The organism is Novosphingobium mangrovi, assembly GCF_022818885.1.
Classification (GTDB): Bacteria; Pseudomonadota; Alphaproteobacteria; order Sphingomonadales; family Sphingomonadaceae; genus Novosphingobium; species Novosphingobium mangrovi.
In genome coordinates, this window is the sequence record NZ_JALHAT010000036.1 from 1 (window position 1) to 54,107 (window position 54,107).

Here is a 54,107-nt window from a genome sequence, read left to right on the forward strand (position 1 = left end):
TGGCTCCAGACCAGCGCGCTGGGCTGGACGAAGCGGGCCCAGATGGTGGTGTCGAGGCGCTCTCCGGCGGCGGCCGCGCGGAAGGTTTCGAGCGGCATCGTCGCGACCTTGGCGCGCAGGTCGGCGTCGGGGAGCGCGGTCCCGTCGGGCGCAGTGTCGGCGGGCGAGCAGCGCCATTCGTGGTAGCTGACGCGCGGCCAGATCTTCTCGACCTGCGGGGTGTCGGTCAGGACATAGAAGTCGAGCACGCCTTCCAGCGAGCCGGTGCGCAGGTTCGAGCCGTAGAACAGCACGGCGAGCACGGGCACGGGGGACTGTGCGGCCAGACGGTGCGCGAACGCCGCCACGGCCGGTTCCACCGGGCGTTCGAGTGCGGTCCGGATCCGCCCCAGGAGGTCTACGCTCATGTCCTTATGCTCAGGCAAGGACGCCTCGAAATCAAGACAGATGGAGAAAGGGGTGAAAATGCCAGCGCCGGGTGGCGCGTGCAGCGTGGGCTCAGGGCACCACGAAAGTCAGCTGCGGGCCTTCGTCCATGATGTAGCGCCCGGCCGGGAAAGCCTCGCCATCGAGGATGAAGGGGCCTTCGATGTCCATATCGACGTCGCTGGTGGCGAAGCGGTGCAGGCCATGACGGCCCAGCAGGCGTCCGCCCAGGCCCATCATCACCAGCGGCGCGAGGCCCAGCACGAGGCGGCTGGCGCGGTCGAGCACGAGGAGCTTGAGGCCCGGCGCCACCTTGCGTCCGAAGGGGCGCATGCCGAGCGGGAAGCGCTCGAAGGTGGTGGCGATGGTGAGGAAGCGGCGGTCGGTTTCGCCGCTGCCGCGCTTCGCTCCGGCATGGGGCAGCGCGCGGCCCGTCATGCGGTCGACAAGACGCGTAGGCGTGCCCCGGCGCCAGGTGTTGCCCTGACGGCCGAAGAGGGCCTGGAGGATGCCCGACAGGATCGAGATGCCGACCGCCAGCGAGTTGAACGCGCCGCGGCGGTGCGCTTCCTGCCCCGCTTCGGTGCACAGCGTGTAGACGCCCGAGCCCAGGATGAAGCCCTGAACCGCGGCGAGGCCGGTTTCGGCCGCGTCGGCCGAGGTGATGCGCAGCGGGTGGCGGGTGACCGTCTTGCCCTTGTGGGCGGCGGCGAGCGCCTCGGTCAGCGACCATTCGCCGGGAAGGCCCAGGTCCACTGTCAGCGCGTTGGTCTTGCCCTTGGGCAGCACGATCAGGCGCGGCCAGTCCTCGCCGAAGATCTCGGTGCCGCAGGTCAGCACGTCGCGCACGGTGCCATCGCCGCCGTCGATCACGAGATAGTCGATCCCGCGGCGGGCAAATTCGCCCAGCGTGTCGAGCAGGGCCTTGCGGTCCCGCGGGGTTTCGGTCAGGATGTTCGAACAGTCCGCCATTTCCGCGGCCTTGCCCTTGTTACGGTGGCTGCGCGGATTACGGATGATGCCCACGAGCGGCACGGCGCGTCCGGCCCGGGCACGGGCGACCGCTGTGCGCGAAGGGCGCTGCACGCGATTGCCGAAACGCGGCATCGCTTCAAATTCGTAGATTGATCCGTTCACGCGCTCCACATAGGCATTCGCGCGGAAAAAATCATCCCGAAATACGCTCTGACACATTTGTGTGACATATTGATGGCTGTTTCGCGCTGAAGTGATGCCTGGAAGGCACGAAATGATGGGTGCCGTGCCGCCCCGGCAGGCTGCACCCGCGCCTTGGCAGGCCCAGTGTGCTGTCCATGCGCCGACTCGTGGCCGCGGGCCCCTCGCGCGGATTGCCAGTCTGTGCAACTCGCAGTAGGGGCCAGTCATGGCACAAGGTGAAAATGCAGTGGGTGGCCCGACGGTGACGGTCGTCGTCGGGCACAACGACGTGGTCCTGTGGGGCCTTTCGGTGACGGAGCGGGTCGGACGGATCGCCCGTGCATCGGGGCTGGAACTGGCCGCGCAGGTTCCCGGCGCGGCGTCCAAGTCGGGCGCGATCCTTGTCCATGCCGATTTCGCCTGGGACCCCTCCTGGTTTCGCCACGTCCTCGCGCATCCGGGCATGGTGCTGACGCTGGGCGGTGTGCCCGCGCTGGCCCATGCGCGCTCGGCCGAAGAAGCAGCCGCGCTTGCGGCGGCCATGCGCGGCGAGGCGGGGCAGGGGCTTGCTCTCCCGGGTCTGCAGGTCCTGGCCTTCGAGGATGGCCCGACCATCGAGAACAAGCAGCTGCGCAAGCGCGAGACGCCCTTCCTGATGCCGCTGCGCGCCGACAACGTGCGCGCGATCGAGCGGGCCAGCTATTTCGGCGCCTACAAGGGCGTGACCGATATCCTGACCAAGTACCTCTGGCCCGAGTGGGCCCTTGTGCTCACCCGCATCTGCGCGCGCTGGCGCGTGACCCCCAACATGGTGACCTTCGTGGGCGCGCTGTTCTGCGTGATCGCGACCGTGCTGTTCGCCTACGGGCACTACTGGGTGGGCATGGCGACGGGCCTCGTGTTCATGGTGCTCGACACCGTGGACGGGAAGCTTGCACGCTGCACGATCACCTCTTCGGCCTGGGGCAACGTCTTCGACCACGGCATGGACCTTATCCATCCCCCGTTCTGGTGGTGGCTGTGGGCGACGGGCCTCGCCAGCTGGGGGCTGGCCTACGATGACACCACGTTCTGGTGGATCCAGGGCGTGATCCAGCTGGGCTACTGGGTCCAGCGCGCGATCGAGGGTATCTTCATGCGCATGGCGGGCGGGCTCCACATCCACGTGTGGACGCGCTTCGACAGCTGGTTCCGCCTGATTACCGCGCGGCGCAATCCCAACATGGTGATCCTTTTTGTCGCCATGCTCTTCGCGCGTCCCGACATCGGTCTGGCCGTGGTCGCGGCGTGGACCGGGCTGAGCTGTGCGATCCATGCGGTGCGTCTGGTCCAGGCCCTTGTCTACAAGGCGCGCGGGGGCCAGATAACCTCGTGGTTGGCGGAAGGTTGACGATGCACGCGACGCTCGAGAAATTCGGTTACCCGGCCAGTGAAGTGAAGGCCTACGAACACTGGGTGGTCCTCGTCCGGCCCGCCCAGCCCACGCTCGGCAGCCTGGTTCTGGCCGCCAGGAGCACGGCGACCGCCTTCGGGGACCTGCCGGCAGGTGCGCACGCCGAACTGGCCGAGATCACGCGCGACATTGAGGCCGCGCTCGCGACCTTCTCGGGCTATGAAAAGCTCAACTACCTCATGCTGATGATGGTGGACCCGCAGGTCCACTTCCACGTCATTCCCCGCTACGAAGGTGCGCGCGAATGGCAGGGGATCGTCTTTGCCGATGCCGGTTGGCCCGGTCCCCCGGCGCTGGGCGACGCGCACAAGCTGACCGGCGACGAGCCGGACGCGATGCGCGCCGCACTCCAGGCGCTCTGGGCCTGAGCCGGGTTCACATTTCGTAGGTAAAAGAGAGATCCGAGGGCCATCGCCCTCGGGCTCCCGGAACGGGCTTGGCCAGCTTGCGCGAGGAGCGCGGCGCAACAGGTGCGAAGGCGCGCGTGGAAAACAGAAGGGGCAAAGCCCCTTCATCCTCCTCCAATCCGAACCCTCTCAACCTCGCGGCCCGCTGGAAGACCCATCTGCGCTCGACAGGATGGGGAGCCCGAGGGCGATGGCCCTCGGAATCACCTGTTTTTCTGATCTTCCAGCTGCGCGATCAGGTCGCCCACTGGTCGGTGAGCTGGGTCGCGATCTCGATGTCGTTGAGAAAGTCGACTTCGGCCCAGTCCATGCCCTCGATCGAGAGCGTGCCGACCTTGCCGGTGGGCGCGATCGAGTCGATGACCTTGAGGTACCAGTGCTGGACGCCCTCGGGCGTGCGCATGGCCTTGCGCACCGTCTCGCGGAAGAGGTCTGCGCCTTCGCCGCGGAAGGCCAGGAAGCCGATCGATTCGGCGTTCGACTGCTCGGCGGTGAGCGTCTTGCCGATATGGACGAGGCGCCCCTCGGGCGTGCGTTCGACCTTCATGTCGTCGCTGTCGTAGCCCTCGGCCTTGACGTCGACGGTGACCGCGATGGGCCAGGGGTTGGGTTCGGCCAGTACCGCGCGGGCAATGTCTTCGGAGACCAGCGTATCGCCGTTCAGGATGACGAAGTCCCCGCGCATCGCCTCGCGCGCGATCCAGCACGATCCGAGGTTGTCGGCGACCTTGAAGAAGGGGTTGAAGCGCACCGTGATCTCGACGCGCGGGTCCTCGATGGCGGCGAGATGGGCTTCGAGCATGTCGGTCATGAAGCCGGTGACGACGTCGATCCGCTTGATCCCCGCGCGCGCCAGCATCTCGATCTGCCAGGCGATCAGCGAACGGCCCGAAAAGTCGATCAGGCACTTGGGACGTTCGGCGGTGAGGGGAAGGAGGCGCGAGCCCTGGCCGGCGCTCAGGAGGATGGCATGTTCGATCATGGGGGTCACTATGTGGTCTGCTGGGGAGGCCTAGGCCTCTAGCGCGCGGCGCGGCGAAGGGAAAGGCAAACGCGCCGTTTCGCGTTGAATTGCGCGCGCGGCGTGTATCGACAGCTTGCAAGTCGGCGCGCGCTCGTCCACATGCCCGCCAATGTCGGCCAAACCCAACCGTCCTAAGACCGAATCTTCGCTGGGGCGGATCCTTCGTAACACCGCCTGGCTGCTGGGCGGCAAGGGCTTCGGTGCTGTGTGCAGCATCGCGTATCTTGCCATCCTGACGCGCACCCTGGGCCTGAAGGACTTTGGCCACTTCTCGCTTATCTTCGGAACCGCGCAGGCGATCATCGCGCTGACCGGTTTCCAGACCTGGCGGGTGGTCGTGCGCTACGGCAGTGCCCACGTCCATGAAAAGGAATGGGGCCGCTTTGGCCGCCTTGCCATGCTGTGCGGGGGGCTCGACGCCATCGGCGCAGTGCTCGGCACCGTGGTCGCGGCGGTCGCGATCTTCGGCTTCGGGCATATGCTCGAATTGAACCAGGCCTACGTCAATGTCGCCTTCTGGTTCTGCTGCGCTTCGCTCTGGGCGCTCGTGTCCGCGCCCACGGGCGTGGTGCGCGCGCTCAACCGCTTCGATGCGGCGGTCTATGTCGAGGCGGTGGTGCCTACCGGGCGGCTCGTCGCTGCGCTGGCGATCTGGTTTACAGGACCCAGCGTGGCCCGCTTCCTCTTCGCATGGGCCGCGATCGATATCGTGGAGGCTGCGCTCTACTGGATCGTCGCGCGCCGGCTGTGCCCGGAGGGTATCCGCCTTTCCAATTTCTGCCGCCTGCGCACGGCCCTGCGCGAGAACGAGGGGCTCGCCCACTTCTTCCTCGTCTCCTACTTCGGCTCCTCGATCGACGCGCTGATGAAGAACGGCCCGCTCCTGATCGTGGGTGGCTGGGTCAGCACGAGCGCGGCGGGTCTCTACCGCCTCGCCTCGCAGCTCTCGCAGGCGATGAGCAAGCTCTCGACCCTGCTCACCCGCTCGGTCTACGCCGAAGTCGCCCACGTCAGCGCGTCGTCCGAGGCTTCGGAACTGCGCAAGCTGGTCGGCCAGACCAGCAAGATCGCGGGCGGCGCGGCGCTGCTTGTCGTGCTCCTCGCGCTGGTGGCGGGCAAGTACCTGCTGCAGCTCATCGGCGGCGACGATTTCGAGCAGGGTGCGGCGATCCTCGTCCCGCTCGCCATTGGCGCCAGCTTCGATCTCGCCAGCGTCTCGTTCGAGCCGGTGCTGCATTCCACGGGCCGAGCCAACCTATCGCTCTTCGCGCGCGTGGTCGCGCTGGTGGCGATGGGCATCAGCCTCGTCTTCCTGATCGGTTTCGGATCGACGGGCGTGGCCTGGGGCGTCGCCATTGGCGGGGCGTGCTCGTACCTGTTCATGGGAGGGCTTGCGCTGCGCACGCTGCGCCGCCTCGAACATGAGGAGAAGGCCGCCGCGGCGGCGTCCTGAGCCCTCACAGCGCTCGACACCTCGCGCGCCGTGCGTATCATGGCGCCATGAGTGTTTCCATCGAGGCGGACTGCCCCGCCGCCATTTCCGAGCGCATCGTCGCCCTGCGCCGCGCGATCCATGCCGAGCCCGAACTGGGCCTCCACACCCCCCTGACGCGCGACAAGATCCGCGCCGAGCTGGCCGACCTTCCGCTGGAATGGGAGGAAGGGCCCTCGACCACGGGCCTTGTCGCGACCTTGCAAGGGGGCGCGGGACCGGGCCGCTCTGTACTCCTGCGCGGCGACATGGACGCGCTGGCCATGCCCGAGGAAACCGGGCTGGATTTCGCCTCCACCATTCCGGGCGTGATGCACGCCTGCGGGCATGACACCCACGTCGCCATGCTGGCGGGCGCGGCGCGATTGCTGGCGGGCAAGGCAGACAGGCTGACCGGCGAGGTGCGCTTCATGTTCCAGCCGGGTGAGGAAGGCTGGCACGGCGCGCGCTACATGCTCGACGACGGCCTCCTGGGTGGCCCCGGCACGTCCCGCGCCCTGCCCGAGGCCGCCTTCGCGCTCCACATCATGCCCAACGCGCGCCACGGCATGATCGGTGGGCGGGCAGGGCCCCTCATGGCCTCGGCCGACCAGCTTGCGATCACCGTCAAGGGCCGGGGCGGACACGCCTCGATGCCGCACGACACGATGGACCCCATGCCCATCGCCTGCGAGATCGTGGCCGCCATCCAGACCATGGTCGCGCGCCGGTTCTCGGTCTTCGATCCGGTCGTCGTCACCATCTCCAAGATCACGGCAGGCAGCGCGCACAACGTCATTCCCGACCATGTCGACATGCTGGGCACGATGCGCTCGCTCTCGGCCACCAACCGGGCGCGGCTGCGCGAAGAGGTGACCGCGCTCGCCGCCGGTATCGCCGGGGCTCACGGCCTTGCCGCCGAGGTCGAGATCATCGAAGGCTTCCCCGTTACCGTGTGCGACGCGCGCGCGGTCGACTTCGGCGAGGGCGTGGCGCGGGACCTGTTCGGGGCCGACACCTTCGAACGCCTCACCAACCCGATCATGGGCGCGGAGGACTTCGCCTATGTGCTGGAGAAGACACCCGGTGCGATGTTCTTCCTGGGCGTGGCGGCCGAAGGTGATGACTGGAGTCAGTGCTGCGGCATCCACTCGACCCGGATGATGGTCGATGAGAGCGTTCTGCCCCGGGGCGCATTGTTCCTCGCTGGCCTCGCCGAGCGGTATCTTGCGACGGGCTGGGCGTAGTAGAACGTAGAAGAACAAGGATGAATTCGAGGGCCATTGCCCTCGGGCTCCCCGAACTGTCGAGCGCAGGTGGGCCGGACAGCGTGGTTCGCGGGTGAGAGGTCTCGTCTCGATAGGGATTGAGGGGCTTTGCCCTCTATTTTCTGTCCGCCATCCTCACGTTTCGTGCGCTCCGTTCACGGCACGAACTGCCCAGGACGGTTCCGGGGTCAAGGGGCGATGGCCCCTTGAATCATTCCCTTCTTCCCACTTCGTTTGCGCTTTCCCGCCTTGGTCGCCATGTAGGTCCCCATGACGGACAACTGGCAATTCTGGGTCGATCGCGGTGGCACATTCACAGACGTGGTGGCGCGCGCGCCGGACGGGCGGTTCGAGCGGCTGAAGCTCCTGTCCGAGGACCCGGGCCGTTACGAGGACGCGGCGGTTGAGGCGATGCGCCGCCTGACGGGCGTCGAGGAAGGTGATCTTCCGCCCAGCGAACTGCGGCTGGGTACTACGGTTGCCACCAACGCGCTCCTGGAGGGCAAGGGCGAGCCGGTCCTGCTCGCGATCACGCGCGGCTTTGGCGATGCGCTGCGGATCGGCACGCAGGAGCGCCCGGACATCTTCGCGCGCCACATCGCTCTGCCCGATCCGCTCGCGGCGAAGGTGCTGGAGATCGACGAGCGCATCGGCGCGGACGGCACGGTCCATCGCCCGCTGGACGAAGCGGCCGCGCGCGCAGGGCTTGAAGCGGCCTTTGCGGACGGGTTTCGGGCCATCGCCGTCGTCCTCATGCACGGCTATCGCCATACGCAGCACGAAGCCGCGCTGGCCAAGCTGGCGCAGGAGATCGGCTTCACCCAGGTTTCGGTCAGCCACGAGGTGGCCCCGCTCATCAAGCTCATCGCGCGCGGCGATACCAGCGTGGTCGACGCGCATCTCTCGCCCGTTCTGGATCGCTACATCGACGGGCTGGAGGCCGGTCTCGGCCCCCATGTCGATGCGCTCTACATGCAGTCGAACGGCGGGTTGACGACGGGCGGCATGCTGCGCGGCAAGGACGCGATCCTGTCGGGGCCTGCGGGCGGCATCGTGGGCATGGCGGCCATCGCGAAGGAGGCCGGGTTCGACGAGGTCGTCGGCTTCGACATGGGCGGCACCTCGACCGACGTGTCGCACTATGCAGGCGAGTACGAGCGCGACAGCGAGACGCGCGTGGCGGGCAACCGCGTGCGCACGCCGATGATGCGGATCGAGACGGTGGCCGCGGGCGGTGGCTCGGTCTGCGCCTTTGACGGCGCGCGTTTTCTGGTCGGCCCGGAAAGCGCGGGCGCGGTGCCGGGCCCGGCCTGTTACCGGCGCGGCGGCCCGCTCGCGGTGACCGACTGCAATCTGCTTCTGGGCAAGCTGCGTCCCGCGCATTTCCCCCACGTCTTCGGCCCCGAGGGCGACGAGCCCCTGTCGCTGGAGGCGGCGCAGGCGCGCATGGACGCGATCCTCGCCGAGGCCAAGGCCGCAACGGGGCGCGAACTCACCCGCGAGGAGGCCGCCGAGGGCTTCCTGGAAATCGCGGTCGCCAACATGGCGAACGCGATCAAGACCGTCTCGCTGCGCCGGGGCCACGATGTCACCCGCGCGGCGATGGTGACCTTTGGCGGAGCGGGCGGGCAGCACGCCTGCAAGGTCGCCGACGCGCTGGGGGTGACGACGGTCGTATGCCACCCGCTCGCCTCTGTGCTCTCGGCCTACGGCATGGGCCTCGCTGACCGCCGCGTGCTGCACGAGCGCACGCTCGGCCTCACCCTTTCCGAGGAGAGCAAGGCTGCGCTCGATGAGGCGGTGTCCGGGCTCGGCAAGGCCGCGCGCGCAGACCTTGCCGCGCAGGGCGTCCCCGAAACCGCCATCACGCTCGAAGCCTCGCTCGCGATCCGCCCGCGGGGCAGCGAAAGCACGATTTCGGTGCCGCTGGGCGATCTCGCGGAGATGCGCGCGGCCTTCCACGAGGGCTGGGACCACCTGTTCGGCTTCGCGCCGGGCGAGGATCTCGTCGCCGAAACCTTGCGCGTCGAGGCGGTTGCGGGCGGCCATGCCGGTGGCGGTGCGGTGATGCCGCTCCCCGCGACCTCGGGCGCGGCGGCCGAGACGGTGTCGGTCTGGACCGGCGGCGCGCGCCACGAGGCGCCGCTCTACCACCGCCGCGACCTTGCCGAAGGGTTTGCCGCTACGGGCCCGCTGCTCGTCGTCGACGATGTGTCCACCACTGTCGTCGAGCCCGGCTGGTCGGTGCGTGTCGATGCTGTCGGCAATCTCATCCTGTCGCGCAGCGCGCCGCAGCAATCTGCGCTGTCCTCCAGCACCGAGCGCGATCCGGTGCGGCTCGAGATCATGGGCGCGCTGTTCATGGCGATTGCCGAGGAAATGGGCGCAGCGCTGCAGCAATCGGCGCGCTCGGTGAACATCCGCGAGCGGCTCGATTTCTCCTGCGCGCTGTTCGATGCGGCCGGAAACCTCATCGCCAACGCCCCGCACATGCCGGTTCACCTCGGCTCGATGGGCGAATCCGTGCGCACCGTGCTGGAGCGGCGCGGGAACGCAGCGGACGGGCGCGGTATCCTCGCGGGCGACGCCTATGTCCTCAACGCGCCTTACGATGGCGGCACGCACCTCCCCGACATTACCGTGGTCATGCCGGTCTTCGCCGAAGATGGCGACGACGCGCCCGCCTGGTTCGTCGCGGCGCGCGGGCACCACGCGGACATCGGGGGGATCAGCCCGGGCTCGATGCCCCCGCGCAGCCGCACGCTGGACGAGGAAGGTGTGCTGATCGACAATGTCCTCCTCGTCGACAGGGGCACCTTGCAGGAGGCGGCGATGCGCGACCTTCTGGCCTCGGGTCCGCATCCCTCGCGCGCGATCGAGCAGAACATCGCGGACCTGCGCGCCCAGCTTGCCGCGTGCCGGCGCGGGGCCTCGGAACTGCGCCGCATCGCGGGCGAGCAGGGCCGCGCGATGGTCGATGCCTACATGGGCCACGTCCAGGCCTATTCCGAAGAGGCCGTGCGCCGTCTGATCGAGCGCCTGACGGACGGCACCTTCGTGCTGGAGATGGACAACGGCGCGCAGATCCACGTTGCCGTCACCATCGATCGCGACACGCGCAGCGCCGTCATCGACTTTGCCGGAACCTCGCCGAAGTTGCCCGACAATTTCAATGCGCCGCTGCCGGTGGTGCGCGCGGCGGTCCTCTACGCGGTGCGCACGCTGATCGACGATCCGGTGCCGATGAACGAGGGGTGCCTGAGGCCCATCGCGGTGCGCGTGCCCGAAGGTTCGATGCTGCACCCGGTCGCGCCCGCCGCGGTCGTTGCAGGCAATGTCGAGACCAGCCAGGCGATTACCGATGCGCTGTTCGGCGCGCTGGGCGCCATGGCGGCTGCGCAAGGCACGATGAACAACTTCACCTTTGGCGATGCCGCGCACCAGTACTACGAGACAATCGCGGGCGGATCGGGCGCAGGGCCCGATTTCGACGGGACGAGCGTGGTCCAGACCCACATGACCAATTCGCGCCTGACCGACCCGGAAGTGCTGGAAACCAACTTCCCGGTCCTGCTGGAGGAATTCTCGATCCGCGCCGGTTCGGGCGGGGCGGGCCAGCATCGCGGTGGCGACGGCGCGGTGCGCCGGGTGCGTTTCCTGGCCCCCATGCAGGCGGGCATCCTCTCGCAGCGCCGCAAGGTCGCGCCCTTTGGGCTGGCCGGCGGCGGTGATGGTGCGGCGGGCATCAACCGCATCGAGCGCGCGGACGGCCGCGTCGAGGAGCTGGGCCCCACCGCCAAGGTGGACCTCGAACCGGGCGACGTCTTCGTGATCGAGACACCGGGGGGCGGCGGCTTCGGGGGCTGATACCGCCCCCCCGTTACCCGCCGTACAGGGCAACCTTTGCCTTGCGCGGCGCGTTTGTCCTGTGCCACCATGCGCGAAAATAAATTAGGCACGGGAACAGGATGATGTCGCGTTTGCGAAATGAGAGTGCGCTGCGATGAGCGGGCCGGTCTTGCCCACAACGTTCGATCCCAGCGCCCCGGACGCGCAGGCGCGCACCCGGCACAACCGCGCTCTGGTCGAGGATCTGCGCGAACGTGTGGCCCGGGCCGCACTGGGCGGCTCGGCGAAGGCGCGCGAACGCCACGAGGCGCGCGGCAAGATGCTTCCGCGGACCCGCGTCGAAGCGCTGCTCGATGCGGGCGCGCCGTTTCTGGAGATCGGCCAGCTGGCTGCGAACGGCCTCTACGAGGACGAGGTGCCTGGCGCCGGGATCATTGCCGGGATCGGGCAGGTCTCGGGGCGCACCTGCATGATCTTCGCCAACGACGCGACGGTGAAGGGCGGCACCTACTACCCGATGACGGTCAAGAAGCACCTGCGCGCGCAGGAGATCGCCAGGGCCTGCCGTCTGCCCTGCATCTACCTTGTCGATTCGGGCGGTGCGAACCTGCCCAACCAGGCCGAGGTCTTCCCCGACCGCGACCACTTTGGCCGTTTCTTCTTCAATCAGGCGCAGATGAGCGGTGCGGGTATCGCCCAGATCGCCTCGGTCATGGGCAGCTGTACGGCGGGCGGCGCCTATGTGCCCGCGATGTCCGACGAGACCGTGATCGTGCGCGAGCAGGGCACGATCTTTCTGGCTGGCCCTCCGCTGGTCGAGGCCGCGACAGGCGAAGTCATCTCCGCCGAGGAACTGGGCGGGGGCGAGCTGCACGCGCGGACCTCGGGCGTTGCCGATCACCTGGCCGATGACGATGCCCACGCGCTTTCGCTCGTGCGCGACATCGTCAGCCATCTGGGTCCGGGCGAGCGCGCCAACGTGGAGCGCCGGGAATCCAGAGCACCGCTCTATCCGGCCGAGGATCTCTACGCGCTCATCCCCGAGGACGTGCGCGCGCCCTACGAAGTGCGCGAGGTTATCGCGCGGCTTGTCGATGGCTCGGAATTTCATGAATTCAAGCCGCTGTTCGGCTCCACGCTCGTCTGCGGCTTTGCGCATATTCACGGGTTCCCGGTCGCGATCCTTGCCAACAACGGCGTGCTCTTTTCCGAATCCGCGCAGAAGGGCGCGCATTTCATCGAGCTGGCCTGCCAGCGCGGCATTCCGCTGCTGTTCCTCCAGAACATCTCCGGCTTCATGGTCGGCGGCGCCTACGAGGCCGAAGGGATCGCCAAGCACGGCGCCAAGCTGGTGACCGCAGTCGCAACCGCGCAAGTGCCCAAGCTGACTGTCATCATCGGCGGCTCGTTCGGGGCGGGCAATTACGGCATGTGCGGGCGCGCCTACGATCCGCGCTTCCTCTTCACCTGGCCCAACGCGCGCATTTCGGTGATGGGGGGCGAGCAGGCCGCCTCGGTGCTCGCCACCGTCCACCGCGACGCGAAAAGCTGGTCTGAGGAGGAGGCCGAGGACTTCAAGGCGCCGATCCGCGCCAAGTACGAGGCCGAGGGCAACCCCTATTACGCCACCGCGCGGCTTTGGGACGACGGGGTGATCGACCCGGCCCAGACCCGCGACGTGCTGGGTCTCGCGCTCGGCGCCGCGCTCGAGGCGCCGTTCCCCGCAAGGCCGCAGTTCGGCGTGTTCAGGATGTGATGATGACGATGGCCAAGGACACTCTCTACGTACTCGACACCGATTGGGCCGATCCGGCGCTGGGCGGGGTGCGGCGCTTCTACTGCAAGGACTGCGTGACGGTGGAGGGGCTGCTCGCCCTGTTCCCTGAGCGCGCGGCCCAGATCGAGGTGATGCGCGTGCCCTGGCCGCGTCCGCGCACGGCGGTGATCGAACGGCTGGGCGAGGCGCACCAGGACCTTCCCGCGCTGGCCTTTGCCGAGGGCGGCTTTGCGGGCGATATCGAAAGCGTCCTCGCCGCGCTCCACACCCGCCATGGTTTTCCGGAGCGTCACCCGTGATCGGCGCGCTCCTTATCGCCAACCGGGGCGAGATCGCCTGCCGGATCATCCGCACCGCGCAGCGCATGGGGATCCGCACCATCGCGGTCCATTCCGATGCGGATGCTGCGGCGCTCCATGTCCAGATGGCCGACGCGGCGGTGGCGATCGGTCCGGCTCCGGCTGTCGAGAGTTACCTGTGCGCGGACAAGATCCTCGCCGCAGCACAGGCGGCGGGCGCCGATGCCATCCATCCGGGCTACGGCTTCCTGTCCGAGAACGCGGACTTTGCGCAAGGCGTCCTCGATGCCGGGCTGACCTGGGTGGGCCCGTCCCCCGCCTCGATCCGCGCGATGGGCCTGAAAGATGCGGCCAAGGCGCTGATGGAAAAGGCCGGTGTGCCGGTGACGCCGGGCTATCTGGGCGAAGACCAGTCGCCCGAGCGGCTGGCGCGCGAAGCCGAGGCCATCGGCTATCCGGTGCTGATCAAGGCGGTCGCGGGCGGCGGCGGCAAGGGCATGCGCCTCGTCGAGGAGGCAGGCGCCTTCGCTGACGCGCTCGCCTCGTGCCAGCGCGAGGCGCGTTCCAGCTTCGGCAACGAGCGCGTCCTGATCGAGAAGTACATCGCCACCCCGCGCCATATCGAGGTGCAGGTCTTTGGCGATACGCACGGGTCCGTCGTCCACCTCTTCGAGCGCGATTGCTCGCTCCAGCGCCGCCACCAGAAGGTGATCGAGGAAGCGCCAGCCCCCGGCATGGACCCGGCCACGCGCGAGGCGCTGTGCGCTGCCGCCGTGCGCGCGGCGAAGGCGGTCGACTACGTGGGCGCGGGAACCATCGAGTTCATCGCCGATGGCTCAGGCCCGCTCGATGCCGAGAAGATCTGGTTCATGGAAATGAACACGCGCCTCCAGGTCGAGCATCCCGTGACCGAGGAGATCACCGGGGTCGATCTCGTCGAATGGCAGCTGCGCGTGGCGAGCGGGGAGCCGCTCCCCGCAGCCCAGGAGGACCTCTCCATCTCGGGCTGGGCGATGGAGGCACGCCTCTACGCCGAGGACCCGGCGCGCGGGTTCCTGCCCAGCACCGGGCGGCTGGAAATGCTCGAATTCGGGGACGCACCGGGCGGTCGGATCGAAACCGGGGTGGAGGCAGGCGACACGGTCTCGCCGCATTACGATCCGATGATCGCCAAGCTCGTCGCGCATGGCGAGAGCCGGGAAGAAGCGCGCGAGAGGCTGTGCGACATGCTGGCCGAAAGCGCGGTCTGGCCGGTGAAGTGCAACGCGCCCTTCCTCGTGCGCGCGCTCGAACATCCTGAATTCGTGGCGGGCACGGTCGATACCGGCCTGATCGGGCGCGACGGCGAGGATATGGCGCAGCCCTGCGCGCCCTCGGCCGAGACGCTGGAAGCCGCCGCGCGCGCGCTCGTCCCCGCCGATCCGCTGCTGGGCTTTCGCCTCAACGCCGCGCCCCGGCGCACCGCGCGCTTCCTGTTGGATGGCGAGCCGTGCGAAATCGCCTTCGAAGGCGGGAGCGAAGACCCGGTCGAGGCCGTCCTGCTCGCCGAACGGGGCGAGGCCTGGCAGCTGACCCACTGGCGGCGCGATGGCGCCCATGGCGCGAGCGCGGGCTCGGGCGCGATCCTGGCACCGATGCCCGGGCGAATCATCGCGGTGGCCGTTTCCGAGGGTGAGGAGGTCGTGCGCGGGCAGAAGCTCGTGACGCTCGAAGCCATGAAGATGGAGCACACGCTCGTCGCGCCGTTCGATGGCGTGGTGGGCGAACTGGCCGTGCGCGAGGGGCAGCAGGTGGCCTTGGAGGCTTTGCTGGTTCGGATTGATGAGGTTGAGTAAGTAGAAGAGAGAATCCGAGGGCCATTGCCCTCGGGCTCCCCGACCTGTCTGGCGCAGTGTACTCGCGCGGCGTTGGGGGAGATGGGAGAGGTTGCGGCTTGGAAAATTGAGGGGCGAAGCCCCTCTGGAATGATCCAATACGTGACCTCACCTTCCGCCCGCTGTGCAGGCTGCGAAAGCTGAGGCCGCCGATTTTGGGGTCAAGGGGCGATGGCCCCTTGAAAACCTCTCTTCAACCTTGAAGGGCCCGCGCCAGCAACGCGTCGAACTCCCCAGGCCAGGTCGCACTCCACTGCGCCCGCTGATCCTCGCCCGCCCAGGAACCCTCAATTCCGTTCAGCATCATCTCGCGCAGCTGGGTCAGTTCGAGGCCCAGGTGGCTGTAGAGGAGCTGCCAGGCACCCGCGGGGGTGACCTGATGGAGCGTGGGATCGTCGGAATTGGGGTGCAGTTTCAAGCCCATCTCGGCCATGCGGCGGATCGGATGGTCGAGCGCCCAGCGTTCGTGCTCGAGCGTGCGCAGGTAGTAGGAATTGGTCGGCACGATGGTGAAGACGAGGCCGCGCGCGGCGTAGTCCCGCGCCAGTTCGGGGTTGTCGATGATGGTGTAGCCGTGGTCCACGCGGTCAACGCCAATGGTGTCGATAGCCATCGCGACATTGGTCCAGGGCATGCCGAATTCGCCCGCGTGCGCGGTGGTGCGCAGGCCATGTTCCTTGGCGAGCGCGTAGGCCTTGGCGAACATCTCGGGCGGGCGGTTGTCCTCGCGGTAGTCGATGCCGATGCCCACGACCTTGGGGTGGGGGTGGGCGATCATCTCTTCGACCATGAAGACTGCCTCCTCGGCCGGGGCCTCGCGGTCGATCGAGGGGATGAGCAGCGAGGAAATGCCGAAGTCCGCCTCGGCCTCGTCCATGCCTTGGAGGATACCCGCGACGGCCTTGGCGTAGGGCAGGCGCCCGTCACGGATGGTGGCGGTGGGGTTCCAGAAGAATTCGGCGTGGCGCACGCTCTCGCGCGCGGCGTCCTCGAGGTACTCGTAAGTGATGCGGCGCAGGTCCTCGGGCGTCATCAGGAGGTAGTCCTCCAGCGCGCGCAGCACGCGTAGCACGCCGACCGGGCGCTCGCCGCGGGTGTAGAAGGCCTCGATCTCGGCGCGTTCGAGCGGGGCGTCGTACTTCGCGACGAGGTCGAGGAAGGTCTCCTTGCGCACGGTGCCCAGCAGGTGGCAGTGCAATTCGACCTTGGGCATCGCCACGAAGAAGGCGCGCAAGGCTGCATCGACGTCGCGCCCGATCGGGGATGCAGGGACGCAGCCGATCGCCAGCGGGGCGACCGAGGGGGAGGGGGTCTCAGGCATGGGTTATTTCCGGTATGCGGCGCAGGCCCTGCGTCAGTGGAGCGTGGCTGCGGTGTAGAAGTAGTAGCCGAGCGGGAGGCTGAGCACGAAGAGGCCGACAGGGATCTGCCGCCAGCGTCCCGCCAGCACCTCGACGAGGACGTGGACGAGCAGGCCCCCGGCGATGCCGGTGCCAAAGCTGTTGGAAATGAGCGTGAGCAGCATCATCGCGATGGGCGCGAAGAGCGAGATCGTGTCCTCGCCCGGAGCCTGGCGGATGGTGCCCATCATGGCGATGCCGATGAGGATCAGCGCGGGCGCGGTCGCCTCGCGCGGGATCGCCATGGCAAGCGGCATGGCAAGCAGCGTGGCGGCGAACAGCACGGCCGCGACCATCGGGGTCATCCCGGTGCGTCCGCCCGCCTCGACGCCGGCGGCCGATTCAACGAGCGCGGTGCCGCCCGGAACGCCGACGAGCGGGCCGAGCGTGGCGGCGAGCGAATCGATCAGGAACGGGCGCTCGATCTGCGGGAGGTTGCCTTCCGTGTCGGTGAGGCCCGCCTTGCCGCCGATGGCGAGCGTGGTGCCCAGCGTCGAGAAGAATTCCGAGGCGAAGAAGGTGAACATGTAGGGCAGCGCAACGAGGCTGATCGCGCCCAGCATGTCGACCTTGCCGGTGACGGGCGCGGGCGACTGGGGCAGCGAGAACACGCCGTCGAAACGGGTAAGGCCCAGCGGCACGCCGACCAGCGCGGCAACGACGATGCCCGCGAGGACGGCACCCGGCACGCGGCGGGCCTGGAGCGCGATGGCAACGGCAAGGCCAATGAGCGCGCAGATCGGGCCGGGTTGGCCGAAGTCGCCGAGTTTGAGCGCATGGCGCGCAACGTCGACGGAGACGAGGCCCGCATCGCGGCAGCCGAGCATGGCGATGAACAGGCCGATCGAGGCGCCCAGCCCCAGCTTGATCTGCGGGGGGATGATGCGCACGACCATGCCGCGCGCGCCCGTCAGCGTCAGGACCACGAAGGCGATCCCTGAAAAGGCGGCAATGCCAAGGCCGGTCTGCCAGGGCACGCCCTCGATCTGGGCGAGCGTGATGCCCAGGATCGCCGAGCCGCCGATGCCCGGACCCACGATGAAGGGGAGGTTGGCGTAGAAGGCCATGGCAAGGCTGCCGATGGCCATGACGAGGATGACGCCCGCGGTTACCGCCGCGCGGTCCATGCCGCCGCTGGAGAGCAGCGAGGGAATGACGACGATGAGGTAGGCGGCGGCCAGGAAGGTGGTGAGCCCGGCAAGCGTCTCGCGCGCAGGCGTGGTGCCGCGTTCGCTCAGCGCAAAGCGGCGTTCGAGGAAGCCTGCAATCACTGCTGCGCCTGCGCGATGAAGTCCTTGAGGAAGCGTTCCTCATCGATGCCCAGGATCAGGTGGACCGGGCGCTCGCCGGCATTCGGGGCCATGTCTTCCTTCCACACCTGCGGCTCGCCGTAGTGCATGCCGGGCATGGTATCGACGTCCATGCGCACGACCAGTTCCTCGGTCACGAGCGAGCGGTCGATGGCGACGGCAACGGTGATCTCGTCCCACAGCGGCTGGCCGAGGCGCGCGTAGGTCTCGAAGTAGGTCGCGACCGGGGTTCCGGCCTTGCCGATGCGCCTGGCGACCTCGGGCGTGACCTTCACTTTGGAACTGACGTTGCCGACCAGCGTGATGCGCTTCCAGGGGGCCGTGAGCACGATGTGCGCGGCCTCGGGGTCGAACAGGAAGTTGAAATCGGTCGAATAGTCGGTGTTGCCGGTGGCCCGCCCGATGGCGGTGTCCAGCTTGCCCGGTTCGATCACGATCTCCCTGGCCAGCGTCGCGATGTCCGGTGCGACCCGAAGGGCCAGCGCGATGTTGGTGAGGGGGCCGGCCGAGACGATCGTGATCTCACCGGGGTGCTGGCGCACGGCCGACACGAGCGCGTCGACCGCGCCCGTGTCGGCGACCGCGACGCTGGGCATGCCCTCGGGCATGGGGGGGACCAGGTCGGGGTCTTCCGGGTGGTACGTGCGACCCGGACGGGGCGTGCTCCACGCCCCCTTGAAGGGAATGCGCCCGTAGCGCGCTTCCCAGTTGGCCATTTCCGCCTGCGTGCGCAGCAGGGGCATCTTCGCGCCGGGGTGAACCGGCACGTCGGTGCGCCCGGCGATCTCCAGGAAGCGCAGGAGGTGCTGCGTCTCCTCGGTCATCCAGGCATCGCCCGTCACCACGCCCACGCCCATGAGGTCCACCCGGGGATCGTGCAGGAGCGGGATCATCGACTGGATGTTGCTCTGGCCGGGGCCAAGGAAATCGTTGTCGAAGAAGATCCGGACCTTGCCGTCCTGCAGTGCCTCTGTGGGGGCAGAGGCGGGCGCGGCCGTGGGGGCGGCCGCGTCCTTTGCCAGCGCCGGGACCGTGGGGGCGATCGCCAGCGCCATGGCGGCAAGGAGAGTGGGGAGGATCTTCGTCATGCCACGCGTTTCCTTGGACAGGAGCGGAAAAATGGCCCCCCGGACGCGCCGGATGGGGGGAAGGGGGACGCGTCCGGGAAGTTCAGGTTGCCAGCCTCAGAACTTGGCCGTGACGCTGGCGAAAAGATAGCGGCCAAGTGCATCGTAAATGCCCGCGAAGAACGCGCCGTTCGAGGTCTGCCCGCTGGTGCTGGCGGTCAGCGGCGGATCGCGGTCGAACACGTTGTTGACGCCCAGGCGCAGCGTGTAGCTGTCCTCGATGAAGAAGCTGGCGGCAAAGTCGATGTAGTCCATTGCCTTCAGCTTGCCGTCGTAGGGCTGGTAGCTGCCCGAGAGGAAGTCGGCATCGCTCGCGCGGTCGTTGCGGGTCGAGCTGATGTGGCGCCAGGTGGTGGCGAGCTTCACGTTGCCATCGGGCGCGGTCCAGTCGAACTGGGCGCGGTGGCGCCAGGTCGGGATCGGCTGGCCGCAGGTCGCGCCGAAGTAGCCGTCGCAGCCGTAGGGCTGGGTGCCCGGCACGATCTCGACTTCGTACGTGTTGGTGCGTGTGCCCGAGAAGGTGACCGAGACGAGGCCCAGGTCCGCGCCGAGGAGGTCATAGAGGTCCTGGCGGGCCGAGGCGGAGACGTCGATGCCGGTGGTCTTGAGGTAGCCCGCGTTGACATTGGTGGTCAGCACGTAGCCGCTCGTCACCAGCGAGCCGGTCGCCGGGTTGCGCTCGATCTGATCGCAGAAGGTGCCCGCCTCGATGCACTGGCTGAGCGTGATCGTGGCCGGGATCGTGGTGATCAGGTCATCGACCTTGATGTCGAAGTAGTCCGCGGTCAGCGTCACGCCGGGCAGGAACGACGGCGTGAGCTGGATGCCGAAGGTCTTGGTGTTCGACTTCTCCGGGCTGAGGTCGGGGTTGCCGCCGACAAGGGCGCCCGAAAGCTGGCCTGCGGCCGGAGCGATCGAGCCGTACTGCGCCGCCGTCACGCCCGAGGCCGCGCAGGCCTCGAAGGTGGCGACCGGGTTGGTGCCCTCGCATGGGTCGGAAAGGCGCGCGGTGCTCACGCGCTGGGGGCCGTAGAGCTCGACCAGGTTGGGCGCGCGCACGGCGTGCTGGAAGCTGGCGCGCAGGCGCACGTCGTTGACGGGCATCCACTCCGCCCCGGCCTTCCAGGCAACGGTGTCGCCTGCGGTCGAGTAGTTGGAGTAGCGGATGCCGCCTTCGAGCGCGAGGCTCTCGAGGAAGGGGCGGTTCTCGGCCAGCGGCACGCGGATCTCGCCGTAGACTTCCTTGACGTCGAACGAGCCCGAGATCGGATATTCGCCGCCCGAGTTGCCCGCGACATCGCGGCTGGAATAGTGCGTGTCGGGGGTGAAGCCGATGCGCTCCTTGCGGTATTCCGCGCCGAAGGCGACGCTGATCGGGTTCGCGGCGAGCGGCAGGGTGAGCCCGAGGTCGCCGGTGACCGAGCCGCTGACGATGCTCTCTTCGGTAAAGCCGGTGCGAGTGAAGGTGCCCTGCACGTAGCCGAGCGCTTCCTCGGTCACGCCGGTGGGCGCGAAGATGTTGATGGGCACGCAGGCAGGGTCCGAGCCCTCGCACACGATCTCACCATTGGCACCGGGCACGGCGCGCAGCGCGTTCGCGAAGCGGGCGAGCGAGATGTCGCCGGTGAGGCGCGAGGAGTAGTTGGTGCGGCCGTACTGGGCGTAGGCGTCATAGGTCCAGCCCGGCGCGAATTCGCCGCGAAGGCCGCCGACTGCGCGGTAGGAGGTGTGGTTGGTGTAGTCGTGGCGCGAGCCGCCCGGCGCGTTGCGCATCGAGACGTTGACGGTGGCATCGTCCTGCGGACCCAGACCCACCGAATTGCACATCAGGTCCTGCTGCTGCGCCGAAAGGTACGGGTTGGAGCAGTTGATGCTGTGCGCGACGGTGAAGATGCCGGTGGGCGAGAGGCGGATGTCCGCCTTGTCGCGCATGTACATGAACTCGCCATAGACCTCGACTGCGGGCGAGATCTCGAAGTGGCCCATGATGTCGGCGTTGATGCGCTCGTCGGGGGCCTGCAGGTCGTAGGTGTTGCCGTTGTTGAAGCCGTCCGAGCTCTGGTAGGGGCGGAAGCCCTCGCCGCCCAGCGTGTAGCTGCCGCGCGTGGTGCCCGTTGCCGGATCGGTCAGCTGGAACTGCGCCGGGTAGGTCGTGGACGAGAGCGAGCAGGCGTAGCCGGTCGCGTTGGCGCGCAGGTTGCAGGTCGCAAAGTCGCGCGAATCGGTGCCCACGCCGTTGATCTTGCGGTAGTTGACGAAGGCGGTGATGTTGCCGCGCCCGTCGGCAAAGTTGGTGCCCGCGGTCAGCGCGAGGCTGGTCTGGAAGCCGTCGACCGTGCTGCCGGTGGGCACGCGCTGGCCCGCCGCTTCGGCGACCGAGGCAATCGCATTGCCGTTGTCGTGCTGGAAGACGCCGGTGCTGCCGTCGAACTGCAGGCCCTCGAAGTTCTGCTTGAGCTGGAAGTTGACGACACCGGCCAGCGCGTCCGAACCGTAGACCGCCGAGGCGCCGCCGGTGACGACGTCGATGCTCTCGACCAGGGCTGCGGGGACGTTGTTGATGTCGGCGGCCTGCGCGGCCGAGCGGGCGGGATCGCCCTGCATCAGGCGGCGGCCGTTGATGAGGACGAGCGTGCGCTGGTTGCCGAGATTGCGCAGGTTGATCGTCGCGGTGCCGCTGGCGCCCACCGTGCCGCCGCGGTTGCCGCCGCCCTGGTCGGCGTAGACCTGGGGCAGGGTGTTGAGGAGGTCTTCAAGACGCGTTGCGCCGCGCGCGGAGATGTCCTCGGCGCCGACCGTCGAGATCGGGCTGACGCTGGTGGCGTTGGGCGAACGGATGCGCGAGCCGGTGACGACGATCGCTTCGGAAGGCTCTTCGGCCGGTGCGGCGCCCAGGTCCTGCGCGGCGCCGGCGGCGGGCACGAGCGCCAGGAAGGTGGCGCTCAGAAGTGCGCTGCGACGGCGCGCGAAGATGGACCCAACGGTGTTGGCAACAGACGACATGACTGACCCCCTGGAAAGAACTTCGGACCCCTTGCGGGATCTCCCGTGCCACCCGAACTCCCATGGCAGACCCGGCATGGGGGATGGAACGGGCCGCCGGAACCCTCATTTTTTCGCACCGGCGGTCTGGATGGGGGAGACCCTATGGTGGCCCAGTTATCAGGGGAAACTGTTTATATTTATCATTCTATAATTCCGTATTATAAGAAGGGCCGTGCCGTGCCGCCCGGAGTCCCGCCTCGCCATGTCGACACCCGCTGCACCGCCCTCGGGGCCTGTGCCTAACTCCCCGTCGCACATGCCGATTTCGATCCGGCAACTGCGCTTTTTCGTGGCCTTGAGCCAGACCGGCAACTTCAGCCGGGCGGCCGAGGCAATGGCGGTTTCGCAACCGGCGCTCAGTGCCTCTATCCGACAGGTGGAGACGATTCTCGGTGTGCGGCTGTTCGAGCGCACGACTCACCGGGTGAACCTGACCGAGGCGGGCGAGGCGCTGCTGCCCCACGCCTGGCGTCTCCTGACGACGGCGGACAACGCCTTCCAGGACATGAACGACACGCTGCGCCGCCGCACGACGACGGTGCGGATCGGCACGATGCCTTCGGCGCTCCCGGCGCTGGCGCAGTTCGTCGCCGGGCTCGACCAGGACGCGCGCGCGATCAGCGTCGACATCACCGACGGGACCAGCGACACGCTCATCACCGGGCTCCAGCGCGGCGCGCTCGACATGGCGATCTGCGCGACCACGCTGATCGAGGAGGGCCTCGCGGGCACCCCCCTGATCGAGGATGAGATGGCCCTCGTGCTCGGTGCCGAACATCCCCTTGCCGCGCGCGCAAGCGTGACCTGGGCGGAACTTGCCGGGCTTGAAGTGGTCCACTTCCGCTCGGGCAGCATTGGCGAGATCAGCACGGCGGCGATGCGCGAGGCCAACATCGTCCATTCGCGCCACTACCGCGTCGATCACATGGAATCGCTGTTCGGCCTTGTCGCCAGCGGCCTCGCGGTCGGGGTCATGCCGCGACTCTACGTGCGCGGCTATGACCCTACGCGCCTCGCCGTCGTCGCGCTCACGGGCCCCGTCGTGCGCCGCCGCCTCATCTTCCTCCACCGCGCCCGTCTTGCCGAAGAACACCCCGAAGCCGCAGCTCTCGCCCGTGATCTTGTCAAGATGCTCCCCGCCGCCCTCTGCGAAAGCTGACCGCCACACACCGCACGCCCGCGCATGGCGAACTCAGATTTTCGATAAATGTGGGAAACTGGAGCGGTGAAGGGAAGCCAATAGGATTGATAAAAACTTGAATTAAAGTGTCTTTTCGAAGGCAGCAATTCAAAAGGCCCCCAATCTGGCCCCCAGCGCTCCGCGCTTCTGTGGAAAAAGCCGAGAACAAGCGAGATCATCGCGCCCTTTTTGGAGGCTGGCATTTAGCACTTCGAGCGATGCTTGTCATGGCTGCTGACAACAACTCACCTCCGAGCAGAGCGCCGTCACAGTATATCGAGGAAGCCAAAGTTCTGTGGATCGCAGACAACTCGCAGCCTCGAGGGGAAATACCGGATGAGATCAGAACCTTAGAACAAAGCGAGTTTTCTGCGGATCAGCGCAAACCCGCTCAACTCGCAGGAGGGTGGCTTTCGCCCAAACCACATTTATTATTATAAACCAACGGCTTGCATCCCGAATTCGCGGGGTAGGGTGTGCTCACGTTTCCAGTTACGGTGGAGAATTCAGAAAAGCGAGACAAGGTGCTTGCGGGGCAACGCATCGCTTACAGTTGGATTTGCAGCCTCGCTGGCGTTTGAGGCTGCATGTGGGCCGGGTGCTCATTGTCTTCTTCCCGACCATTTTCGGTGAAAGCTGCCGTCCGATCCAAGCCGGGTAATACCTCGATCGCCAATCCAGATCAGTTTTTGACCTGAGCGCCTACGCGATATGCGACAAACGCTTTGTCACCGTCATGCAAATAAAGCTTCAAGTTCATGATCCGCGTCGTTGGGTCCCTCTCCTCGATATGGTTGAAGCATCTTTGCAACAGCTTCCAGACGTCCGGGATTGAAAGCTTATTACCTGGAACGGGGATCGAGAATTCATGTCGGACGATGTTTCCAGCCTGGTAATGCTCAAAGCCACATCGGACCGAAACGATAGGTTCTTTCGTTTCGATCTCTCGACTCGGAGTGTGGGCCCAAACGTCAAAATCCAATGAAAAAAGCTCAAGTTCGGAACGGCTGCTCGACGCTTGCAATCGAACGGTATCCCCAAGCTGACCGGCCTTGTTGCACTCTTTCAAGGCGTTTCGGAGCGTCGAAAGGCAAAGCTTGCTGGACACGACCGTCGTCGGATAGCTCATATCCAATACGAGCGTTCGCTCCCTGTTGAGCCGATATGTATTTACCTTAATTTTGGTTTCATGACCTGTAGCGACCGAGATTTCGCGGAACGATTGCAGTGCAGCGGGTCCGTAAATGTCATCAAGCGACTCCTTGATGACGATGTCGCCGACTACAGCACCCAAGAATCTCGCCGCATTTTCGTACTCATCTTGCTTGTTTGGGTCCCAGCGCTGCGGACTTTTGAGCGAATGATGACGAAGTTTCCCGCGTAGGAGTACCAAGGCTCGTATCTTATCTCGAGTGGAATCATCTGGTTTGAAGAGATTGAAAGGAGACCCTCCAGTCGGCTTCTGCTTGGCGAACACCTTGGCATTGTTCTCGACCGATTTGCAGAGTTCAACTTGTCTCGACAGGAGGTCCGTCTGCTTCTCGTTGCCGGTCTTTCCATCACAGAATCGCGTCTCGAGAAACAGGTACATGTTATTGTACGCGTCGATGTATCGGCCAGCACCGTATGCTAGTCGCCCTTCGCGAAAATGCGAGGTCGATTCAATTCGATCATCGGAGATCTGGCCTACACAAAAGGCCCTTCCGATCTGCTCAAAGTCGCAATCTCGATTGAGAACATTGCTGGGATCTGTGCGAAACGATTTGAGATGGATGCTGGCTTCCTCAGCCACGTCTTCCGCGTGAAAACGGAGTTCGTAATTGTCGTAATCCAGATCTACGATCTGTTGGCCGCTTATGACGGCCTGCCAATTCAAGATGCACTTCCGGGCGAGAGATGCATGTTCGCCTCCGGTTACGTGGATGTGCGGAACTTCGGCCTCCGAACCCGCCGCCTGCACACGCGGAGCCTCTCCAACGCCCACACCAGAGAAGGCTACGCAAACTCGCCTCAGGACATTTCCTTCACGTTCTAGGAAGAAGGTTCTGTCCCCCAACTTAATGGGCCAGCCTTCCATCACCTCAACGTGGTTTTTTACATCGAACGCTACTGTGACAATCATGCTCTACCCTTGCCCACCAAGGCAGCTTTCAGCAAGCCTGCGATAACCGACCAACAACAAAGATGTTCGCCTTTGGGCCGAAAGTGGTCGGTCCGGTTTCGGGCAACCATATACAAAAGCTCTCTGAGCGGACCCGCTTCAGTACTACTCACCTTGATGAATTAGAGGGTTCGACTTGGGAATCGATGTCGAAGCGCTTTTCTGATGCCTTGTTCAGAATTTGCGGAGTGTTGCGATCCTCGAAAGATCGCCGAGCTGCAGCACGAGCGGATCGCGCACTTCGTATGCCACGGCGAGGTTGTGGCCGTCGGCTTCTAGGTGAGTGTCCACGTTTTCCACGCCGAGCGCGCCTTTGTTACCGATGACGACGCGGAACTCGTCTTGCCACGCGAATGCTTCTGGCTTGATGAAAGCCAAGCGTTCGGGAAGTGCCCAATCCGTGCCTGGCTCATTGTCCAACCCTCGATACTCGATCGGGCGGGCGAATACGTTCGCGTGATCAAGTTGCGAGCGCAGCCGCACATGGCGACGAATACGGCCCACGAAGCCAAGGCAATGCTGAATTTCAACGCAGAAGGGGCCGTTGAACCTCGCGGCTAACTCCTCTGAGAGCCTGTTGCTCATGCAATAGACGTAGATGTCGTTGACCTTCACAACCGAGACGAACGCCATGTTGTTTTGGAAGGTCCGATCATCCTGATTGATCGTCACGCCACCCTCGGGCTTGTAGCGCAACAGTCCGTCGCTCGGATCGCGACGCACTTCTTTGTCCTCGAAGACATGATAGGTGCCAAATGTGCAGAAGCGGACGCGTCCATTCTCGATCAGATCGCGCGCATGTTCTTCCTCGGCAAAATACCTGAATATCGTCATGCGCTAACTATCGGACATTTCGATCCATCCGCCAAACGAATGTCCCACTGCCACTAGCTTCGACAGCAATAGGGGATACGGGCACTGGCGCGCATAGTGTAATGTGTTGCTTTACACTTTTTAAGGCATGATGCGGTGCATGACTGAAATTCTACCTCCCCAGCACCCCGGCATTTACGTCCGAGATAACCTCATCCCCAAGGGTATGAAGGTCACCGCCGCCGCCCAAAAGCTCGATGTCAGCCGCGTCGCGCTGTCCAATTTCCTCAACGGCAAGTCCGACCTTTCACAGGAAATGGCCGCGCGCCTCGAAGTCGCGTTCGGTGAGCCCGCCCGAAAGCTGCTTGACCTGCAAAGCGCGTGGGCTGCGGCGCAGCCGAAACGCGCAGACCTCACCCCGGTAATAAGCTCCTACGTTCCGCCGTTCCTCCAGCTCAAAGCAGCGAAGATCGAAGCATGGGGCGGATCGGGCATCATGCCGCGCCAGCGGCTCTCGGTGTTTCTGCGCACGCTCGTAAACTCGACGGGCTCTGGGCTTACGAAGGTCAACTTCCCCGGCAACGACGACAGCGAGCGCCCTGGCTGGGACGGCGAAGTCGAAGCCGAGGGCGCCACGCCCTGGGTGCCGCAGGGCCGTTCGGGTTGGGAGTTCGGCGTCAATCAGGACCCGAAAAAAAAGGCAGACGGCGACTTTGCCAAGAGCGTGCAGGGCGTTGATGCCGCCGAGCGCAAAGAAATGACGTTCATCTTCGTCACACCGCGCAGTTGGACGGGCAAAGACGAGTGGGTGAAAGCGCGCAAGAAGGAGAATCATTGGAAGGACGTTCGCGCCTATGATGCGAGCGACCTTGAGCAGTGGCTTGAGCAATCTATCCCCGGCCAGACATGGTTTGCCAACGAAACCGAGCAGGATGCGCAGGGCGCCATCGCACTTGATGAGGCGTGGAAAATTTGGGCGGCCGACTGCGAGCCGCCATTGAAGCCGTCGCTGTTCGACGACGCGCTCACCGCCTACCGCTCGACGTTGAAACGCGCCGTCACGGCCGACCAATACAAGCCGATCATCATTTCGGCGGACTCGCGCGACGAGGCCCTAGCGTTTCTTAGCGCCGGGTTCGCCGCCGACGATCCGGATCTCGGAAGCTTCCGAGATCGTGTGATCATATTTCGCGAGCCGGGCACGCTCAGCAAGCTTGCCGCGCAGGTCTCGAACTTCATTCCTGTGATTTTGTCGCGCGAAGTCGAAAAAGAGTTCGCGCCCTACCGCGCTTCGATGCCTTCCTTCATTGTCTATCCGCGCAACGCCACCGCCTCCGATCCGGACATCACGCTCGAAACGCTGAACTACGAGGCGTTTGAGAAGGCGCTTAGGGATATGGGGATCGGCCACGAGCGCGTGCAGACGCTTAGCCGGGAGACGGGCCGTTCGCCGACCGTGCTTCGCCGTCGTCTCTCGCAACTGCCCGCTATTCGGAAGCCGGATTGGGCTGAAGACAAGAAGACCGCCGCGCAAATTGTGCCTTTCCTTCTCGCTGGTGCTTGGAAGGCCGATAACACAGCTGATCAGGCAATGCTTGAAGCGCTTTCAGACGATGTAGACTTCGATAAACTCGAACGTCATCTCAATGACTTCCTACCACTGGAAAGCGCTCCCGTGTGGCGTGTCGGCGCGTATCGCGGCGTCGTTTCCAAAATCGACGCGCTTTTTGCCATCAAGGACGTGATCCTTGAAGCCGATCTTGAGAGGTTCTTCGCGGTCGCAAGCTTGGTGCTGGAAGAGGCCGACCCGGCGCTTGATCTGCCTGAAGACAAGCAGTGGGCCGCAGGCATCTATGGCAAGACGCGTGAAATCTCCGGTGCGCTACGAGATGGCATCGCGGAGTCCTTGGTGCTGCTTTCTGTATACGGCAGTGAACTGTTCAAGGGGCGTTTGAGCTTCAATACCGAATGGCGCGCTGAAAAGCTCGTGCGGGAACTCTTGGAGCCGCTCACTCTTCAAACGTTGGAATCGCAGTCGAGCGATCTTCCACTCTATTCCGAGGCGGCCCCGGAGCCATTCCTTTCTATTATCGAGGCAGATCTTAGGACGAACGAACCAGCTTCGCTCGCCCTGATGAAGCCCATGTCGAACGTCATGTTCGGAAGGTCGCACCGTACGGGGCTGTTGTGGGCGTTGGAAAATCTCGCGTGGTCGGAGCGACATTTCATGCGCACCGTCCTTGTGCTTGGCAGGTTGGCGGAGCGGGTTATCGATGACAATTTGGCTAACAAGCCATCTTCGAGTTTGTCGGCAATCTTCCGCTCATGGATGCCGCAGACGAGCGCCGATCTTGAAGCTCGGAAAAAGGTTCTTTCAAAACTCGCGGAAACCTTTCCGTCGGTCGCTTGGCCGATCTTGATCGAGCAATTTGAGCGCGGCTCCCGAGTAGGCGACTTCAGCCACAAGCCGCGGTGGCGGCCCGACGGACACGGCTACGGAAACGTCGTCACGCGCTGGGAAGGCAACGAGTTTGCGATGCACGCGCTGCAAACGGCGCTCGCATGGCCGAGCCATACCCTCTCAACCATCAGCGACTTGGTTGAGAATCTTGATGGTCTCGACGACTCGTTGAGGCAGCAAGTTTGGGATGTCGTTGACGATTGGATCAAGGGTGCCAACGATGCGGACCGTGCCGCCCTTCGCGAGAAGATCCGGGTTTCTACGTTCACGCGCCGCGCGTTGCGGCGTCGGAATCGGGAAGACGAACGCGGCGTCGATGAACGCGCGCGCGCCGCATACGAAGCTCTTGAGCCTACCGACCCGGTGCTGCGCTACTCTTGGCTGTTCAAGCAAACCTGGGTGGATGAATCCGCAGATGAGATTGCCGACGAGGAGTTCGACTACAAGAAGCGCGAAGAACGCATTTCCCGGCTTCGCCAGTCGGCCATCGAAGAAGTGCTCGCGCATGGCGGCATCAGTGAGGTTTTCCGCTTGGCTGACTCCGGACAGGCGCAGCACACCGCAGGTTGGTATTTGTCGAAGGCTATCACTGACCTCGAATCCCTCAGAGCAGCGCTTCTAGAAGTCGTCGACGGTGAAGCCGTTAGCGGGGGCAAAGCATCCTTCATTGGCGGCGCGCTTGCCGAGGCTGCCAGTCGCAAGCTGGGATTGCTCGGACCATTGACTGCCGACCAGCCCGACGAAGTCATGCTTTCGATCCTGCTCATCGCTCCGTTCGAGCAATCAACTTGGGATGTGGTGGAAACGCTGAGCGACGATCTGCAATCGCGTTATTGGCGGGACATTGCGCCGGGCTGGAACCGAACCGACGACGATGTGCGATATGCCGTCAAGAAGCTCGTCGAAGCGGGCCGACCGCGCGCCGCCTTCAACTTCGCTCACTTCGACCTCAAGGAACTGCGCGTTCAGGACGTGTTTGATCTGCTCAAGGCGATCGCGCGTGGGTCAAATGAGGCGTCGAAAACCTATTTGCTCGACCCGCACCATCTCCGCGATGCCTTCAAGCTGCTGAACGCGAGCGGTCAGATGGACACCGATGAAATGGCGGGCCTTGAGTTCCAGTTCGTCGACATCTTCGACGAAGACAATGAAGTCGGGCTCGTGAATCTGGAGCGCCGGATCGAAGCGTTCCCGGAGCTGTTCGTAGAGGCAATAGGCTATAGCTTCATCCGCGATGACGACGGGGAAGACGCGTCCGAACCGGAACTCACAGAGATGCAGCGCTCGAATAGGGCGAGCTCGTGTTACAAAATGCTGGACCGCCTCCGCGTGACTCCCGGACATGATGATACCGGAGCGCTGGTCGCGGATCGCATTGTCTCTTGGGTGGAGCAGGTTCGCGCTGGCTGCACGGCGATTGCAAGGGGCGACATCGGCGATCAGATGATTGGCAAGCTCTTGTCGCACGCGCCGGAAGCGGAGGACGGCGTTTGGCCCTGCCTGCCCGTTCGCGATGCGCTCGAGCAGGTCATGAACGAGCATTTGTCTCGCGGTCTTACCGTCGCAATGCGTAATTCGCGGGGGGTGCACTGGCGGGGAGAAGGCGGGGCTCAGGAGCGTGGCATCGCCGCCAAATACGCTGGCTGGGCGCAGTCGATGGAATACACGCATCCTCGCGTCGCAGCGATGCTGCACGGTCTTGAAGAGAGCTACCTGCGTGAAGCTGATTGGGAAGACAACGAAGCGAAGATCACGCGCCGGATGCGTTATTGATGACGGGCAACGATCCAACTCCGGCCTCCGAAGTCATCACGCGCACGACGATCTACGACATGCCGCGCGATGCGACTTTCGAGCAAGTGCGGACTAGCATTTCGGACGCCGGACGCCGCCGCCTTCTTAGCTGGGGCATGGATTTCGACAGCCGTGCGATGACTCTCGGCGCGAAGATCGAGGAGCATTGGGAGCCTCAGGTCAAGGAGATGTGGGCGGCCAATCAAGAGAACATTCGGCAGAGCTTAATCGCGCAGTTTGGCGAGCAAGCCATCGATCAAAAGGTTGAGAATTTTCTCTGCATCGGTGCCAAGCCGATGTCGGTGATGGCCTATCACAACCGCTTCTTCGAGCAGGTACGGCGCTCCTTCGTGATGCTGGACTATTACCCCGCTCTCGTCGGCGCGTGCGCCTTGGGAGAGCGCATTCTCAATCACCTAATTTTGGACATGCGTGACTTCTTCAAAGGCACGCCCGAATACAAGCAGGTTTACCGGAAGGACTCTTTCGACAAGTGGGAAGTGCCCATCGACACGCTTGAGGCTTGGGGCATTTTGCCACCCGAAGCAGCGGTCGAGTTTCGTGCGCTGAAAGCACTTCGGCATCGCTCGATCCACTTCAACGTCGGCACCTACTCCACGCTTCGCGAAGACGCGCTGGCCGCCGTCGTTCACATGCGCACAATCATCGAACAGCAGTTCGGCAGTTTCGCGGTGCGGCCATGGTTCATCTCCGGCACGAAGGGCCACGTTTTCATCAAGAAGGAATGGGAGACGCATCCTTTCATCCTGACCTACTTCGTTCCAAGCTGCCCATTCGTTGGGCCGTTGTTCGGCATGGCCCCGGATCAGAATGGGGCTTGGAGTATTTTCGACAAAGCTGATTACGGCGACGGCGACTGGACCGATGAAGAGTTTACGCGAGAGTATAATGAGCGCGACCCGGAGCAGGTCTTCACCGGCCCGGTTCAGGAGCCTGAGTAACTGGCCACCGCAACGACGGCTCATTGTCCAAGAGAGGAATGACAGCTTTCGATCTTTAATCGTGTTAGATGCTACGTCCGAAAATAGGGCGCAATGCTGCCGTTCTTCAGCACTCAATCGCCGCGCGGCTCTACCTCTATTCACTTGTCCTGATAGGACACGGGCAAAGATCTCGCTCTATCTAACGCCCACTCGCGCAAAACGTAATCTGGCGAGCACACCGTACCCCGCGAATTCGGGACCTATCTACCTAATATCATTGCGATATTGCGGTTTGGGCGAAAGTCACCCGTCTACGAGTTGAGCGGGTTTGCACCGAACCGCTGGCAACTCACTTTACGATAGGTATCTGTAAAATTGCAGTCTTTTGCCGCACTCGCGCGGGTCGCAGAAGAGTTACGGATTTTGGCGCAATCGGTTAGCGCTTCGCCGTCTTAACCGGGGCCACTTCGGCCCCGGCGCGAAGCTTATCGAGGTAGTCGCTCCACCATTGCGCCATCTTCACGCGCTCCTTCCAATGGGCACCGCGATGATAGGCGGCGCGGACCTTGTCGCTATCGCCGTGGGCCAGAGCGCGCTCGATGGCGTCAGGATTCCACTTGCCGCTTTCGTTCAGCAAAGTGGAGGCCATCGCGCGGAAGCCGTGGGCGGTCATTTCATCGGTGGTGTAGCCTAGGCGGCGCAGGCCAGCGTTGATTGTGTTGTCACTCATCGGACGCCTGCGAGTGCGGACGGACGGGAAGACATAGTCACTAGGACCGGTCAGCAGTTGGGCCTCCTGCAGTATCTTGATGGCCTGGCGAGAGAGCGGGACGAGGTGGTCCTTGCGCATCTTCGTTTTGCTGGCCGGGATCGTCCACAACGCGCCATCAAAGTCGAATTCGCTCCATTCTGCATGGCGAAGCTCGCCCGGCCTGACGAACACATGCGGAGCGAGTTGCATAGCAAGCTTGGTGATCGGTTGGCCTTCGTAGCCATCGATCGCGCGGAGCAACTCTCCTGCACCTGCAGGATCGAGGATCGCGCCGTAATGCGTGACGGTGGGGTTCATTAGCGCGCCCCTCAAATCGCGTGTGGGATCGGATTTGAGGCGCGCTGTGGCGACCGCATAGCGGAATACCGAACCTGCCAACTGCAAGGTTCGCTTTGCGCTTTCCAGCTTGCCCTTGCTTTCGATCCGGCGAATGGCGGTCAAGATGTCGGCAGGCTCGATGTCGGCAATTGGCAGATTGCCAATTGAACTGTTGAGGACAGACAGGAGGTATTCGCAGCGCTTTGCCGTGGCGGGCGCCCATGCCCGCGAACCATCATGCCGGCGCTTCTCGCAGAACTCGGAAGCCAGGGCAGCGAAGGTATTTTCGGCATCCAGCCTCTCACGCGCCTTCTCACGCTGTTTTTCGCGTGACGGGTCCTTGCCCTGCGCCATCTGCTCTCGCGCCGCATCGCGCCTTCTCCGAGCCTCAGCCAGCCCAACTTCGGGATAGGTTCCGAGGCCCAGCTTCTTCTCGCGCCCGTCGACGCGGTACTTCATTCGCCACAGTTTTCCGCCGCTTGGCTGCACCAAAAGAAAGAGGCCCGACGAATCTCCCATTTTATAGGGTTTCGGACCGGCCTTAGCCTTGCGAATTGCCACCTCTGTTAGCGCCATAATTTCAGACCTTTACCCGGTATGTGGCCCCCAGACTGGGGGCCACTCGAATTGGCGGAAATCCGTTAGGCCCCCAAAGTGGCCCCCAAATCAGCGGGATTTGGCGAGACTAACCGGGCAAATGCAGGACAATCGCACGCCAGAAACCCTAGGATTTCCAAGAGCTTTATAGCGTTTCCGGGATGTTTTGGGAAGGCGACGCTGGAGCGGGTGAAGGGAATCGAACCCTCGTCGTCAGCTTGGGAAGCTGCTGCTCTACCATTGAGCTACACCCGCGAAGGGAAGTCCGATTGCACCGGTTTGGTCGTTTGGTCAATGGGGTTTCGCGGCGCGGCTAGGGCTGCGGGAGCTCGGGGCGTCATCGAGGCTTGCGTATTCCTGCGGGGGAGAGGCTTCAGAGCTTTGTTCTAGGGCGCGTGGTACCCGCGCCGGGGCCACGACAGGGCGTGGCGGGAAGACGGACATCGCGATGGTACTGCTGGGCAATCTCAAGATTCGGACGGTCACTCTGGTGACGACGCTGCTGATCGGCGCGCTGGCGCTGGTGAGCGGGGCGATGGCGCTGCGCTTCATCGATGGGCTGGGCGAGAGTCTGTCCTATTCCTCGGACAACACCGTGCCCAGCCTGTCGGTTCTGGGCGAGGTCGCGCAGCACCAGGCGCAGGCGCGCATCCTCATCTCGCAGCACATCCTGGCCGACACGCGCAGCGAGACGCGGCGTATCGACGAGGAACTTGCGACGACGCTCAAGGAAACCGATGCGCGGATCTCCAGCTACAAGAACCTGGTGTCCGATGCCGAGGAGGAAAAGCTCTTCAACCAGTTCACGGCAACCTGGAGCGAATGGAAGAACGAAGTGCAGGCGGTGCGCTCGGCTTCGATGGGCCTGCGCACCGAAGAGGCGACCGGGCTCTACAACCGGGACTTGAAGCCGCTGGGCTACCGCCTCGACTCCTTGGTGAAGGAAGAATTCGCCTACAACGTGGAGATCGGCAACGCCGCTGGCGAAGAAGGCAAGGCGACGGTCGCGAGTTCCTTCAACTGGATCGTGGGACTGCTGGTCCTGATCGGCGCGGCCTGCGTCCTCGTCCTGGTGGTGATGACCAACCGCGTGGTGCGCCCGCTCGCCGGGCTGACGCGCGCGATGGAGGACATGGCACGCGGCGACCTCGAGCGTGCGGTGCCCGGGCGCGAGGGGCGCGACGAGATCGGCGCGATTGCCCGCGCGCTGGAGGCCATCAAGGAGGCCGTAGCCGAGCGCGCCCGCAAGCGCGCCGAAGAGGCGGCCCAGTCCCAGCGGGTCGTCGTCGAGGAACTGGCTGGAGGGCTCGAGGCGCTGAAGGGCGGCAAGCTCGATTGCGCGATCACCACGCGCTTCCCGGAAGATTACGAGCGCCTGCGGGTCGACTTCAACGAGACCGTGACGAGCCTCGCCAGTGTGCTGGGTGACGTCGCGGGCGCGGCGGACAACGTCAACAATGGCGCGAGCGAGATCGCCAGCGCCGCCGATGACCTCGCTGGACGCACCACCGCGCAGGCGGCCGCGCTCGAGCAGTCGGCCGCGGCGGTGCGCGAACTGCGCGAATCGGTTTCGGACACCGCCCGCGTGGCGCAGGACGCGCGCGACAACGCGCAGGCGACCGAGCGCGAGGCCGAGGATGGCAGCCAGATCATGGTCCGCGCGAGTACCGCGATGGAGGCCATCTCCAAGTCGAGCCAGCGCATGGCCGAGATCGTCACCCTGATCGACGGGATCGCCTTCCAGACCAACCTCCTGGCGCTCAACGCCGGGGTCGAGGCGGCACGTGCGGGCGAGGCGGGCAAGGGCTTTGCGGTGGTCGCGACCGAAGTGCGCGCGCTGGCCGAGCGTTCGGCCGAGGCCGCGCGCGAAATCAGCGGGATCATCCAGACCAGCGGCGGCGAGGTGCACAACGGCGTCGAAATGCTGGGCCAGACCCGCGAGGCGCTGGGCAAGATCGTCACGCGCACCGGGGAACTGGCGAACATGATCGGGCGCATCGCGGAATCGGCGAACGAACAGGCCAATGCCATCGGCCAGGTCGATCAGGTCGTGGGCCAGATGGATACCACGACCCAGCAGAACGCGGCACTGGTCGAGGAATCGACGGCCGCCTCGCGCAGCCTGGCGCAGGAAGCCCAGCGCATGGGCCAGCTCGTCGGGCGTTTCGATCTTGGCGCCGGCGCGCGCGGCAGCATGGGCGGGGCGAAGGTCCAGCGTCTGCCCGTGCGCAGCCCGGCGCGTGCACCGTCCCCCGCGCCTGCACCCATGACGCAGGGTAACCTCGCCGTGCAGGACGATTGGGCCGAGTTCTGAGAGTTCAGGCCGCCTCGTTGCGGGAGGTGGCCGCCCTTTTCTCGCGCAAGCTGCGCTCGATCTCGATCAGGCGCTGCTTGCGCCACAGGCCGCCCGCATAGCCGGTGAGTGAGCCGTCCGCGCCGATCACGCGGTGGCACGGGATCATCAGTGCGATCTGGTTCGCGCCATTGGCCCTCGCGACCGCGCGCACCGCGCTGGGGCGCCCGAGCTGGCGGGCAAGCTCGCCATAGCTGCGGGTTTCGCCGGGTGGAATCGTGCGAAGGGCCTCCCAGACCTGCCGGGTGAAGGGCGTCCCGGCCATGGCGATGGGGGTCTCGAAGGTTCCTGACTCCGCTGCGAAGTAGGCGGAGAGCTCGTGGCTGGCCTGTTCGATGGGGGCGAGCGCGCCGATGCCGATCCGTGCGTTGGTCCCGGCCTGGAGTTTCTTCAGTTCGGCGGGCAGGCCCTTGCGGTCAACGAATTCGAGCAGGTGCAGGTGATGCGCGGAGGCGACCGCGATCATGTCGCCCAGCGGCGTCGGGATCCAGCTGGCGCGCAGCAGCCCGTCGCCGTGGACGAGCTCGCCCGGTACGCAGCCCAGAAGGCGCGCGAAGGCGGCGCGAAAGGCGCTGGGGGATTCAAAGCTGGCCTCCAGCTGCGCCTCGACCACGTTGCCGCCCTCGGCGAGCGTGGTGAAGCCTTCGCGCACGCGGCGCTGGCGGGCCATCTCCAAGAAGGTCATGCCGAAATGGCGCTTGAAGGCGCGGCGTACGGTCGAGGCATCGAGCCCCATGGCCACGATGTCACCCTCGCTCCAGCGTCGGACGGGCTGGCGGTCGAGCGCGGCCAAGAGTGTCTCGATCACCGGCTCGGCCTTGGCGGCGGCTTCCAGCGGGTGGCAGCGCTTGCAGGGCCGGAAGCCAGCCTCGATACACTCCCCGATGGTGGGGCGGAAAATGCAGTTCTCGGGGCGGGGCTTACGCGCGGGACAGGTCAGGCGGCAGAACACGCCCGTCGTCGAGACGCAGACATAGGCCTGCCCGTCGAAGCGCGCATCGCGGGCGAGCAGGGCGGCATAGAGCGCCGCGTCATCGGGGAGATCGAACAGCATGGCCCTCTTGTACCACTTTGGCCGTAGTCGTGGCGCCGGATTTCGGGCGTCTATTTCCTGCAGGTGGGAAAGTCTTGGAAGAAGGGGATTTCCGAGGGCCATCGCCCTCGGGCTCCCGGAACTGTCGCGCCCACCTCAGGCGCGCTGCCTTGGCTTGGATGGGCAAGGTCGCCCATTCTGGGGTCAAGGGGCGATGGCCCCTTGAATATCTTCTTCCTGCTTTCTCATTTCAATTTACTTATTTAGATAACTAATTCGTGATCCACGCACAAAGAAAGTGACTTGGGAGAGATGTGCCGTGGATTTCTCGCAGGCCCTTGCAGCTGGATCGGTCACGCCCGAGCAGACTTTCGCGCTCTTCGATGCGCTGGAACCGGTCGACCTTCCCTTTCTGCTCGGCACCTGGCGTGGCGACGGCCTGACGGCGCGGCGATCCGGGGCCTTACTTCTTCGTGCTGCGACGCGAAGAGTAGAAAAGGTCTTTTTCAAGGGGCCATCGCCCCTTGACCCCAAAACGGGCGACCTCACCTCTCTCGGCTTCCATGGCGCGCGCATGGCGAGGTGGACGTTATGGGGAGCCCGAGGGCGATGGCCCTCGGATTCTTTCCTTCGTCTTCTTACGACTTCGCTTCGGCGATCAGCTTCAGGGCCTCGGCGCTCGTCCAGTCGTTGCCGCCGGTCCAGCGCCACACTTCCTTGCCGTTGGCATCAAACAGGATCGTGACGGGCAGGTTCCCGCCGTACTGGAAGGAGAGGTCGGCTTCCTCGTCGATCCAGGGCTCGACATTGTCGAGTTTGCGGCGGCGCAGGATCTCGACGACCTTGCCCGGCTGGCCCGCGTCCTGCGAGATCGGCAGGACGGTGACGCCGAGCTCATCCTCGCGCCCGATCAGGGTGTTGAGCGTGGGCAGCTCCTCCACGCACGGCGCGCACCAGGTCGCCCACAGGTTCACCAGCACCGGCTTGCCCTTGAGCGAAGTCAGGTCGAGGCTTTCCCCGCTGGGGTCGCTGAGCGAGATCACGGGCATCGGTTCGCCCTTGTGCGAACGGTCCAGCTTGCCTTGCGCTGCGGGCACGGTGGGCGCCTCTGCGCCCCCGCCTGCCGGAGCCTGCGAAGCTGTCGGTTGCGCGTCGGGTGCGCTTTGCCTATCGCAGCCCGCGAGCAGCAGGGCACAGGACCCGGCACACGAATACAGGACGAGCGACTTGAGCGATTTGGACAATGGCACGGGCGGGGGCTCCAACCAGATGTGGGGCGGACGGTTCGCAGAAGGACCGTCGGCGATCATGCGCGAGATAAACGCGTCGATTCCCTTCGACAAGGCACTGTGGCGTCAGGACATCGCGGCAAGCAAGGCGCACGTCGCGATGCTGGGCACGCAGGGCATCGTGACCGCGGATGATGCCAAGACCATCACCGAGGGCCTCGACAAGGTCGCTGCCGAATACGAGGCGAACGGCGTTCCCGAAAACTGGGACCTTGAAGACATCCACATGACCACCGAATCGCGGCTTGCCGAGCTGATCGGTCCGGTCGCGGGGCGCCTCCACACCGCGCGCAGCCGCAACGACCAGGTCGCGACCGACTTCAAGCTCTGGGTGCGCGAGGCGATCGACGAGGTCGATGCAGGGCTCGAGGCGCTGCAGAAGGCGCTGGTCGCGCAGGCCGATGCCCACGCGGCCTCGATCATGCCCGGCTTCACCCACCTCCAGACCGCGCAGCCCGTGACGCTGGGCCATCACCTGATGGCCTACTACGAGATGATCGCGCGCGACCGTTCGCGTCTGGCCGACAACCGCAAGCGCATGAACCGCTCGCCGCTAGGCAGTGCGGCGCTGGCGGGCACGGGCTTCCCCATCGACCGCGAGATGACCGCAAAGGCGCTGGGCTTCGACGGGCCGACTGCGAACAGCCTCGACACCGTCTCGGACCGCGACTTCGCGCTCGACTACCTGATGGCCGCGGCGCAGTGCTCGCTGCACCTCTCGCGCCTGGCCGAAGAGTTCATCATCTGGGCCAGCCAGCCCTTCGGCTTCGTGCGCATGGCCGATTCGCTCTCGACCGGCAGCTCGATCATGCCGCAGAAGAAGAACCCGGACGCCGCCGAACTGGTGCGCGGCCACGCAGGGCGCATCGCGGGCTGCCTCACCGGCCTGATGATGACCATGAAGGGCCTGCCGCTCGCCTATTCCAAGGACATGCAGGACGACAAGCCGCCCGTCTTCGAGGCGCACGGCCTGCTCGCGCTTTCGATCGCGGCGATGACCGGCATGATCGCGGACAGCGATTTCAAGACCGAGCGCATGCGCCAGGCCGCCGAGATGGGCTTTGCCACCGCGACCGACCTTGCCGACTGGCTGGTGCGCGAGGGCGACATTCCCTTCCGTGAAGCCCACCACATCACCGGCGCGGCGGTGAAGCTGGCCGAGGCACGCGGCGTCGCGCTCGACCAGCTGCCGCTTGAAGACCTGAAAGAGATCGACAGCCGCATCGACGCGCGCGTATTCAAGGCGCTCTCGGTCGAGGCATCGGTCGCCGCGCGCATGTCGCACGGGGGCACCGCGCCCGACCAGGTGCGTGCGCGCGTGGCCGAGGCCCGCGCCGCGCTCGGCATGGCCTGAGGGCGGGCGAGGAGACACGGGAATGCGCAAGGTAGCGGCTCTTCTGGTCCTGACGGCGCTGGCGGCCTGCGGGCAGCGCGCGGATCTCGCGGTCAAGGAAGGCGCGAGCCTGCCGCCTGCACCTTACGGGCGGGCGCAGAAACCCGCGCCGCGCGAATTGCTCGAGAACCCGACGATCGCCATTCCCAAACGCAGCGTCGAGCTGCGCACGCGCTCGGAGGAACGTGAGGACGATCCCTTCGATCTCCCCCCGCCCGAGCGCGCGGTCGATCCGCAGTAACCACGCCTCCCCAATGACGCGGCCCGCCCCGGTGGCGGGCCCACACCGAATTTTCCGACAGGACACCCATGGACCATTTTCAGCTGATCGACGGCGAGCTTTGCGCCGAGCAGGTGCCGCTTGCCGACATCGCCCGCGACGTCGGCACCCCCGTCTACGTCTACTCGCGCGCCACCTTCGAGCGCCACGCCCGCGTCTTTCGCGAGGCGCTCTCGGGCCTGCCCAGCGTCCACATCGCCTTTGCGGTGAAGTCCAACCCGAACCTGGCCGTGCTGCGCCTGCTGTCGAAGGAAGGCTACGGCGCGGACGTGGTCTCCGAAGGCGAGATGAACCGCGCGCTGGCCGCTGGAATGCCGGCTGAAGACATCGTCTTCTCGGGCGTGGGCAAGTCGAAGCGCGAGCTGACGGCCGCGGTGAAGGCGGGGATTGGCCAGTTCAACCTCGAGAGCGAGGAAGAGGGCGTCGAATTGGCGGCCATCGCCTCCGAACTCGGCGCCACGGCCACCTGCGCGCTGCGCGTCAACCCGGACGTCGATGCGCGCACCCACGAGAAGATCTCGACCGGCAAGGCCGAGAACAAGTTCGGTGTCTCCTATGACCGCGCCGCCGGGATCTACGCACGCCTCTCCGCGCTGGACGGCCTCGACATGCGCGGGCTTGCGGTCCACATCGGTAGCCAGATCAGCGACCTCGAACCCTCGCGCCAGGCCTTCGTGAAGATGGGCGCGCTGATGGAGGAGCTGCGCGCGCAGGGCCTTTCGGTCACCCACATGGACCTGGGCGGTGGCCTGGGCGTTCCCTACAAGGGCAACGAGAGCCTGCCCACGCCCGCCGATTACGGCGCAATGGTGGTCGAGGTGACGAAGGGCTGGGACGTCACCGTCATGTTCGAGCCGGGCCGCGTGATCTCGGGCAATGCGGGCGTGCTTGTCTCCGAGGTGATCCGCGTCAAGGAAGGGACCTCCGCGCCCTGGATCGTCGTCGATGCGGCGATGAACGACCTGGCCCGTCCGGCCATGTACGATGCCTGGCACGACTTCGCGGCGGTCAAGCCGACTGGTGAGACCTTCACGGCCAATGTCGTGGGCCCGATCTGCGAAAGCTCGGACACCTTCGCCAAGAACCGCGAGGTCGACGTGGTCAAGGCGGGCGATCTCGTCGTCTTCCGCACGGCGGGCGCCTATGGCGCGACAATGGCCAACACCTACAACAGCCGCGCGCTGGTGCCCGAAGTCATGGTCGATGGTGACAGCTGGGCGCTCGTCGCGGGGCGCATCGAGCCCGAGACGATCCTCGCGGCCGAAAGCGTGCCGGACTTCCTCGCCTGATTGAGGCCCACGCGCAGGCTTGGTAAGGAGCGGCGATGATCGACAATCTGCCGCTTTTCCATGCCGTCCGGGACCGGCCGGTCCTCGTCCTCGGACGCGGCGAGGCCGCTCTTGCCAAGCGCCGCCTGGTCGAGCGGGCGGGCGGCCTTGTGATCGACGATTTTCGCGAAGGACTGCTGCGCGGCGCGCGGCTCGCCTTCATCGCGCACGAGGAGGAAGAGCTTGCCACGCGCGACGCCCGCCGTGCGCGCGGGGCGGGGCTGCTCGTCAACGTCACCGACCGGCCTTCGCTCTGCGATTTCACGGTGCCCTCGATCCTTGACCGGTCGCCGGTCCTCGTGGCCTTCGGGACAGGCGGGGCCTCGGCCGGACTCGCCAAGCACCTGCGCCTGCGCCTCGAAACGCTGCTCCCGCAGTCGCTCGGCAAATTGGCGGGGGCCTTACGCGATGCGCGCGGGGCCTTGCGCAGCCGCTGGCCGAGTGCGGCAGACCGGCGCCGGGCCATCGATGCGGCACTCACCGCAGGAGGTCCGCTCGACCCCTTGCGCGAGGACAGCGCGGACAAGGTCGAGGAATGGCTTTCGGGCACCGTCCAGGAGCAGGCGCGCGGCCTGTTCGAAATCGCGCTTACCAGCCTTGACCCCGACGATCTGACCCTGCGTCAGGCCCGCCTCATCGGCGAGGCCGATACCTTGGCGTGCGAGCCGGGTATTCCGGAGAGCCTGCTGGTGCGGGCGCGCGCCGATGCGGTGCGCCAGGGGATCGCGAACGGCGCTGCGGTCGAGGCCGATGCGGGGCTGACCGTGGTGATGCGCGTACCAAAGGGTTAGAAGAAGGTCATTTTTCAAGGGGCCATCGCCCCTTGACCCCAAAACGGGCGACCTCACCTTTCCCAAGCTACGTGGCGCGCGCAAGGCGAGGTCGACGGTATGGGGAGCCCGAGGGCGATGGCCCTCGGATAAATATTCTTCTTTCTACTCGCGCGCCCGTGGTGCGCCGAACTGCCGGTTCGAGGCCAGTTCCTTCGTGGTGTAGGGGCTTTCGTTCCAGACGTTGCCCGGCGGATCGTAGCGGCACACGAGGTATTCGTGGCGGGCGCTCTGGGCGAGGGCGCAGCCGACCGCGCTCGTGCGCGCCCAGATCATCTGGGTGTAGTGGCCGACGCGCGGGAAGTTGGCTTGCCAGGAGGTCCGGGCGTGCAGCGCGGTCTTCTCGCGGGCCCAGCCTGCGACCATGTCCGCAACCCGGTAGGCGCCGCGCGTGCCCATCCACAGGTTCTCGCCGGTGTCGCGGTTGGCTGTGTCGTGGCTGAAGGTGCCCGAGGCCGCGAGCCGGTGCGCCCAGGTTTGCGCTTCGCGGGCGAGCCTGGGGCTCCAGCGCAGCGGCGCGGCGCCGACGGCGGCGCGTTCCTGGTTGTGGATGGCAAGGACGGTATCCGCAAAGCCGGTCCTGTCCGGTGCCCCGCCCGTCACGGAACCACTGCCTGTTGCCGCCATGGCTGCGGCGGCGAGTATGCCCAAACCCATCTTGCAACCCCTGTGTAGGTGACACCGACGCCTAGCGGCGCGTTCCTGACTGTTTCCGGAACGAAGGGGAGTTGTGGGCCGAAAGTGTTAATATCCGATGCGTGGGAAGGGGCTCAGAACATGCCCCCGGCCAGCCCGTCGATGGCGCCCTGCAGGATGACGGCAGCCGCCGCGCTGTCGATGCGCTCCTTGCGCTTGGCGCGGCTCATGTCCTGGTCCAGCAGGCCGCGTTCGGCGCCCATGGTCGACCAGCGCTCATCCCACAGCAGGATGGGCAGGCCCAGAGCGGCGAGGTTGCGCGCGTAGGCGCGGCTCGACTGCGAGCGCGGACCTTCCGAGCCGTCCATGTTGAGCGGCAGGCCGATAACGATGCCGGTGATCGAACGCTCCGCGACAAGGGCTGAGAGCGCGGCCTTGTCGGCGCCGAACTTGCCGCGCTTCAGCGTCTTTCCGGGCGAGGCAAAGCGCCAGCCCGCATCGCAGAAGGCGGTGCCGATGGTCTGGGTGCCGAGGTCAAGGCCGAGGAGCGCGCCCGCGTCGGGAAGGGCGTCGCGAAAGTCGAGCGCGCTGGTGGTGACAGTGCTCATCAGCGGACGGCCTTCACCTTGGGGGCGCTTTCCTCGGGCGCTTCGTCCTGCGCGGCGAGCCAGGCGGTCAGGCGCTTGCGGGCATCGGCGCGCAGGTTCTCCCAGAACAGCAGGATGTCGTAGACGTGGTAGTTATTGCCCGGCAGCACGTAGTCGCCCAGCTCCAGCTTGGGCGGTGCGCCGATGTGCAGGAAGTTGTCGAGCTCGCAGGTCGCGGGCACGACCTGCGGGGCCAGCGTGCCGGTCTTCTCGGCAAAGTCGGGCACCAGGGTGCCGGTGTTGGCGCGCGCATCCGCCGCGCCGTCCTGCGCGCCGATCAGCGGGTTGGTGCAGAGGAACGGGCTGCCATCGAGCTTCTGCCCGTCGAGCCCGGTCTGGCGCAGGTAGCCTGCCGTCAGCGCAGAGGTGTCGGCCGGGTCGGCGACCGAGAGCCAGGAGAGCACGCAGCCCGCCTGGTTGTCGCTGGTGCACTGGGGCAGGCCCATCTTCGGCAGGTCATGGTCGAGCGAGACCGGCCAGCCGGGCAGGTAGGCCGCGGCCACACGTTCGGCGACGGGCGTACCTGCCACGTGGTCGCGCAGCAGGCGGCGCAGCAGAAGCGCGCCCTGGCTGTGGCCGACAAGGACGATGGGGCCGTCCGGGTTCTCGCGCAGGAACACGGCAAACGCGCTCTCAAGGTCGCCGTAGGCAAGGTCCAGAGCCTGCTGTGCTTCGGGGCGGGCGGTGAAGAAGGCACCGATCGTGGCCTGGCGGTAGCGCGGGGCCCAGACATCGCCCGCGGCGGTAAAGGCGCTGGCCATGGTCTGCGTGAAGAGCGCGGCGCGCGTGTTCGCGGCCTCGTCGTCGAGCGGCGCGTTCCAGTGCGCCTTCTCCATGTAGCTGGTGGGATGCACGAAGAAGATGGCCGCGCGGGCCGAGCCCACAGGCGCCGTGCTCGCCCCTTCGGGCAGCCACTGCGCGGGATCGTTCTGAAGGCCGGGCCGCGCAACCCACATGGCGGGTGCGTCCCAGTCGCCTTCAGGCTTGGCGGGCCGGGTCTCGAACTCGCCCGAGGGGACGAAGGTGAGCTCGGTCAGCTCGTCCGACCAGAAGGTGAGCGCGAGGCGTGCGGCCACGAAGAGCACGAGGCACACGGCGACGACATAGAGGAACTTGCGGGCCATGCTCTCTCCTGTTGCCGGTTCGGCCGGATCGGTCAAGCTTCGCCGGAAAGAGCGGGCCTTACGCGTGCAGCGCGCCTGCGGGATCGGTGTCGGCCTCGGAAGGGGCCTTCGTGCCGGGGGGCAGCACGCGGTTGCGCGCGGCCTCGCGCTCCAGCCAGATCTTGAGCATGGCCACCAGCGGGTCGGCCAGGGCCAGGCCCAGGATGCCGAACAGGACGCCCAGGATGAGCTGGGCGGCCAGCACCAGCGCAGGCGGCAGGTCGACCGTCTTGCGCGCGATCATGGGCACGATCACGTAGCCATCGATGAGGTGGACGATGAGGTACACGAACATCGTGTAGAGCCCCATTTCCATGCCGCCCGAAAAGCCGACGAGGATCATGATCGCGCCCGAGATCGGTGCGCCGATGTTGGGGAGGAAGGCGAGGAGCGCGGTGATGATGCCCAGAAGCGCAGCCATCGGCACGCCGTAGGCTTCCAGCATGGCCCAGGTGAACAGGCCTTCCACGCTCATGCCGATGACGCGCCCGAACAGCAGGCGGCGCAGCGCCGCGCCCATCGCGCGCGCGGTGCCTTCGAAATGGTCGCGTCGGTCGACTGGCAGGAACCAGCCCACACCGCGGCGGTAGAGGCGCGGCTCGAGCGCGAAGTAGATGCCCAGGACCAGGATCAGGAACAGCGTGGTGACCGCGCCGATGAGGCCACCGACCACCGCCGTGACCTGGCTCATCCCGCCCATCGCCTCGCGCGCCATGGACCGCAGGTCCACCGCCGTGACGTGGAGGCCGTGGCCGCGCAGCCAGTCGAGCGCGAGGTAATATTGCCCTTCGATCGTGGCGGGAAGTTCGGCGGCCTGAACCGCGATCTGGCTGCCCGCAAAGCGCGCGATCCACACCACGGCCAGCAGGGCGAGGGCGAGCACGATGGCCACGCACCAGGTGCGCCCGAGCGGCACCACCCGGCCCATCAGGCGCGCGCCGCCATCGAGCAGCGCGCCGAACACGATGCCCCCGAAGATAACCAGCAGCGATTGCGAGAGGAAGATCGCCAGCGCGAAGAGCAGCAGCACGCCGATCCATACGAAGGCCTTGCGCGCCTCGGTGCGGATCAGCGGGTCGGCGATGTCGGTGGGGCCCACCCGGCGCACGCGTGGGGACGTGTCGGGGGTGGAGGCAGGCGCCGCAGGTTCCTCGGCGCCCGGAGCGGTCTGCGGGGGCTCCCCCGCAGCAAGGCTCACTGCGCGGCCTTGCTCGCGTCGAGGGCGGGGCGCAGGCTGGTGAGGGCGCGGCCGGGGCGCAGCGCGCTCCACCAGGTCAGCGGGTTCCAGGTCTGGGTGCCATCGAGCGAGAACGTTATGAACTCGGCGCGCCCGCCGATGTCGGAGAGCGGCACCGGGCCATTGAGGCCGCCACAGGGCACTCCGGCCCAGTCGTCGAACGGGGCACGGCTGTCGGACGAGCGGTCACGGTCGTCGCCCATCAGGAAGACGTGGCCTTCGGGCACGCGGGTCTCCGGGTAGTTGTCGAGGCGCTGGTTCATGTAGTCGATGACGTTGTAACTCGCGCCGTTGGGCAAGGTTTCCCGGTAGGTCGGCATTTCGTAGACTTCGCGGCCCGAGGGCAGGCGGGTGCGGAAGGCTTCGAAGCCGTCGTAGCAGTGGCCCACTTCCTGCCCGTCGCACTGGAGCGCGGGATCGGCGGCAAGCTGCGTGGCGGGCACGACCTCGCGCGGGATGAAGCGACCGTTGAGGCGAATGCGCCCGTCGATCACCGCGATCCGGTCACCGGGGCGGGCGACCACGCGCTTGATGAGGTCTTCCTTGCGATTGCCGGGCACGACGATGACGATGTCGCCGTATTCGGGCGTTGAACCCAGGATCCGCCAGTCGCTGCGCGGCAGGGCGTGGAAGCTGATCGAGGACCAGTTCCAGCCATAGGCGTACTTGGAGACGACGAGGCGGTCCCCCACCAGCAAGCCCGGCATCATCGAGATCGAGGGAATGTAGAAGGGCTTGGCCACGAACGAGTGGAACGCCAGGACCCCCAGCAGCATCAGTGCAAGGCCGCGCACCTCGTGCAGCCAGTTGACCTTTTCCTTGCCCCTCGCCTTGGCGGATGTGGAGCTTTCGGAAGAGGGGGCGGAGGGTTCGCGCATGGTCTGGGACAAGAAACTCTACTCGGCAGCGGCGGATGAGGCGAGCGGGCGCGCCTCGATGACGACGAAAGCCTGCGCCCATGGGTGATCATCGGTGAGCGTGAGGTGAACCACGGCTTCGTGGCCCGCAGGGGTCATCGCGTCCAGACGCTCCTTCGCGCCGCCCGACAGGGCCAGCGTGGGCGCGCCGGAAGGGGCGTTGACGACGCCGATGTCCTTCATGAAGACGCCCTGCTTGAAGCCGGTCCCGACCGCCTTGGAATAGGCTTCCTTGGCGGCGAAACGCTTGGCCAGCGTGCCTGCGACGGTGTGCGGGCGCCGCGCGGCCTTGGCGCGCTCCTGCTCGGTGAAGACGCGGTTGAGGAAGCGGTCCCCGTAGCGTTCGAGCGAATTGGCGATGCGCTCGATGTTGCACAGGTCCGAACCCAGGCCGATGATCACTTGCGCCTTCTCCTGTTGCGCCAGTCTGCACGAATGCGCTCGGCCGCGGTCAGCGCCGGGCCCGAGAGCACGAAGACGGCAAAGCCCCAGCCGATGAGCCCCAGCCCCGAGAAGATCGGGTGCGGCTCGAACGGCCGTCCGGCGCGGTAGTCGCTCCACAGGGCAAGTGCCGTCGTGATGCAGGCGACTATGGGGACGAAACCCAGGCAGACAAGGCGGATGCGGCGTTTGAGGCGCGTAAAATCCGCGGCCTGGCGTTTCACCGGACTTCGTCCATCAGCGCGCGCATCTTCGCGATGCTGGCTTCGAGACCTGTGAAGATGGCCTCGCCGATGAGGTAGTGGCCGATGTTGAGCTCGGCAATCTGGGGGATGGCGGCGATCGGCTGGACGTTCTCGTAGGTGAGGCCGTGCCCGGCGTGGGGCTCGATCCCGTTCTTGGCGGCGAGCGCGGCCATGTCGGCGATGCGCCTGAGCTCTGTCGCCACGTCCGGGCCGGTGGCATGGGCGTATTCGCCGGTGTGCAGTTCGACGACCGGCGCGCCGAGCTTCATCGCGGCCTCGATCTGGTGCGGTTCGGGGCCGATGAAGAGGCTGACGCGCACGCCCGCCTCGGTCAGCTTGCCGACGATGGGGGCGAGCTGGTTGTGCAGGCCTGCGGCATCAAGCCCGCCCTCGGTGGTGCGCTCCTCGCGCCGCTCGGGCACGATGCAGGCCGCATGCGGGCGGTGCCTGAGCGCGATCTCCAGCATTTCCTGGGTCGCGGCCATCTCCAGGTTGAGCGGCAGGCCGGTGGCGTCCTGCACGCGCTGGATGTCACCGTCGACGATGTGGCGGCGATCCTCGCGCAGGTGCACGGTTATGCCGTCGCCTCCCGCCTGCGCCACGATCTGCGCGGCACGGGCCGGGTCGGGATGGAGCCCGCCGCGCGCGTTGCGGATGGTGGCGACGTGATCGATGTTCACGCCAAGGCGCAGATGCGCAGGGTGGTGGACGCTGGACACGGGAGGCGGGCCTTTGCGTTGCGGGAGGAAAACGGCGAGGGCGGCGCCCGGGAGGGCCGGGCGCCTTGCGGGTCAGGGCTGCTGGCGGCTGCCCGGCTTGATCGCGGGGGTGGCGGCGAGCTCGGCGGGAAGCTCGTCCTCGGCGTAGGTCGGGAAGCTGAGCGCGACGAGCGGATAGAACGGAACGCCCAGGTCCACAGCACCGGCCGAACGGTCGACAAGGGCTGCGGCCGCGATGACCTTGCCGCCGGCGGCCTCGATCGCCTTGATGGCTTCGCGGCTGGACTTGCCGGTGGTGACCACGTCCTCGACCATCAGCACCTTGTCGCCCGGATCGAGCTCGAAGCCGCGGCGCAGCTCGAACGTGCCGGTCGGGCGCTCGACGAACATGGCATCGACCTGGAGAGCGCGGCCCATTTCCTGGCCGATGATGACCCCGCCCATCGCGGGCGAGACGACCTTCTGGATCTGCTTGCGCACATCGTGGGGGAGCGTGGCGGCCAGCGCGACGGCCAGGCGTGCGGCGCGGTCGGGGCTCTGCAGGACGCGCGCGCACTGCAGGTAGTGGGCGCTGTGGCGGCCCGAGGAAAGAAGGAAATGTCCTTCCAACAGGGCCTTGCTGGCGCGGAACTCGGCGAGGACCTCTTCTTCCTGCATGGCGGTCAACTTCCTTTCATTAAAAACACGTAATTCGGCGGCCTTGCGCGGCGCCCAAAGTCAAAAATTCCCTAGTAGCGCTTGAGACGCGCAGCAAGCGCGCGTATAGGCCAAGATGGAAGGGGGGCAAGAGCCTCCGCATTTGGGGTGCGTGCAGGCGGGGCGATTCGCGTGTACGTTTATAAGAGAAACGGAAGCGCTATAACGATGATATCCGGACACATCGCCCGCTCACCGCGCCTTTTGGGGAAGGCCTGTATTTTTTCCGCAGCTGCATTTCTGGCCGCGCCCGCGCTGGCGCAGGAGGAAGGCAGCTACACGCCGATGACGCCGACCGAAGGCGTGGGCATGCCGACGCCGGGCGGGATCGGCTTCCAGGATCAGTTCTCGCCGCTGGGCGAATACGCGCTGAAGATTCACAACTACGCGCTGATGCCGATCATCACGATCATTACGCTGTTCGTGCTCGCGCTGCTGATCTGGGTCGTCGTGCGCTACAACAGCCGCGCCAACCCGGTCGCCTCCAAGACCAGCCACAACACCGCGATCGAGGTCGTCTGGACGATCCTGCCGGTGTTCATTCTCTTGGGCATCGCGGTCCCCTCGATCGACCTCATCGCCAAGCAGTACAAGCCCGCGCCCAAGGAAGCGCTGACCATCAAGGTCACCGGCAACCAGTGGTTCTGGACCTATGGCTACCCGGACAATGGCGAGTTCGAGGTGATCTCGAACATGCTCAACATCCCGGGCCAGCCCGTCATCAACAACGGCGTGCGTGAAGTCGGCTCGGAAGCCTGGGACGGCCCCTCGCACCTGGAAGTCGACAACCGCCTGGTCGTGCCCGCGGGCGAACTGATCCGCCTGCAGATCACCGCGGCCGACGTGATCCACTCGTTCGCGGTGCCCTCGCTGTGGTTCAAGCTCGACGCGGTGCCGGGCCGCATCAACGAGAAGGTCCTCTTCGTCGAGAAGCCGGGCGTCTACTACGGCCAGTGTTCGGAACTGTGCGGCGCGAAGCACGGCTACATGCCGATCGCGCTCGAGGCGCTCCCTCGCGAAAAGTACAACCAGTGGGTCCTGACCCATCCCGGCGCCGTGATCGACGGGCGTGAAGAGCCGGCCGCGGCCGCACCGGAAGGCGAGGGCGAAACCGTCCCGGCCGACATGCCGGAAGACGCCGCCACCGAAGCTGCCGTCTGACGGCCCCGCGAACGCAAGGATTAGGGTTTACCACCATGGCAACCACCGCAGACCAGTTCCAGGGCCACGTCGCAGACCACGGCCACGATCACGGGCATGACCACCCGGGCTTCTTTGCCCGCTGGTTCATGTCGACCAACCACAAGGACATCGGCACGATGTACCTGATCTTCGCGATCATCGCGGGGATCATCGGCGGCGCTTTCTCGGGCATGATGCGCGTCGAGCTCGCCGAGCCGGGCATCCAGTACCTCGACATGTTCGCCAAGTGGTTCGGGGCGGAAAATCCCGATTTCACCACCACGCTCCACACCTGGAACGTGCTGATTACCGCGCACGGCCTGATCATGGTCTTCTTCATGGTCATGCCCGCGATCATCGGCGGTTTTGGCAACTGGTTCGTGCCGATCATGATCGGCGCGCCGGACATGGCCTTCCCGCGCATGAACAACATCTCGTTCTGGCTGACCGTGGCGGGCTTCATCTCGCTCCTGTGCTCGGCCTTCGTGCCGGGCGGTACGGGGCTTGGTGCGGGCACTGGCTGGACGGTCTATGCGCCGCTCTCGACCTACGGTTCGCCCGGACCTGCCGTCGATTTCGGTATCTTCGCGCTGCACCTGTCGGGTGCCGGCTCGATCATGGGCGCGATCAACTTCATCACCACCATCTTCAACATGCGCGCGCCGGGCATGACGCTGCACAAGATGCCGCTGTTCGTGTGGTCGGTGCTCGTCACCGCGTTCCTGCTGCTGCTCTCGCTGCCGGTCCTGGCCGCGGCCATCACCATGCTGCTGACCGACCGCAACTTCGGCACGACCTTCTTCGATCCCGCCGGCGGCGGTGATCCGGTGCTCTACCAGCATCTGTTCTGGTTCTTCGGCCACCCCGAAGTCTACATCATGATCCTGCCCGGCTTCGGCATCATCTCGCAGATCATCTCGACCTTCTCGAAGAAGCCGGTCTTCGGCTACCTCGGCATGGCCTACGCGATGGTCGCGATCGGCGTCGTCGGCTTTATCGTGTGGGCGCACCACATGTATTCGACCGGCCTTTCGGTGAACACCAAGATGTACTTCACCGCGGCCACCATGGTCATCGCGGTGCCCACCGGCGTGAAAATCTTTTCGTGGATCGCCACGATGTGGGGCGGCTCGATGGAGTTCAAGAGCCCGATGATCTGGGCCATCGGCTTCATCTTCCTGTTCACCGTGGGCGGCGTCACCGGCGTCGTGCTGGCGAACGGCGGTGTCGACGACAACCTGCACGACACCTACTACGTCGTCGCGCACTTCCACTACGTGCTCTCGCTGGGCGCGGTGACCGCGCTCTTTGCCGGCTTCTACTACTGGTTCCCGAAGATGAGCGGGAAGATGCACTCGGAGTTCCTCTCCTACGTGCACTTCGCGGTGTTCTTCGTGGGCGTGAACATGATCTTCTTCCCCATGCACTTCCTGGGGATGCAGGGCATGCCGCGTCGCTACCCGGACTACCCGGAAGCCTTCACCTACTGGAACCACATCGCGACGATCGGCTACATGGTCATGGCCGCCTCGCTGGTGGTCTGGTTCGCGAACATCGCCTACGCCTTCCTCGCGGGCCGCAAGGCCGAGGACAACTACTGGGGCGAAGGCGCGACGACGCTGGAATGGACGCTGACCAGCCCGCCGCCGTTCCACCAGTTCGAGACCCTTCCGGTCATCGAAGAGGCCGCGCACCACTGATCGGTCCCGGTTCCTTCCAACGGCGCACACGCGACGATTTGCCGGGCCTTCGGGTCGGGCAAATTGTCCGTCTCGCCTGAAAGGCACGAACGGTGTATGGGCACGCCACCATGACCACCTCGATTACCCCCCCGAATCCGGCTCCCGCCCGGCGTCCGGCCGAATGGCGTGACCTCATCGCGCTGACCAAGCCGCGCGTGATGAGCCTTGTCATCTTCACCGGCCTGTGCGGCCTCATCGCCGCGCCTACGCGCATCCACCCGGTCCTCGCCTTCACCGCGATCCTGTGCATCGCCATCGGGGCAGGCGGCGCGGCCGCGCTCAACCAGTGGTGGGAAGCCGACCTTGATGCAGGGATGAAGCGCACCGCCAAGCGCCCGCTCCCGCAAGGCCGCCTTGACCGCACCACTGCGCGCGACTTCGCGCTGGTGCTGTGCTCGGGCTCGGTGTTCCTGATGGGCTTTGCGATCGGCTGGCTTCCGGCCGCGATCCTGGCTGTCTCGATCGTCTACTACTCGGTCATCTATACCATCTGGCTGAAACCCCGCACGCCGCAGAACATCGTTATCGGTGGCGGCGCAGGCGCGTTCCCGCCGCTGATTGGCTGGGTCGCCGCGACGGGCGAGATCACGCTCATGCCGGTCGTGCTCTTTGCCATCATCTTCATGTGGACGCCGCCGCACTTCTGGGCGCTCGCGCTCTTCGTGAAGAGCGACTACGCCAAGGTCGGCATCCCGATGATGCCGGTCGTCGCGGGCGAAAAGGCCACGCGCCGCCAGATCCTGATCTACTCGGTGCTGCTCCTGCCGCTGACGATGGTCCCCTGGTGGATCGGCGGCACAGGCCTCGTCTACGGCGCGAGTGCGTTCGTTCTGTCCGCGCTGTTCCTCGCGCTCTCGGTCCGCGTCGGCCTTCGTACGCGCGGCGAAGAGGACACGATGAAGCCCGAGAAGCAGCTCTTCGCCTACTCGGTCATCTACCTCTTCGCGCTCTTTGCCGCGCTGGTGCTCGACCGGTTCATCGTCATCTGAGGGAGTTTATGGACGAGGAAAAGCCCGAGACCCCCGCGCCCGATACCCGCAGCGTCGAGCAGATCCGCAAGGACCGCAATCGCGTGCTCGGTCTGGGGCTTGCCGCCTTCGTGGTCCTCGTCTTCTTCATCTCGATCGCGAAGATGGGCTGAGCCATGGCGAGCCTGTCCCAGCCCCACGATGCCACAAGCCAGGCCGCGCAGACGCGCCGCCGTAACCGCAAGGTCGGCCTGATCGGTCTTTCGATGGCGCTGGGCATGCTGGCGCTGGGCTTTGCGGCGGTGCCGCTCTACCGCATTTTCTGCCAGGTGACGGGCTATGGCGGGACCACCCAGCGCGTCGACGGGGCGACCGCGCAGGCTGTCCAGGTCGCCGCGCGACCCATGTCGATCCGTTTCGACGCCAATGTCGCGCACGACATGCCCTGGAATTTCAAGCCGCTCCAGACCACCCACGACATTACCGTCGGCCAGCGCGACATGGCCCTGTTCGAGGCGACCAACACCTCGGACAGGCCCGTGACCGGCACCGCCAGTTTCAACGTGGAGCCCGAACAGGCGGCCAAGTATTTCAACAAGATCCAGTGCTTCTGCTTCACGCAGCAGACACTCCAGCCCGGCGAAACCGTGAAGATGCCGGTGCTCTATTACGTCGATCCGGCGATCCTTGGCGATGAAGACAACAAGGACGTCGAACAGATTACGCTCAGCTACACCTTCCACCTCAACGAAGTTCAGACATCTCCTGCGGATGCAAAGGGTCTGGACCGCGCCGGGGCGGGAAGTTAAGGCTCATTTGGGGACCGTTTCGGCCGGCACGTGGCGCCGGGCGGAGCGGCTAGAACAGTTTCGATAAACGGGGATGAAGGCACATGGCCGGTACCAAGAACCACGACTACCACATCCTGCCGCCGGACATCGCGCCGCTGGCGACCACGCTGGGCGCGCTGATCTTCACCTCGGGCATGGTGCTGTTCATGCACGACATGCCTGGCGGCGCCTTCGTGCCGTGGATGGGCCTGGCGCTCCTCATCGCCTCGATGTGGATGTGGTTCGCCAAGATCATCCACGAAGCGCGCGCGGGCGATCACACCCCCGTCGTGCAGCTGCACCAGCGTTACGGCATGATCCTGTTCATTGCTTCGGAAGTGATGTTCTTCGTTGGCTGGTTCTGGGCCTTCTTCGATTTCTCGCTGTTCCCCTCCACGCTCACCGAAGTGGTTGACGGGCAGTGGCCGCCCAAGGCGATCGAGGCGGTCATGGATCCCTTCGCGCTGCCGCTGCTCAACACGCTGATCCTGCTGACCTCGGGCACCACGGTGACCTGGGCGCATCACTCGCTGATCCATGGCGACCGTGAGGGCCTCAAGAAGGGCCTGTGGGCGACGATTGCGCTGGGCGTCCTGTTCAGCGCGATCCAGGGCTACGAATACCTGCACGCCCCCTTCGGCTTTGGCGGCAACACTTACGGCTCGGCCTTCTACATGGCGACCGGGTTCCATGGCTTCCACGTCATCGTCGGCACCATCTTCCTCGCCGTGTGCCTCGTGCGCAGCTACCAGGGCGACTTCACGCCGCGCCAGCACTTCGGCTTCGAGGCTGCGGCCTGGTACTGGCACTTCGTCGACGTCGTGTGGCTGTTCCTCTTCGTCGCGGTCTACATCTGGGGCGGCTGGGGCTATCCCACGCACTGATCCGGGCCGGTCTCGCAAAACCAGGAAAGGGCAGCCCGCGTTTGCGCCGGCTGCCCTTTCGGTTTGGTGCGGTCTCACGTGCGATTGTAAGTGGAAAGGAGATTTCCGAGGGCCATTGCCCTCGGGCTCCCCAAACCGTCTACCTCACCTTTCGCACGCTGCCATGGCTGAGTAGGGTGAGGTCGCCGATTCCGGGGTCAAGGGGCGATGGCCCCTTGAATATCTCTTCCTGTTTCCCTGCCTGCTGAAAAGGCCCCGACCATGCGCTCCATCCCCATTATCTCCACGCTGGTCGTGCTCGCGGCTGTCGGCGTGATGATCGCGCTCGGTGTCTGGCAGCTGGAGCGCCGCGAGGAGAAGGCTGAC

At 65.7% G+C, this 54,107-nt stretch carries 42 protein-coding genes, 1 tRNA gene and 2 pseudogenes; 23 read left to right on the forward strand and 22 right to left on the reverse strand.

Translation table 11 applies throughout. The features are described from left to right. Positions 1-407 (reverse strand): annotated as a pseudogene (locus MTR65_RS16330) (hypothetical protein); the annotation flags it as partial. Between the two features lie 91 nt (positions 408-498). Then, positions 499-1,563, reverse strand: coding sequence for a diacylglycerol/lipid kinase family protein (locus MTR65_RS16335; protein WP_243802088.1), 1,065 nt, complete (start codon positions 1,561-1,563; stop codon positions 499-501). Between the two features lie 247 nt (positions 1,564-1,810). On the opposite strand from MTR65_RS16335, the gene MTR65_RS16340 reads away from it, so the two are divergent. Then, the gene (locus MTR65_RS16340; RefSeq protein WP_243802090.1) at positions 1,811-2,974 is read left to right on the forward strand and encodes a CDP-alcohol phosphatidyltransferase family protein; all 1,164 of its coding nucleotides are present in this window, start codon (positions 1,811-1,813) and stop codon (positions 2,972-2,974) included. 2 nt (positions 2,975-2,976) lie between these two features. Then, entirely contained in the window at positions 2,977-3,405 is a 429-nt protein-coding gene (locus MTR65_RS16345) for an HIT family protein (RefSeq protein ID WP_243802092.1), read from the forward strand. Between the two features lie 274 nt (positions 3,406-3,679). Here the strand turns inward: MTR65_RS16345 and MTR65_RS16350 are convergent, their stop codons facing one another. Further along, the gene (locus MTR65_RS16350; RefSeq protein ID WP_243802094.1) at positions 3,680-4,426 is read right to left on the reverse strand and encodes a phosphocholine cytidylyltransferase family protein; all 747 of its coding nucleotides are present in this window, start codon (positions 4,424-4,426) and stop codon (positions 3,680-3,682) included. Between the two features lie 151 nt (positions 4,427-4,577). On the opposite strand from MTR65_RS16350, the gene MTR65_RS16355 reads away from it, so the two are divergent. The 6 genes from MTR65_RS16355 to MTR65_RS16380 all read left to right on the forward strand — a co-directional run bounded on the left by MTR65_RS16355 (position 4,578) and on the right by MTR65_RS16380 (position 14,967). After that, positions 4,578-5,921, forward strand: a complete 1,344-nt coding sequence (locus tag MTR65_RS16355) for a lipopolysaccharide biosynthesis protein (protein WP_243802096.1) — start codon at positions 4,578-4,580, stop codon at positions 5,919-5,921. A 47-nt stretch (positions 5,922-5,968) separates the two neighbouring features. After that, on the forward strand, positions 5,969-7,186 hold the full coding sequence (locus MTR65_RS16360) for a M20 metallopeptidase family protein (protein WP_243802098.1): 1,218 nt from the start codon (positions 5,969-5,971) through the stop codon (positions 7,184-7,186). 291 nt (positions 7,187-7,477) lie between these two features. After that, complete coding sequence (locus tag MTR65_RS16365; protein WP_243802100.1) at positions 7,478-11,074, forward strand: hydantoinase B/oxoprolinase family protein; 3,597 nt, start codon at positions 7,478-7,480, stop codon at positions 11,072-11,074. Between the two features lie 136 nt (positions 11,075-11,210). Beyond that, entirely contained in the window at positions 11,211-12,812 is a 1,602-nt protein-coding gene (locus MTR65_RS16370; RefSeq protein WP_243802102.1) for a carboxyl transferase domain-containing protein, read from the forward strand. Between the two features lie 8 nt (positions 12,813-12,820). Further along, positions 12,821-13,132 carry a DUF3088 family protein gene (locus MTR65_RS16375; protein WP_243802104.1) on the forward strand — a complete coding sequence of 104 codons (312 nt, stop codon included), beginning with the start codon at positions 12,821-12,823 and terminating at the stop codon, positions 13,130-13,132. Then, positions 13,129-14,967: an acetyl/propionyl/methylcrotonyl-CoA carboxylase subunit alpha gene (locus tag MTR65_RS16380; protein ID WP_243802106.1), complete on the forward strand. Its 1,839-nt coding sequence runs from the start codon at positions 13,129-13,131 to the stop codon at positions 14,965-14,967. Before MTR65_RS16375 ends, MTR65_RS16380 begins: the two co-directional genes overlap by 4 nt. A gap of 232 nt (positions 14,968-15,199) precedes the next feature. Here MTR65_RS16380 and add read toward each other — a convergent pair whose 3' ends face one another. From add to MTR65_RS16400, 4 genes are all read right to left on the reverse strand, one after another. Beyond that, on the reverse strand, positions 15,200-16,327 hold the full coding sequence (gene add / locus MTR65_RS16385; RefSeq protein ID WP_243802108.1) for an adenosine deaminase: 1,128 nt from the start codon (positions 16,325-16,327) through the stop codon (positions 15,200-15,202). Positions 16,328-16,360: 33 nt separating this feature from the next. Next, positions 16,361-17,677, reverse strand: a complete 1,317-nt coding sequence (locus MTR65_RS16390) for an NCS2 family permease (RefSeq protein WP_243802110.1) — start codon at positions 17,675-17,677, stop codon at positions 16,361-16,363. Beyond that, positions 17,674-18,804, reverse strand: coding sequence for a nucleoside hydrolase (locus tag MTR65_RS16395; protein WP_243802112.1), 1,131 nt, complete (start codon positions 18,802-18,804; stop codon positions 17,674-17,676). Before MTR65_RS16395 ends, MTR65_RS16390 begins: the two co-directional genes overlap by 4 nt. Before the next feature lie 96 nt (positions 18,805-18,900). Continuing rightward, positions 18,901-21,846 carry a TonB-dependent receptor gene (locus MTR65_RS16400; RefSeq protein ID WP_243802114.1) on the reverse strand — a complete coding sequence of 982 codons (2,946 nt, stop codon included), beginning with the start codon at positions 21,844-21,846 and terminating at the stop codon, positions 18,901-18,903. A gap of 298 nt (positions 21,847-22,144) precedes the next feature. On the opposite strand from MTR65_RS16400, the gene MTR65_RS16405 reads away from it, so the two are divergent. Then, positions 22,145-23,047, forward strand: a complete 903-nt coding sequence (locus tag MTR65_RS16405) for a LysR family transcriptional regulator (RefSeq protein ID WP_243802116.1) — start codon at positions 22,145-22,147, stop codon at positions 23,045-23,047. Positions 23,048-23,750: 703 nt separating this feature from the next. Here the strand turns inward: MTR65_RS16405 and MTR65_RS16410 are convergent. After that, entirely contained in the window at positions 23,751-25,190 is a 1,440-nt protein-coding gene (locus MTR65_RS16410; RefSeq protein WP_243802118.1) for a hypothetical protein, read from the reverse strand. A 213-nt stretch (positions 25,191-25,403) separates the two neighbouring features. Continuing rightward, entirely contained in the window at positions 25,404-26,063 is a 660-nt protein-coding gene (locus tag MTR65_RS16415; protein WP_243802120.1) for a hypothetical protein, read from the reverse strand. Positions 26,064-26,202: 139 nt separating this feature from the next. On the opposite strand from MTR65_RS16415, the gene MTR65_RS16420 reads away from it, so the two are divergent. Both MTR65_RS16420 and MTR65_RS16425 read left to right on the forward strand, forming a co-directional pair. Further along, positions 26,203-30,276, forward strand: coding sequence for a HigA family addiction module antitoxin (locus MTR65_RS16420; RefSeq protein ID WP_243802122.1), 4,074 nt, complete (start codon positions 26,203-26,205; stop codon positions 30,274-30,276). Beyond that, complete coding sequence (locus tag MTR65_RS16425) at positions 30,276-31,259, forward strand: hypothetical protein (RefSeq protein WP_243802124.1); 984 nt, start codon at positions 30,276-30,278, stop codon at positions 31,257-31,259. The genes MTR65_RS16420 and MTR65_RS16425 overlap by 1 nt, the downstream gene beginning before the upstream one ends. 418 nt (positions 31,260-31,677) lie before the next feature. On the opposite strand, the gene MTR65_RS16430 is transcribed toward MTR65_RS16425, so the two are convergent. Together MTR65_RS16430 and MTR65_RS16435 are read right to left on the reverse strand one after the other, a co-directional pair. Beyond that, positions 31,678-32,907 carry a tyrosine-type recombinase/integrase gene (locus MTR65_RS16430; protein WP_243802126.1) on the reverse strand — a complete coding sequence of 410 codons (1,230 nt, stop codon included), beginning with the start codon at positions 32,905-32,907 and terminating at the stop codon, positions 31,678-31,680. 202 nt (positions 32,908-33,109) lie between these two features. After that, a tRNA-Gly gene (locus MTR65_RS16435) sits at positions 33,110-33,183 on the reverse strand. 193 nt (positions 33,184-33,376) lie between these two features. Between MTR65_RS16435 and MTR65_RS16440 the strand changes: the two genes are divergently transcribed. Beyond that, a complete protein-coding gene (locus MTR65_RS16440; protein WP_243802128.1) occupies positions 33,377-35,242 on the forward strand; it encodes a methyl-accepting chemotaxis protein in 1,866 nt (621 codons plus the stop codon). Positions 35,243-35,246: 4 nt separating this feature from the next. Here the strand turns inward: MTR65_RS16440 and MTR65_RS16445 are convergent, their stop codons facing one another. Beyond that, a complete protein-coding gene (locus MTR65_RS16445; protein ID WP_243802130.1) occupies positions 35,247-36,335 on the reverse strand; it encodes a bifunctional transcriptional activator/DNA repair enzyme AdaA in 1,089 nt (362 codons plus the stop codon). Between the two features lie 617 nt (positions 36,336-36,952). Then, entirely contained in the window at positions 36,953-37,411 is a 459-nt protein-coding gene (locus tag MTR65_RS16450) for a TlpA family protein disulfide reductase (protein WP_327194343.1), read from the reverse strand. A 172-nt stretch (positions 37,412-37,583) separates the two neighbouring features. Between MTR65_RS16450 and argH the strand changes: the two genes are divergently transcribed. The 4 genes from argH to MTR65_RS16470 all read left to right on the forward strand — a co-directional run bounded on the left by argH (position 37,584) and on the right by MTR65_RS16470 (position 41,395). Beyond that, a complete protein-coding gene (gene argH / locus MTR65_RS16455; RefSeq protein ID WP_243802156.1) occupies positions 37,584-38,957 on the forward strand; it encodes an argininosuccinate lyase in 1,374 nt (457 codons plus the stop codon). A 22-nt stretch (positions 38,958-38,979) separates the two neighbouring features. Beyond that, a complete protein-coding gene (locus tag MTR65_RS16460; RefSeq protein ID WP_243802133.1) occupies positions 38,980-39,237 on the forward strand; it encodes a hypothetical protein in 258 nt (85 codons plus the stop codon). A gap of 68 nt (positions 39,238-39,305) precedes the next feature. After that, positions 39,306-40,565 carry a diaminopimelate decarboxylase gene (gene lysA / locus MTR65_RS16465; protein WP_243802135.1) on the forward strand — a complete coding sequence of 420 codons (1,260 nt, stop codon included), beginning with the start codon at positions 39,306-39,308 and terminating at the stop codon, positions 40,563-40,565. A gap of 35 nt (positions 40,566-40,600) precedes the next feature. Then, positions 40,601-41,395 carry a precorrin-2 dehydrogenase/sirohydrochlorin ferrochelatase family protein gene (locus tag MTR65_RS16470; protein ID WP_243802137.1) on the forward strand — a complete coding sequence of 265 codons (795 nt, stop codon included), beginning with the start codon at positions 40,601-40,603 and terminating at the stop codon, positions 41,393-41,395. Between the two features lie 144 nt (positions 41,396-41,539). Here the strand turns inward: MTR65_RS16470 and MTR65_RS16475 are convergent, their stop codons facing one another. The 9 genes from MTR65_RS16475 to pyrE all read right to left on the reverse strand — a co-directional run bounded on the left by MTR65_RS16475 (position 41,540) and on the right by pyrE (position 48,096). Next, positions 41,540-42,091: a CAP domain-containing protein gene (locus MTR65_RS16475; protein ID WP_243802139.1), complete on the reverse strand. Its 552-nt coding sequence runs from the start codon at positions 42,089-42,091 to the stop codon at positions 41,540-41,542. 113 nt (positions 42,092-42,204) lie between these two features. Then, positions 42,205-42,678 (reverse strand): Holliday junction resolvase RuvX, encoded by a 474-nt coding sequence (gene ruvX / locus MTR65_RS16480; RefSeq protein WP_039390185.1) that lies wholly within the window; start codon positions 42,676-42,678, stop codon positions 42,205-42,207. Next, complete coding sequence (locus MTR65_RS16485; RefSeq protein WP_243802141.1) at positions 42,678-43,841, reverse strand: DUF3089 domain-containing protein; 1,164 nt, start codon at positions 43,839-43,841, stop codon at positions 42,678-42,680. Before MTR65_RS16485 ends, ruvX begins: the two co-directional genes overlap by 1 nt. A gap of 58 nt (positions 43,842-43,899) precedes the next feature. Then, positions 43,900-45,078 carry an AI-2E family transporter gene (locus tag MTR65_RS16490; protein ID WP_327194344.1) on the reverse strand — a complete coding sequence of 393 codons (1,179 nt, stop codon included), beginning with the start codon at positions 45,076-45,078 and terminating at the stop codon, positions 43,900-43,902. Further along, positions 45,075-45,995 carry a signal peptidase I gene (lepB, locus tag MTR65_RS16495; protein ID WP_243802159.1) on the reverse strand — a complete coding sequence of 307 codons (921 nt, stop codon included), beginning with the start codon at positions 45,993-45,995 and terminating at the stop codon, positions 45,075-45,077. Before lepB ends, MTR65_RS16490 begins: the two co-directional genes overlap by 4 nt. A gap of 18 nt (positions 45,996-46,013) precedes the next feature. Next, positions 46,014-46,436, reverse strand: coding sequence for a holo-ACP synthase (acpS, locus tag MTR65_RS16500; RefSeq protein ID WP_243802143.1), 423 nt, complete (start codon positions 46,434-46,436; stop codon positions 46,014-46,016). Continuing rightward, positions 46,433-46,699, reverse strand: a complete 267-nt coding sequence (locus MTR65_RS16505; RefSeq protein WP_243802145.1) for a hypothetical protein — start codon at positions 46,697-46,699, stop codon at positions 46,433-46,435. The genes acpS and MTR65_RS16505 overlap by 4 nt, the downstream gene beginning before the upstream one ends. Next, entirely contained in the window at positions 46,696-47,439 is a 744-nt protein-coding gene (locus MTR65_RS16510; protein WP_243802147.1) for a pyridoxine 5'-phosphate synthase, read from the reverse strand. Before MTR65_RS16510 ends, MTR65_RS16505 begins: the two co-directional genes overlap by 4 nt. Positions 47,440-47,511: 72 nt before the next feature. Then, a complete protein-coding gene (gene pyrE, locus MTR65_RS16515) occupies positions 47,512-48,096 on the reverse strand; it encodes an orotate phosphoribosyltransferase (protein ID WP_226637754.1) in 585 nt (194 codons plus the stop codon). A gap of 207 nt (positions 48,097-48,303) precedes the next feature. Between pyrE and coxB the strand changes: the two genes are divergently transcribed. From coxB to MTR65_RS20315, 7 genes and pseudogenes are all read left to right on the forward strand, one after another. Next, the gene (gene coxB, locus MTR65_RS16520) at positions 48,304-49,296 is read left to right on the forward strand and encodes a cytochrome c oxidase subunit II (protein ID WP_419145056.1); all 993 of its coding nucleotides are present in this window, start codon (positions 48,304-48,306) and stop codon (positions 49,294-49,296) included. A gap of 35 nt (positions 49,297-49,331) precedes the next feature. Further along, entirely contained in the window at positions 49,332-51,017 is a 1,686-nt protein-coding gene (gene ctaD, locus MTR65_RS16525; RefSeq protein WP_243802149.1) for a cytochrome c oxidase subunit I, read from the forward strand. A 110-nt stretch (positions 51,018-51,127) separates the two neighbouring features. Further along, entirely contained in the window at positions 51,128-52,048 is a 921-nt protein-coding gene (locus tag MTR65_RS16530) for a heme o synthase (RefSeq protein ID WP_213499660.1), read from the forward strand. 8 nt (positions 52,049-52,056) lie between these two features. Continuing rightward, positions 52,057-52,200: a hypothetical protein gene (locus tag MTR65_RS16535; protein ID WP_243802151.1), complete on the forward strand. Its 144-nt coding sequence runs from the start codon at positions 52,057-52,059 to the stop codon at positions 52,198-52,200. Between the two features lie 3 nt (positions 52,201-52,203). After that, positions 52,204-52,836, forward strand: a complete 633-nt coding sequence (locus MTR65_RS16540; protein ID WP_243802152.1) for a cytochrome c oxidase assembly protein — start codon at positions 52,204-52,206, stop codon at positions 52,834-52,836. A gap of 83 nt (positions 52,837-52,919) precedes the next feature. After that, positions 52,920-53,741 carry a cytochrome c oxidase subunit 3 gene (locus MTR65_RS16545; protein ID WP_243802154.1) on the forward strand — a complete coding sequence of 274 codons (822 nt, stop codon included), beginning with the start codon at positions 52,920-52,922 and terminating at the stop codon, positions 53,739-53,741. 261 nt (positions 53,742-54,002) lie between these two features. After that, a pseudogene (locus MTR65_RS20315) lies at positions 54,003-54,107 on the forward strand (SURF1 family protein); the annotation flags it as partial.

Coding starts and splice junctions, on each gene's coding strand:
- MTR65_RS16340 (WP_243802090.1), top strand. CDS start 1,811: ATGGCACAAGGTGAAAATGCAGTGGGTGGCCCGACGGTGACGGTCGTC.
- MTR65_RS16345 (WP_243802092.1), top strand. CDS start 2,977: ATGCACGCGACGCTCGAGAAATTCGGTTACCCGGCCAGTGAAGTGAAG.
- MTR65_RS16350 (WP_243802094.1), bottom strand. CDS start 4,426: ATGATCGAACATGCCATCCTCCTGAGCGCCGGCCAGGGCTCGCGCCTC.
- MTR65_RS16355 (WP_243802096.1), top strand. CDS start 4,578: ATGTCGGCCAAACCCAACCGTCCTAAGACCGAATCTTCGCTGGGGCGG.
- MTR65_RS16360 (WP_243802098.1), top strand. CDS start 5,969: ATGAGTGTTTCCATCGAGGCGGACTGCCCCGCCGCCATTTCCGAGCGC.
- MTR65_RS16365 (WP_243802100.1), top strand. CDS start 7,478: ATGACGGACAACTGGCAATTCTGGGTCGATCGCGGTGGCACATTCACA.
- MTR65_RS16370 (WP_243802102.1), top strand. CDS start 11,211: ATGAGCGGGCCGGTCTTGCCCACAACGTTCGATCCCAGCGCCCCGGAC.
- MTR65_RS16375 (WP_243802104.1), top strand. CDS start 12,821: ATGGCCAAGGACACTCTCTACGTACTCGACACCGATTGGGCCGATCCG.
- add (WP_243802108.1), bottom strand. CDS start 16,327: ATGCCTGAGACCCCCTCCCCCTCGGTCGCCCCGCTGGCGATCGGCTGC.
- MTR65_RS16395 (WP_243802112.1), bottom strand. CDS start 18,804: ATGACGAAGATCCTCCCCACTCTCCTTGCCGCCATGGCGCTGGCGATC.
- MTR65_RS16400 (WP_243802114.1), bottom strand. CDS start 21,846: ATGTCGTCTGTTGCCAACACCGTTGGGTCCATCTTCGCGCGCCGTCGC.
- MTR65_RS16405 (WP_243802116.1), top strand. CDS start 22,145: ATGCCGATTTCGATCCGGCAACTGCGCTTTTTCGTGGCCTTGAGCCAG.
- MTR65_RS16410 (WP_243802118.1), bottom strand. CDS start 25,190: ATGATTGTCACAGTAGCGTTCGATGTAAAAAACCACGTTGAGGTGATG.
- MTR65_RS16415 (WP_243802120.1), bottom strand. CDS start 26,063: ATGACGATATTCAGGTATTTTGCCGAGGAAGAACATGCGCGCGATCTG.
- MTR65_RS16420 (WP_243802122.1), top strand. CDS start 26,203: ATGACTGAAATTCTACCTCCCCAGCACCCCGGCATTTACGTCCGAGAT.
- MTR65_RS16425 (WP_243802124.1), top strand. CDS start 30,276: ATGACGGGCAACGATCCAACTCCGGCCTCCGAAGTCATCACGCGCACG.
- MTR65_RS16430 (WP_243802126.1), bottom strand. CDS start 32,907: ATGGCGCTAACAGAGGTGGCAATTCGCAAGGCTAAGGCCGGTCCGAAA.
- MTR65_RS16440 (WP_243802128.1), top strand. CDS start 33,377: ATGGTACTGCTGGGCAATCTCAAGATTCGGACGGTCACTCTGGTGACG.
- MTR65_RS16445 (WP_243802130.1), bottom strand. CDS start 36,335: ATGCTGTTCGATCTCCCCGATGACGCGGCGCTCTATGCCGCCCTGCTC.
- argH (WP_243802156.1), top strand. CDS start 37,584: ATGTGGGGCGGACGGTTCGCAGAAGGACCGTCGGCGATCATGCGCGAG.
- MTR65_RS16460 (WP_243802133.1), top strand. CDS start 38,980: ATGCGCAAGGTAGCGGCTCTTCTGGTCCTGACGGCGCTGGCGGCCTGC.
- lysA (WP_243802135.1), top strand. CDS start 39,306: ATGGACCATTTTCAGCTGATCGACGGCGAGCTTTGCGCCGAGCAGGTG.
- MTR65_RS16470 (WP_243802137.1), top strand. CDS start 40,601: ATGATCGACAATCTGCCGCTTTTCCATGCCGTCCGGGACCGGCCGGTC.
- MTR65_RS16475 (WP_243802139.1), bottom strand. CDS start 42,091: ATGGGTTTGGGCATACTCGCCGCCGCAGCCATGGCGGCAACAGGCAGT.
- ruvX (WP_039390185.1), bottom strand. CDS start 42,678: ATGAGCACTGTCACCACCAGCGCGCTCGACTTTCGCGACGCCCTTCCC.
- MTR65_RS16485 (WP_243802141.1), bottom strand. CDS start 43,841: ATGGCCCGCAAGTTCCTCTATGTCGTCGCCGTGTGCCTCGTGCTCTTC.
- lepB (WP_243802159.1), bottom strand. CDS start 45,995: ATGCGCGAACCCTCCGCCCCCTCTTCCGAAAGCTCCACATCCGCCAAG.
- pyrE (WP_226637754.1), bottom strand. CDS start 48,096: ATGCAGGAAGAAGAGGTCCTCGCCGAGTTCCGCGCCAGCAAGGCCCTG.
- coxB (WP_419145056.1), top strand. CDS start 48,304: ATGATATCCGGACACATCGCCCGCTCACCGCGCCTTTTGGGGAAGGCC.
- ctaD (WP_243802149.1), top strand. CDS start 49,332: ATGGCAACCACCGCAGACCAGTTCCAGGGCCACGTCGCAGACCACGGC.
- MTR65_RS16530 (WP_213499660.1), top strand. CDS start 51,128: ATGACCACCTCGATTACCCCCCCGAATCCGGCTCCCGCCCGGCGTCCG.
- MTR65_RS16535 (WP_243802151.1), top strand. CDS start 52,057: ATGGACGAGGAAAAGCCCGAGACCCCCGCGCCCGATACCCGCAGCGTC.
- MTR65_RS16540 (WP_243802152.1), top strand. CDS start 52,204: ATGGCGAGCCTGTCCCAGCCCCACGATGCCACAAGCCAGGCCGCGCAG.
- MTR65_RS16545 (WP_243802154.1), top strand. CDS start 52,920: ATGGCCGGTACCAAGAACCACGACTACCACATCCTGCCGCCGGACATC.